Source organism: Leifsonia sp. 115AMFTsu3.1 (genome assembly GCF_004362795.1).
Taxonomy (GTDB): Bacteria; Actinomycetota; Actinomycetes; order Actinomycetales; family Microbacteriaceae; genus Leifsonia.
Genome location: NZ_SNYB01000001.1, coordinates 1,411,704 through 1,467,483 on the forward strand (window position 1 = coordinate 1,411,704; position 55,780 = coordinate 1,467,483).

Annotated in this window: 55 protein-coding genes and 1 tRNA gene (1 of these 56 running past the window's edge); 26 read left to right on the plus strand and 30 right to left on the minus strand. The window is 70.7% G+C overall.

The genetic code is table 11. The features are described 5' to 3' along the window. Positions 1–482, minus strand: the 5' end (the start) of a protein-coding gene (locus tag AXZ95_RS06840; protein WP_026307107.1) for a type I restriction endonuclease. The gene continues 610 nt to the left of window position 1, outside the view; only the first 482 of its 1,092 coding nucleotides appear in the window; its start codon is at positions 480–482; its stop codon lies beyond the left edge, outside the window. Between the two features lie 288 nt (positions 483–770). Between AXZ95_RS06840 and AXZ95_RS06845 the strand changes: the two genes are divergently transcribed. Further along, positions 771–3,248 (plus strand): transglycosylase domain-containing protein, encoded by a 2,478-nt coding sequence (locus tag AXZ95_RS06845; protein ID WP_018190282.1) that lies wholly within the window; start codon positions 771–773, stop codon positions 3,246–3,248. Positions 3,249–3,282: 34 nt separating this feature from the next. On the opposite strand, the gene AXZ95_RS06850 is transcribed toward AXZ95_RS06845, so the two are convergent. Then, a complete protein-coding gene (locus AXZ95_RS06850) occupies positions 3,283–4,212 on the minus strand; it encodes a hypothetical protein (protein ID WP_018190283.1) in 930 nt (309 codons plus the stop codon). Further along, on the minus strand, positions 4,209–4,817 hold the full coding sequence (locus AXZ95_RS06855; protein ID WP_018190284.1) for an HD domain-containing protein: 609 nt from the start codon (positions 4,815–4,817) through the stop codon (positions 4,209–4,211). The genes AXZ95_RS06850 and AXZ95_RS06855 overlap by 4 nt, the downstream gene beginning before the upstream one ends. Positions 4,818–4,975: 158 nt before the next feature. On the opposite strand from AXZ95_RS06855, the gene AXZ95_RS06860 reads away from it, so the two are divergent. Next, positions 4,976–5,767: a hypothetical protein gene (locus tag AXZ95_RS06860; RefSeq protein ID WP_018190286.1), complete on the plus strand. Its 792-nt coding sequence runs from the start codon at positions 4,976–4,978 to the stop codon at positions 5,765–5,767. 274 nt (positions 5,768–6,041) lie between these two features. On the opposite strand, the gene AXZ95_RS06865 is transcribed toward AXZ95_RS06860, so the two are convergent. Then, positions 6,042–7,073, minus strand: a complete 1,032-nt coding sequence (locus tag AXZ95_RS06865) for a zinc-dependent alcohol dehydrogenase family protein (protein ID WP_018190287.1) — start codon at positions 7,071–7,073, stop codon at positions 6,042–6,044. Next, a complete protein-coding gene (locus AXZ95_RS06870) occupies positions 7,070–7,468 on the minus strand; it encodes a (deoxy)nucleoside triphosphate pyrophosphohydrolase (protein WP_231374377.1) in 399 nt (132 codons plus the stop codon). Before AXZ95_RS06870 ends, AXZ95_RS06865 begins: the two co-directional genes overlap by 4 nt. Before the next feature lie 53 nt (positions 7,469–7,521). Between AXZ95_RS06870 and AXZ95_RS06875 the strand changes: the two genes are divergently transcribed. Further along, positions 7,522–8,214 (plus strand): DUF1345 domain-containing protein, encoded by a 693-nt coding sequence (locus tag AXZ95_RS06875; protein WP_018190289.1) that lies wholly within the window; start codon positions 7,522–7,524, stop codon positions 8,212–8,214. 2 nt (positions 8,215–8,216) lie between these two features. On the opposite strand, the gene AXZ95_RS06880 is transcribed toward AXZ95_RS06875, so the two are convergent. After that, the gene (locus AXZ95_RS06880; protein WP_018190290.1) at positions 8,217–8,516 is read right to left on the minus strand and encodes a DUF1905 domain-containing protein; all 300 of its coding nucleotides are present in this window, start codon (positions 8,514–8,516) and stop codon (positions 8,217–8,219) included. 65 nt (positions 8,517–8,581) lie between these two features. Between AXZ95_RS06880 and AXZ95_RS06885 the strand changes: the two genes are divergently transcribed. Together AXZ95_RS06885 and AXZ95_RS06890 are read left to right on the plus strand one after the other, a co-directional pair. After that, positions 8,582–8,968: a hypothetical protein gene (locus AXZ95_RS06885; protein ID WP_018190291.1), complete on the plus strand. Its 387-nt coding sequence runs from the start codon at positions 8,582–8,584 to the stop codon at positions 8,966–8,968. Positions 8,969–9,034: 66 nt separating this feature from the next. Next, complete coding sequence (locus AXZ95_RS06890; protein ID WP_018190292.1) at positions 9,035–9,661, plus strand: hypothetical protein; 627 nt, start codon at positions 9,035–9,037, stop codon at positions 9,659–9,661. On the opposite strand, the gene AXZ95_RS06895 is transcribed toward AXZ95_RS06890, so the two are convergent. The 3 genes from AXZ95_RS06895 to AXZ95_RS06905 all read right to left on the minus strand — a co-directional run bounded on the left by AXZ95_RS06895 (position 9,655) and on the right by AXZ95_RS06905 (position 12,431). Then, positions 9,655–11,112 (minus strand): lipase maturation factor family protein, encoded by a 1,458-nt coding sequence (locus AXZ95_RS06895; RefSeq protein WP_196802420.1) that lies wholly within the window; start codon positions 11,110–11,112, stop codon positions 9,655–9,657. The two genes, AXZ95_RS06890 and AXZ95_RS06895, sit on opposite strands and share 7 nt — an antisense overlap. Before the next feature lie 70 nt (positions 11,113–11,182). After that, positions 11,183–11,725: a cysteine hydrolase family protein gene (locus AXZ95_RS06900; RefSeq protein WP_018190294.1), complete on the minus strand. Its 543-nt coding sequence runs from the start codon at positions 11,723–11,725 to the stop codon at positions 11,183–11,185. 28 nt (positions 11,726–11,753) lie between these two features. Next, positions 11,754–12,431, minus strand: a complete 678-nt coding sequence (locus tag AXZ95_RS06905; RefSeq protein WP_018190295.1) for an endonuclease/exonuclease/phosphatase family protein — start codon at positions 12,429–12,431, stop codon at positions 11,754–11,756. Positions 12,432–12,585: 154 nt separating this feature from the next. Here AXZ95_RS06905 and ligD point away from each other — a divergent pair, with 154 nt between their 5' ends. Next, positions 12,586–13,605 carry a non-homologous end-joining DNA ligase gene (ligD, locus tag AXZ95_RS06910; RefSeq protein ID WP_026307110.1) on the plus strand — a complete coding sequence of 340 codons (1,020 nt, stop codon included), beginning with the start codon at positions 12,586–12,588 and terminating at the stop codon, positions 13,603–13,605. 38 nt (positions 13,606–13,643) lie between these two features. Here ligD and AXZ95_RS06915 read toward each other — a convergent pair whose 3' ends face one another. Continuing rightward, a complete protein-coding gene (locus AXZ95_RS06915) occupies positions 13,644–14,708 on the minus strand; it encodes an ATP-dependent DNA ligase (RefSeq protein WP_026307111.1) in 1,065 nt (354 codons plus the stop codon). Between the two features lie 120 nt (positions 14,709–14,828). On the opposite strand from AXZ95_RS06915, the gene AXZ95_RS06920 reads away from it, so the two are divergent. Continuing rightward, positions 14,829–15,275, plus strand: a complete 447-nt coding sequence (locus AXZ95_RS06920; protein WP_018190298.1) for an SIP domain-containing protein — start codon at positions 14,829–14,831, stop codon at positions 15,273–15,275. Between the two features lie 102 nt (positions 15,276–15,377). Here the strand turns inward: AXZ95_RS06920 and AXZ95_RS06925 are convergent, their stop codons facing one another. From AXZ95_RS06925 to AXZ95_RS19860, 7 genes are all read right to left on the minus strand, one after another. Continuing rightward, positions 15,378–16,223 (minus strand): SDR family NAD(P)-dependent oxidoreductase, encoded by an 846-nt coding sequence (locus AXZ95_RS06925; protein ID WP_018190299.1) that lies wholly within the window; start codon positions 16,221–16,223, stop codon positions 15,378–15,380. Continuing rightward, a complete protein-coding gene (locus tag AXZ95_RS06930) occupies positions 16,220–16,600 on the minus strand; it encodes a hypothetical protein (RefSeq protein ID WP_018190300.1) in 381 nt (126 codons plus the stop codon). The genes AXZ95_RS06925 and AXZ95_RS06930 overlap by 4 nt, the downstream gene beginning before the upstream one ends. Further along, positions 16,597–18,048: an NAD(P)/FAD-dependent oxidoreductase gene (locus AXZ95_RS06935; protein ID WP_018190301.1), complete on the minus strand. Its 1,452-nt coding sequence runs from the start codon at positions 18,046–18,048 to the stop codon at positions 16,597–16,599. Before AXZ95_RS06935 ends, AXZ95_RS06930 begins: the two co-directional genes overlap by 4 nt. 99 nt (positions 18,049–18,147) lie before the next feature. Next, positions 18,148–18,933 (minus strand): crotonase/enoyl-CoA hydratase family protein, encoded by a 786-nt coding sequence (locus AXZ95_RS06940; protein WP_018190302.1) that lies wholly within the window; start codon positions 18,931–18,933, stop codon positions 18,148–18,150. 10 nt (positions 18,934–18,943) lie between these two features. Next, the gene (locus AXZ95_RS06945) at positions 18,944–19,825 is read right to left on the minus strand and encodes an arginase family protein (RefSeq protein ID WP_018190303.1); all 882 of its coding nucleotides are present in this window, start codon (positions 19,823–19,825) and stop codon (positions 18,944–18,946) included. Continuing rightward, positions 19,822–20,571, minus strand: a complete 750-nt coding sequence (locus tag AXZ95_RS06950; RefSeq protein ID WP_018190304.1) for a PspA/IM30 family protein — start codon at positions 20,569–20,571, stop codon at positions 19,822–19,824. Before AXZ95_RS06950 ends, AXZ95_RS06945 begins: the two co-directional genes overlap by 4 nt. A gap of 55 nt (positions 20,572–20,626) precedes the next feature. Continuing rightward, on the minus strand, positions 20,627–22,714 hold the full coding sequence (locus AXZ95_RS19860) for a TPM domain-containing protein (RefSeq protein WP_018190305.1): 2,088 nt from the start codon (positions 22,712–22,714) through the stop codon (positions 20,627–20,629). 124 nt (positions 22,715–22,838) lie between these two features. Between AXZ95_RS19860 and AXZ95_RS06960 the strand changes: the two genes are divergently transcribed. Continuing rightward, a complete protein-coding gene (locus AXZ95_RS06960; RefSeq protein ID WP_018190306.1) occupies positions 22,839–23,585 on the plus strand; it encodes a gamma-glutamyl-gamma-aminobutyrate hydrolase family protein in 747 nt (248 codons plus the stop codon). A gap of 7 nt (positions 23,586–23,592) precedes the next feature. Here the strand turns inward: AXZ95_RS06960 and AXZ95_RS06965 are convergent, their stop codons facing one another. From AXZ95_RS06965 to AXZ95_RS06995, 7 genes are all read right to left on the minus strand, one after another. Further along, complete coding sequence (locus tag AXZ95_RS06965) at positions 23,593–24,225, minus strand: protein-L-isoaspartate(D-aspartate) O-methyltransferase (RefSeq protein WP_018190307.1); 633 nt, start codon at positions 24,223–24,225, stop codon at positions 23,593–23,595. Positions 24,226–24,262: 37 nt separating this feature from the next. After that, entirely contained in the window at positions 24,263–25,267 is a 1,005-nt protein-coding gene (locus AXZ95_RS06970) for a BadF/BadG/BcrA/BcrD ATPase family protein (protein ID WP_018190308.1), read from the minus strand. After that, on the minus strand, positions 25,264–26,535 hold the full coding sequence (locus tag AXZ95_RS06975) for a 6-phospho-beta-glucosidase (protein ID WP_018190309.1): 1,272 nt from the start codon (positions 26,533–26,535) through the stop codon (positions 25,264–25,266). The genes AXZ95_RS06970 and AXZ95_RS06975 overlap by 4 nt, the downstream gene beginning before the upstream one ends. Positions 26,536–26,539: 4 nt before the next feature. After that, entirely contained in the window at positions 26,540–27,451 is a 912-nt protein-coding gene (locus AXZ95_RS06980) for a carbohydrate ABC transporter permease (RefSeq protein WP_018190310.1), read from the minus strand. After that, entirely contained in the window at positions 27,448–28,431 is a 984-nt protein-coding gene (locus AXZ95_RS06985) for a sugar ABC transporter permease (protein ID WP_018190311.1), read from the minus strand. Before AXZ95_RS06985 ends, AXZ95_RS06980 begins: the two co-directional genes overlap by 4 nt. Before the next feature lie 10 nt (positions 28,432–28,441). Continuing rightward, positions 28,442–29,773: an ABC transporter substrate-binding protein gene (locus AXZ95_RS06990; RefSeq protein WP_018190312.1), complete on the minus strand. Its 1,332-nt coding sequence runs from the start codon at positions 29,771–29,773 to the stop codon at positions 28,442–28,444. Positions 29,774–29,870: 97 nt separating this feature from the next. Continuing rightward, positions 29,871–31,022: an ROK family transcriptional regulator gene (locus AXZ95_RS06995; protein WP_018190313.1), complete on the minus strand. Its 1,152-nt coding sequence runs from the start codon at positions 31,020–31,022 to the stop codon at positions 29,871–29,873. A 159-nt stretch (positions 31,023–31,181) separates the two neighbouring features. Between AXZ95_RS06995 and AXZ95_RS07000 the strand changes: the two genes are divergently transcribed. Continuing rightward, positions 31,182–31,739: a hypothetical protein gene (locus tag AXZ95_RS07000; RefSeq protein WP_018190314.1), complete on the plus strand. Its 558-nt coding sequence runs from the start codon at positions 31,182–31,184 to the stop codon at positions 31,737–31,739. Positions 31,740–31,757: 18 nt separating this feature from the next. Here AXZ95_RS07000 and AXZ95_RS07005 read toward each other — a convergent pair whose 3' ends face one another. Next, positions 31,758–32,753 (minus strand): SDR family oxidoreductase, encoded by a 996-nt coding sequence (locus AXZ95_RS07005; RefSeq protein ID WP_018190315.1) that lies wholly within the window; start codon positions 32,751–32,753, stop codon positions 31,758–31,760. A gap of 156 nt (positions 32,754–32,909) precedes the next feature. On the opposite strand from AXZ95_RS07005, the gene AXZ95_RS07010 reads away from it, so the two are divergent. Both AXZ95_RS07010 and AXZ95_RS07015 read left to right on the plus strand, forming a co-directional pair. Then, positions 32,910–34,157, plus strand: a complete 1,248-nt coding sequence (locus AXZ95_RS07010; protein WP_018190316.1) for a mechanosensitive ion channel domain-containing protein — start codon at positions 32,910–32,912, stop codon at positions 34,155–34,157. After that, positions 34,154–34,582, plus strand: coding sequence for a hypothetical protein (locus AXZ95_RS07015; RefSeq protein WP_018190317.1), 429 nt, complete (start codon positions 34,154–34,156; stop codon positions 34,580–34,582). Before AXZ95_RS07010 ends, AXZ95_RS07015 begins: the two co-directional genes overlap by 4 nt. A gap of 1 nt (position 34,583) precedes the next feature. On the opposite strand, the gene AXZ95_RS07020 is transcribed toward AXZ95_RS07015, so the two are convergent. Then, positions 34,584–35,309, minus strand: coding sequence for an alpha/beta hydrolase (locus AXZ95_RS07020; RefSeq protein WP_018190318.1), 726 nt, complete (start codon positions 35,307–35,309; stop codon positions 34,584–34,586). A 208-nt stretch (positions 35,310–35,517) separates the two neighbouring features. Between AXZ95_RS07020 and msrB the strand changes: the two genes are divergently transcribed. The 4 genes from msrB to AXZ95_RS07040 all read left to right on the plus strand — a co-directional run bounded on the left by msrB (position 35,518) and on the right by AXZ95_RS07040 (position 38,246). Next, positions 35,518–35,964: a peptide-methionine (R)-S-oxide reductase MsrB gene (msrB, locus tag AXZ95_RS07025; protein WP_018190319.1), complete on the plus strand. Its 447-nt coding sequence runs from the start codon at positions 35,518–35,520 to the stop codon at positions 35,962–35,964. A gap of 11 nt (positions 35,965–35,975) precedes the next feature. Beyond that, entirely contained in the window at positions 35,976–36,485 is a 510-nt protein-coding gene (msrA, locus tag AXZ95_RS07030) for a peptide-methionine (S)-S-oxide reductase MsrA (RefSeq protein WP_018190320.1), read from the plus strand. 91 nt (positions 36,486–36,576) lie between these two features. Continuing rightward, positions 36,577–37,437, plus strand: a complete 861-nt coding sequence (locus tag AXZ95_RS07035; RefSeq protein ID WP_018190321.1) for an ABC transporter ATP-binding protein — start codon at positions 36,577–36,579, stop codon at positions 37,435–37,437. Beyond that, positions 37,434–38,246, plus strand: a complete 813-nt coding sequence (locus AXZ95_RS07040) for an ABC transporter permease (RefSeq protein WP_018190322.1) — start codon at positions 37,434–37,436, stop codon at positions 38,244–38,246. The genes AXZ95_RS07035 and AXZ95_RS07040 overlap by 4 nt, the downstream gene beginning before the upstream one ends. Positions 38,247–38,291: 45 nt before the next feature. On the opposite strand, the gene rlmC is transcribed toward AXZ95_RS07040, so the two are convergent. After that, entirely contained in the window at positions 38,292–39,416 is a 1,125-nt protein-coding gene (gene rlmC / locus AXZ95_RS07045) for a 23S rRNA (uracil(747)-C(5))-methyltransferase RlmC (protein ID WP_018190323.1), read from the minus strand. A 112-nt stretch (positions 39,417–39,528) separates the two neighbouring features. On the opposite strand from rlmC, the gene AXZ95_RS07050 reads away from it, so the two are divergent. From AXZ95_RS07050 to AXZ95_RS07065, 4 genes are read left to right on the plus strand one after another with little or no spacing between them, the layout of a single operon-like run. Next, positions 39,529–40,314, plus strand: coding sequence for a DeoR/GlpR family DNA-binding transcription regulator (locus tag AXZ95_RS07050; protein ID WP_026307112.1), 786 nt, complete (start codon positions 39,529–39,531; stop codon positions 40,312–40,314). Beyond that, positions 40,311–41,261: a hexose kinase gene (locus AXZ95_RS07055; RefSeq protein ID WP_026307113.1), complete on the plus strand. Its 951-nt coding sequence runs from the start codon at positions 40,311–40,313 to the stop codon at positions 41,259–41,261. Before AXZ95_RS07050 ends, AXZ95_RS07055 begins: the two co-directional genes overlap by 4 nt. Positions 41,262–41,301: 40 nt before the next feature. After that, entirely contained in the window at positions 41,302–43,389 is a 2,088-nt protein-coding gene (locus AXZ95_RS07060; RefSeq protein ID WP_018190326.1) for a fructose-specific PTS transporter subunit EIIC, read from the plus strand. A 31-nt stretch (positions 43,390–43,420) separates the two neighbouring features. Beyond that, positions 43,421–43,690 (plus strand): HPr family phosphocarrier protein, encoded by a 270-nt coding sequence (locus tag AXZ95_RS07065; protein WP_018190327.1) that lies wholly within the window; start codon positions 43,421–43,423, stop codon positions 43,688–43,690. A 124-nt stretch (positions 43,691–43,814) separates the two neighbouring features. Here AXZ95_RS07065 and AXZ95_RS07070 read toward each other — a convergent pair whose 3' ends face one another. The 3 genes from AXZ95_RS07070 to AXZ95_RS07080 form a co-directional block, all read right to left on the minus strand. Next, on the minus strand, positions 43,815–44,534 hold the full coding sequence (locus tag AXZ95_RS07070; protein ID WP_166645315.1) for an Abi family protein: 720 nt from the start codon (positions 44,532–44,534) through the stop codon (positions 43,815–43,817). Between the two features lie 238 nt (positions 44,535–44,772). Next, positions 44,773–44,848: transfer RNA gene (locus tag AXZ95_RS07075), tRNA-Arg, on the minus strand. A gap of 86 nt (positions 44,849–44,934) precedes the next feature. Next, on the minus strand, positions 44,935–45,549 hold the full coding sequence (locus tag AXZ95_RS07080) for a hypothetical protein (RefSeq protein WP_018190328.1): 615 nt from the start codon (positions 45,547–45,549) through the stop codon (positions 44,935–44,937). A gap of 141 nt (positions 45,550–45,690) precedes the next feature. Between AXZ95_RS07080 and argS the strand changes: the two genes are divergently transcribed. From argS to rho, 7 genes are all read left to right on the plus strand, one after another. Next, positions 45,691–47,379 (plus strand): arginine--tRNA ligase, encoded by a 1,689-nt coding sequence (gene argS, locus AXZ95_RS07085; protein ID WP_018190329.1) that lies wholly within the window; start codon positions 45,691–45,693, stop codon positions 47,377–47,379. 18 nt (positions 47,380–47,397) lie between these two features. Further along, positions 47,398–48,195, plus strand: a complete 798-nt coding sequence (locus AXZ95_RS07090) for a DUF2993 domain-containing protein (protein WP_018190330.1) — start codon at positions 47,398–47,400, stop codon at positions 48,193–48,195. A gap of 122 nt (positions 48,196–48,317) precedes the next feature. Beyond that, positions 48,318–49,775 carry a diaminopimelate decarboxylase gene (gene lysA, locus AXZ95_RS07095; protein WP_018190331.1) on the plus strand — a complete coding sequence of 486 codons (1,458 nt, stop codon included), beginning with the start codon at positions 48,318–48,320 and terminating at the stop codon, positions 49,773–49,775. Then, positions 49,772–51,145: a homoserine dehydrogenase gene (locus tag AXZ95_RS07100; protein ID WP_018190332.1), complete on the plus strand. Its 1,374-nt coding sequence runs from the start codon at positions 49,772–49,774 to the stop codon at positions 51,143–51,145. Before lysA ends, AXZ95_RS07100 begins: the two co-directional genes overlap by 4 nt. Continuing rightward, the gene (thrC, locus tag AXZ95_RS07105) at positions 51,145–52,269 is read left to right on the plus strand and encodes a threonine synthase (RefSeq protein WP_018190333.1); all 1,125 of its coding nucleotides are present in this window, start codon (positions 51,145–51,147) and stop codon (positions 52,267–52,269) included. Before AXZ95_RS07100 ends, thrC begins: the two co-directional genes overlap by 1 nt. Next, a complete protein-coding gene (thrB, locus tag AXZ95_RS07110) occupies positions 52,266–53,234 on the plus strand; it encodes a homoserine kinase (RefSeq protein ID WP_018190334.1) in 969 nt (322 codons plus the stop codon). The genes thrC and thrB overlap by 4 nt, the downstream gene beginning before the upstream one ends. Positions 53,235–53,485: 251 nt before the next feature. Then, the gene (gene rho, locus AXZ95_RS07115; protein ID WP_018190335.1) at positions 53,486–55,714 is read left to right on the plus strand and encodes a transcription termination factor Rho; all 2,229 of its coding nucleotides are present in this window, start codon (positions 53,486–53,488) and stop codon (positions 55,712–55,714) included. The last annotated feature ends 66 nt before the right edge of the window (positions 55,715–55,780 follow it).

The window sequence follows — 55,780 nt, forward strand, 5'->3', positions numbered from 1 at the left end:
TCCAGATCGAACGAGTCTTTTGTGAGTTTCCGGAGCTCGGCGATAAGCGTCTCGTCGATATCCAGCAGGTCGAGTACCAGGAACGGCTTGTCGTCCATCCGGTTCGGAGCGTCGAGGTCTGTGTAGAACTGGTAGACCTGGCCGTTCGTCAGCACTGCGACTCGTGCGTTGGTCACCGCGAAGTAGCGGAAGAGCTGTGATGCATTTTCGATCGTCAGCGGCTCTGTCGATTTCTTGGCTTCGATGAGCATCTGCACTTCACCATCTCGAACGATGGCGTAGTCGATCTTTTCGCCCTTCTTGATTCCGACGTCGGCCGTGAACTCCGGGACGACCTCCAGCGGGTCGAAGACGTCGTAGCCCAGCACGTTCGAGATGAACGGCATGACGAACGCGTTCTTCGTCGCTTCCTCTGTGTGAATGGCCTCTCGTTGGTTGGCGACCTTCTGCGCCATCGCAGCCAGGACTTCTGCAAACTCCATGTGGAACTCCCCGATTGAATCTCACAGAGACACTAGCGATGGGCAGCCCGCGGGCGGACTTACGTGGCCCTATTGGCACCCCAACTGGGGGCGACTCGCCCGAAGCACGCGCGATCCCACCCCGCCACGACATCCAGTTGACGCAACACGCCGTCCGCCTCTCTGGCGCTACGGCGTGTTGCGCCAACTAGGGGCGGCGGGGCGGGATGTGCGCATCCTGAACGTCTCCAAAGCGACGCACATCCAAACCCCTGGACTCATCCAGGGTCGGCTGGTTTGTTGGAAGGCGTGCCCGCATCCGATCGACCCCGCAATCCCCGCCTGGCCGCCATCGACGAGCGGCTGGAGCCCGTCAAGCGCTTCGAGTTGAAGCCTGCACGCACCCGCGGCGGGCTCATCGCGCAGTTCCTCGGCCTCGCGCTCGTCGCAGCCGTGCTCAGCTCCCTGTTCGTGCTGCCCGGTTTCCTGGGAATCGGCGTGACGGCGGCGGCCGGCGCCAGCGACTTCAACGCGCTCCCGGCGGACCTGCACATCCAGCAGTTCGCGCAGAACTCGACGGTGTACGCGAAGCAGGGCGGTCAGGATGTGCCGATCGCCACGTTCTACGCCCAGAACAGGCAGGACGTCACCTGGGACCAGATCGCCCAGACCGTGAAGGATGCGACCGTCTCCGCCGAGGACCCTCGTTTCTACACCGAGGGGGCCGTCGACATCTGGGGCACCCTGCGCGGCGCCGTCTCCACGGTCGCGGGCGGTGACGTGCAGGGCGGGTCGTCGATCACGCAGCAGTACGTGAAGAACGTCGAAGTGGAGAAGTGCGAGGCGCTCACCAGCCAGAAGAAGGTGCAGGCCTGCTACGCCGACGCCGCCGGAGTGACCCTCCAGCGCAAGGTGCAGGAGATGCGCTACGCGGTCGAGGTGGAGAAGACCTACAGCAAGAAGGACATCCTCACCGGCTACCTCAACGTCGTCGGCTTCGGCGGCCAGGTGTACGGCGTCCAGGCCGCTGCCCAGTACTACTTCAACACCACCGCCGCCAAGCTGGATCTGGCCCAGGCGGCCACGCTCGCCGCCATCCTGAACAACCCGGCCAACCTGCGCATCGACCAGCCGGACAGCAAGGACAACGGCGCCGCCAACGGCTACAAGCTCACCAAGGAGCGGCGCGACTACGTGCTCGACCGCATGTACATCACGCACACGATCACGAAACAGCAGCGCGACGCGGCGAAGGCCACGCCCATCCAGCCGGCGATCACGCCGACGACCCAGGGATGCGCGGCGGCGCAGCAGTACAACGCCGCGTTCTTCTGCGACTACGTGCGCGACGTGATCCTCACCGACCCCGCGTACGGCGCGACGGCGGACGACCGCTGGCAGACCCTCAACCGCGGTGGCCTGAAGATCTACACCACCCTCAACCTCGACCTGCAGCAGGTGGCACAGGCCTCCCTCAGCAAGTACATCCCCGGCTCCCGTCCGGGCATCGACCTGGGCGCGAGCAACGTGGCGCTGGAGCTGGGCACCGGCCGCATCGTGACCATGGTGCAGAACCGCAGCTTCAACAACACGGACACACCCATCGACGGCACGACGGCCGTGAACTACAACACGGACGAGGACTACGGCGGATCGCAGGGCTTCCAGACCGGGTCGACGTTCAAGGCCTTCGACCTCGCGGCGTGGCTGGAGGCCGGGCACAGCCTCTACGAGACGGTGAACGCCTCGCAGCACGTCTTCCCGACCTCCGACTTCACCAACACCTGCGCGAACATCGACGGCCCCGACTGGCCGGTGACCAACGACGAGGGATCGGCCAGCCGGCTCTCGGTGATGGCCGCGACCGCCGAATCGGTCAACACCGCCTTCGCCGAGATGGGCACGAAGGTCGACCTGTGCTCGATCGTGAACGCGGCGAAGGGGCTCGGCGTGCATCCCGCCTCGAAGAGCAACCCGTGGGTACAGACGCCGTCGATGATCCTCGGGACCAACTACATCTCGCCGCTGACGATGGCCACCGCGTACGCGGGCATCGCCAACAACGGCGTGGTCTGCACGCCTGTTGCGATCGACCGGGTGGTGAACGCCGACGGCAGCGACCACAAGGTCAGCAAGACCACCTGCACGCAGGGCCTCAAGCCGGAGATCGCAGCGGGCGTGACCTACGCGCTGGAGGGCGTCATCAAGGGCGGGGGGACGGCGGCGAGCGCCAACCCGTACGACGACATCCCGATCATGGCCAAGACCGGCACCACCGACGACTCGCTGGAGAACTGGCTCATCACATCCACCACCAAGGTCGCGACGGCCACGTGGGTCGGGAACGTCTCGGGCTCGACGCCCCTCCGCTCGCTGTACTTCAAGGGCATCGGGGGCGGCAACGTGAAGTTCTCGATCGCCAAGCCGATCCTGAAGGCCCTGAACGCGGCGTACGGCGGCGGCGACTTCACCGAGCCGACGGACGCCGTGCTCTACGGCGAGCAGATCACGATGCCGGATGTGACGGGCAAGGCCCCGGACGTCGCGCAGAAGCTGCTCGAGGGCCTCGGTCTCGACGTGACCGTCGACTCCGCGCCCGTGCCCAGCGACCAGCCGGCCGGGACGGTCGCCTCGAGCGACCCCGCCGCCGGTGCATCGCTCGAGGACGGGGACTCGGTGACGCTTACGATCAGCAACGGGCAGGGCGGTGCCGCGACGGGCAACCCGACGCCGGGTGGCGGCAGCACGCCGACGCCCACGTCGCCGGGGAAGAAGAAGGGCGGCTGAGCCGAGACCTGAGAGGCGGCCGGGGTGGATGCGTTCAGCCGGCCGGGCGTGCGGGGTCGGGCGCGGCCTCGGCCTCGTCGCCGCGCCACGCGGTGAGGATGCGGCCTCGCAGCGCATTCGAGCGCTCGGCGAATGCGCGCTGCCGACGCACGTATTCGGCCTTCCCCTCGGGCGTCTCGATGGCGACCGGCTCGGCGCCCCACGGCCGCATGTCGTAGGGCGAGGCCTGCATGTCGAGAAGCCGGATGTCGCGGGCCAGCTCGAACGCATCGAGCAGCAGCTCACCGGGCACCAGCGGGCCGAGCTTCATCGCCCACTTGTAGACATCCATCCCGGCATGCAGGCATCCCGGCTGTTCCAGCTCCGGCTGCGTCTCGCGCGTTGGCGCGAACCGGTTGAGCGGCACCGCGTCCGGGGTGAAGAAGCGGAACGCGTCGATGTGGGTGCAGCGCAGCTCGTGCGAGTCGACCACGGCATCCGTCGCATCCTGGCCGAGACGCAACGGCACGGGATGCCGGTGCTCGTCCTGCCGGTAGACCATCGCCCACTCGTGCAGACCGAAGCAGCCGAACCGTCCCGGCCGCGCGGCCGTCGAGCGGAGGATGCGCTCGACGCCGCGCAGCAGTGTCGCCTTCTCGTGCTCCAGGCCGACGCGGTCGACGACGAGTGAGCCGGGCACCGACCCGGCTGTGTACCAGCGCCAGGCGGCACGCGGATCCTGGTCCGCTCCCTCCAGCTCGACACCCGGGCCCGGATGCCAGCGGCGCAGCTGCGCAGGCGCGTACGAGTAGTAGGTGAACAGGAAGTCCCACACCGGGTGCTTCTCGCCGCGTGCCGCCCGTTCGCGGTGCGCGGCGGTCAGCGCGTCGGCGCGCTCGATGTGCGCCTTCTCGCGCGACCGCCACTCCGACTCCGCCAGCCGGGTGGGCGGCAGCGTCGGGCGCTCGGCGAGGGAGAGGGTCACCCTTCGAGAATACGTTCCAGCGGGTTGTCGCGGAGCTTCCGCTGCACCCCGCCGTCGACGAGCCGGCGGGCCGACGTGTCCGGCTTGCGCTCGGCCTGGTCGGCGACGCACGAGCCGAACTCGGCGGCCAGCTCCAGCCGCGGGTACGCGGTCACCACCTCGCGCAGGAACTCCGCCGGAAGCTCACCGTCGCGCGCCCCGGAGATGTCGAGGGCGGTCGCGATCTCGAGCAGGTGCCCTTCGACATCCATCGCCGGGTCGACCTCCGGCCAGTTGTGCCGCACGATGACCTCGTGGGCGCGCACGCGGCGGTCGGCCGGCCATCCCGCGCCCGCGGTGAGGGCGATGGCGACGTGACCGGCGGCATCCTCGTAGGCGAGCGTGTTGTTGTCGAACTCGGGCGCGATGCCGAGGTCGTGGAGCAGTGCCGACACGTAGAGCAGCTCGTGATCGGGCTCGAACCCGCGCACGGCCGCGAACGCCTCCGCCCAGAGCCACGAGCGCTGCACGTGGTTCAGCAGCGAGGGCGTGTGGTACTCGGTCGCGATCTCGAGGGCCGCGCGGGAGGCGTTGGTGTCGGGGCGGGGGAAGTCGGCGATGCGCATGTGTTCATCCTGCCGGATGGCAAGCGGATGCGGGCCACCGGCGTCACGATCGCCCACTTTCACCGTCGGTACGTGTGTACAGAACTTTTCATGTATGCAGACGAGTAACGGAGAGCGGTAGAGCCATGGAACACGAAATCACGACACGGGGACCGCGCATGCGAACGTTGTCCCTCTGGTTGGCGATCGGAGTTCTCGTCGCCGCCGCCCTGCTCGGGTCGATCTTCATCATCCTCGGCGATCAGGCCGAGATCGCGGGGCGTGCCTGGCTGACGCTGCTGCTCGCCGCTGCGTTCGCCGGTGCCGTCGTGCTCGACGCAGGGATGGCCCACGGCCCCAACCGCTGGTATCTCCCCGTTTCGACCGGCGTCAACGCCCTCCTCGTGCTCGTCGGGCTCTTGAAGACGTGGGGTGGATTCTTCCAGCCGGAGGACACCGGGAGCGGCGTCGTGTGGTCCGCGCAGCTCTTCCTCTTCGTCTGGATCGTGATCCTGCTGCGCGCAGCTCTCATCGTCACGCAGACGTATGGCCGGCGGTTCGTCGCCCACGCCACCTCGCAGGCCACGAAGGTCTTCGCCGCGATGGCGCTCGTCTTCATCTGGGTCATCGCGGTGCTCTTGGCGTTGCCGCCCGCGCTTCCCGAGGTGCAGTGGCCCGATGTGTGGTGGCGAATCGCGGGTGCGGCGACACTGGTCACGGCCGTGCTGTTCCTGATCCCCATCATCGTCTTCGCGTTCGAGCCGAAGAAGCCGACGTCGCCGTCGCCGGGGGTGTTCGTGCGCGGGCAGGACATCGGAGCGGCGAGCGCGCATCTGGCGCCCGTCGCGGCGGCTCAGGGTGGGGCCGCCCGCGGCCAGGAGTGGGCGCCGCCTGTCGGGGACGACCCGTTCGCTGGCGCCGTGGACGCCGACGGGTCGGAGGTTGAAGGTGCCACCGCGCCGTCAGCGTGACCGCGAAACGGAGGCGATTCCTGTCCCGCGGCGTTCCAGCGCCTCCGTTTCCCGCCTGAACGGGCGGGGTGAAGCCGGATCGCCTCCATTTCCGTCCTCGCCGGACCGGTTCCTGAGGCGGGGACGGCCGCGAGGACGGCGCCCGCGGGTGGTGGGAAACGGAGGGGATCCCGCGGGACACGCCGGGCCGGCGCGGGAAAGGGAGGACGCGGGCGGCTGCGGGCCGCTCGGCTCCTCCCTTCGTGCGGGCAGGTCGTGCGGAGCCGCCGCCGGCTCAGCCCGCGGGGTGCAGCACCGCGATGCCGATCGGCGGCGCGGTGTCCGCCGTTTCGAGCAGGTGCGCGGCCTCGGCGAAACCGACGGCGCCGCCGACGAGCTGCTGCGGGGTCAGACGACCCGCGGCCACCAGGTCGAGCATCTCGGGGTAGGCGGCTGCGGCCATGCCGTGGCTGCCGAGGATCTCGAGCTCCCATCCGATGACCCGATCCAGCGGGAGCTCGGGCACGGCGGCGGCCAGCAGCCCGACCTGCACATGACGGCCGAGGCGGCGCAGCGAACGGACGGCGGTCGTCGCGGTGTCGGGGGAGCCGACCGCGTCGATCGTGGCGTGCGCACCTCCGCCGGTGAGGTCGCGCACGGTCTCGGCGGTGTCCGCTGCGGCGACGACCGTGTGCTCCGCTCCGAGACGCGCGGCCAGGTCCAGGGCGGCGGGGGAGCGGTCCACGGCCACCACCCGCGCGCCGAGCGCCGAGGCGACCATCACCGCGCTCAGGCCGACGCCGCCCGCGCCGTAGACCGTGAGCCACTCCCCAGGCTGGATGCGCGCCCGAGCCGTCACCGCCCGGTACGCCGTGGCGAACCGGCAGCCCAGGCTCGCGGCGGCGTCGGCGGAGAGGCCGTCCGGCACGCGCACCAGGTTGGTGTCGGCGGCGCGCACGGCGACGAGCTCGGCGTGCGATCCCCAGTGGGTGAAGCCGGGCTGCGTCTGCTGCGGGCACACCTGCGCCTGCCCGGCGCGACACCATTCGCACTCGCCGCATCCGTTGACGAAGGGAGCGGTGACGCGGTCGCCCGGCCGCCAGCGCGAGACACCGCTGCCGACCGCCTCGACGACGCCCGCGAACTCGTGACCGGGGACGTGGGGGAGGGCGACCGAGTCGTCGTGGCCCGCCCACGCGTGCCAGTCGCTGCGGCAGAGACCGGACGCTTCGACCCGGATGACGGCACCGCCGTCGGGGACGGCCGGGTCGGCAAGCTCCGCGACCTCCACCGGCCCGCCGAAGCGTTCGTAGTACAGGGCTCTCACGTGACCTCCCGGGTCAGTACGGCGACGGCGGCGAGGTCCGCCTCCGCCCAGTCGAGCTCGCCGAGACGCTCGACGGGCATCCAGCGCAGTTCGTCGTGATCGGTGCTCGCGACCGGTGCGTCCCCGTCGAGCCGGCAGTCGAAGCAGGCGAGGTCGATCGCGCGGCCGCCTGCGCGCGCGGTCACCGTGCGGTCGAGCAGCGCACCGACGTGGATGCGCACCCCGAGTTCCTCCGCGATCTCCCGCGCGAGCGCGGCCTCCGGCGACTCTCCGCTCTCGACCTTGCCGCCCGGGAACTCCCAGCGTCCGGCGGCATCCTTCCCGGGCGCCCGACGGCAGGCCAGAACGCGGTCACCGTCGCGGACGACGGCCGCGACGACGACGAGGGGCTGCACCACTCCATCCTGCCCTGCGCAGCGATGGAGGATGGCACCGCTAGCATCCAGGTATGTCGCAGAGCGCGCCCGTGCGGCGGCCGTGGGTCGTCCTCGGCCTGGCCGCGAGCCTCCTGGCCCAGCTGGCGATGATCGTGGTGGGCGTCTGGCTCTATGTCGAAGAGGGTGACGACGGCACCACGCTCGAGCTCCTCGCCATCTGGTGCGGCATCGGTACGGTGTACCTCATCGTCGTGCTCATCGTGCTGGGTCGCGTCGCCCGGCGCCCTGCCCGTCCCGGCGGTCGCCCGGCTCGCTGGGAGACCGGACGACTCGCCCGCATCGTCTCGATGTCAGCGACTATCTTCTCCAGCCTCATCGGTCTGGCCGCCGCGATCCAAGTGCTCGGATTACACAACGACCCCGAAGTCGGCACCGCAACCGACTTCGTCGGCGTCTGGTCGATGCTGCTCGCCTGGGGGTTCCTGCACTGGGGCTTCTCGCAGATCTACTACCAGCGCTACTTCGCCGCCGCGGAGCCGATGCTGCGGTTCCCGCATCCGGACGGCGCCCCGGCGCCGGTGCCGCGGTTCGTCGACTTCGTGTATTTCGCCTTCACCATCGGCACGACGTTCGCGGCATCCGACGTGGAGGTGCTCAGCACCCGGATGCGCTGGACCATCGTCTGGCACTCGGTGCTGAGCTACTTCTTCAACGGGCTGATCATCGTGCTCGCGCTGAACACGATCATGTCCGGCGCGCGGTAGCGCTAGAGCAGCGTCTCGACGCCGATCCGCACCCGGTCGCCGAGCTCCACGCCCTCCGCCCGCCGCACGGCGCTCTTGATCGGCACGACGTACGTGCCGTCCGCCTGCGGGAAGATCGACGTCGACCAGCGCGAGCCGCCCAGGGTCACCGACACCTTGACGGAATCGAAACCGGCGGGCGGATGCGGCTGCAGCCGGATCTCCTCCGACACCTCCTCGGGGAGCTGCGCGAAGACCCACAGCTCCCGGCGGGAGGCCCAGCGGAACAGCTCCGCCTCGAACTCATAGCGATAACCGGCCATATCCGCCAAGCTACCGGTGAAGCGCCCGGGCGAGAAGTGCACCGCGGCGGAGTGGAGGGGTCGGCATGGCGGTACGTCCCGGATCGGTCACGTTCGTGGCCGTCCTCACCTACATCAACGGCATCCTGAACGTCATCGGCGGGGTGATCCTGCTGATCACGCGCGATCAGGTGGCCGGCTCGGCGGGCGGAGGTGTCGCAGGCATCACGACGGCGGCCATCATCTCGATCCTGCTCGGCATCATCGTGATCATCGTGGCGCGCGGACTGCTGCGGGGCAGCCCCGGCGCGCGCGTGGTGGTCACGGTGGTGATGATCGTCGACATCGTGAACGGCGTCATCCTGCTCTTCTCCGGCCAGCTCGCGAGCGGGATCGTCCAGATCCTGTGGTCGCTGCTGATCATCGTGCTGCTGTTCACGCGCCGTGCGAACGGGTTCTTCACAGGCCGCTGAATCCCGGGAGCCGATCGGCCAGAATGGGAGGACGGCGTCGTACGGGCGCCGGGTTCGAGGAGTCCCATGCGCTGGCCGAAGTGGTTCCGCAGGCGTGTCGAGAAGACGACACGCACGCGTCCGTTCGACGAGCACGCCCTGCCCGAGCCGCCCGCGCCGAGCCTCGAGCAGTCCGTCGAGGAAGGCATGCTGCTCGCGGAATACGCCACGCGTATGGCGGTCAAGAACCACATCGTCGTCGACACGATCCAGTACGGCAACTCGTACGACCCGGCGATGCATGCCATGGAGGCGGCAGCGATGCTGCGCGAGCTGGCCTCCGAGCAGGGCGTCGCGGCCGGGCGGATCGAGGAGGAGCTGGAGGCGGCCGAGAAGCTGAGCGGCGACGCCGAGCACCCGCACGACTACCGCCGGGTCGATGCCGACAACCTGCGGCTGCGACGGGATGCGGCCATCCAGCTGGCGGCGGCGCTGCGGGCGAAGGCCGACTCGGAGGAGGAGCTGCTCGCCCTCGTCGAGCGCGGCCGGCAGGATGCGTGGGACGAGGTCGGGCGCGCCATCGAGGCGGGGCTGGACGCGTTCTCGGGCGCCGAGGCGCTGAAGGCGGACTACGAGCGCGAGAGGCCGGCGCGGCTCAAGCTGCTCATCTGGCGGGATCTCGCCAAACTGGAAGAGGAGCGCACCGGCTACTGACCGCTGCGCAGGCTCACCGGCGGCACCAGGTCGCCGACCTCTGACCGCACCCACACGTCGCCCGTCTCCCGCTTCTCGGCGTGCGTGCTGAAGCGGTACAGGAACATCCGGGCGCGGATCGCCCGCGGCGGCTCCCCTCCGAAAGGATCCTGCCGGAGCAGCTTCAGGGTCGGCCGGTCCGCCTCGAGCAGACGCAGCAGGAGCACCTCGAACCAGGGCGAGTCGCGCGAGCCGAGCGCCAGGAACCACATCAGCCAGTCGAGCCGCAGGTGGTACGGCGCGAACTGGCGGGGGATACGGTGCACGTCGCCGGGCTTGCCCTTGAAGGCGTACTCCAGCCAGCGCGCATCCGGGTCGCTCGGGTCGTCCGTCGTTCCCTCGACGACGACCTCGTAGCGTTCCTTGGTGACACTGCCGAACGCGCCGTAGGCGTTCACCAGGTGCCAGCGGTTGAAGCTCGCGTTCATCAGCTGGCGGCGTGAGAACAGGTTCTTCAGCGGCGGCCAGCTCAGGACCACCAGGAACACGGTCGCCGCCACGGCCACCACGGCGTACCAGAGCGGGACGTCGGCGGCGCCGATCCCCCCGACATCCGCTCCACCGAACAGCCACGAGAACACCGGGTCGCTGATCCCGGCGAACGCGAGCACGATCGTGATCCAGTTCAGCCACGCGAAGTTGCCGGTGAGCACCAGCCACAGCTGCGTGAGGATCATGACGGCCGCGGCGACGCTCGCGACCGGCTGCGGGAAGAACAGGAACCACGGGACGATCAGCTGCGCGAAGTGGTTGCCCAGCACCTCCACCCGGTGGAACCACTTCGGCAGCAGATGCGCCGAGCGGCTGAGCGGGTTCGGCATGGGCTGCGTCTCGTGGTGGTAGTACAGCGCGGTGAGGTCGCGCCACGATCGGTCGCCGCGCATCTTGATCATGCCGGCGCCGAACTCCAGTCGGAACACCAGCCAGCGGACGAAGAAGACGATCGTGATCGGGGGAGCGGTGTCCCACGCGCCGAGGAAGGCGACGATGAACCCCGCCTCGCAGAGCAGGCTCTCCCAGCCGAAGCCGTAGAAGGTCTGCCCGATGTTCACGATCGAGAGGTACAGGAACCACACGATCAGGAAGACGGGGACGAAGACGTAGGTGGGCGCGAGCTGCACCACCCCCGCGACGATCAGCGCCGAGAGCGCCGCGCCCGTCCAGGCGACCGTGCGCAGCAGCCGGTCCGAGTACCGCCAGCGGAACAGCGTCGGCTGCTTGCGGGCGTAGGGATGCCGCAGAAAACGCCGGGCGGGCAGCAGCCCGTTGTCGCCGAGCAGGGCGGGGAACTGGTTCACCGCCGACACGAACGCCACCAGGTACAGCGCGGCGACGCCGCGCTGCAGGATCTCGCGCGCGATCGTGTAGTCGTCGCCGGCCAGCCAGGCGGTCAGCCACGCGGGGAACTCCATCGACACCACCCCAGTCGTCGAACGCCCTCACCGTACGCCCGGGGCGGCGGGACGACGAGTCCCCGCCGGGTCAGAGGGGAACGGATGCCGCCTCGGCCACCCCGAACAGCTGGCCCGGGTAGCGGAGGCCGTCGAAGTACCGGTTCGTGTGCGCCACGATCTGCTCACCGGTGAGCTCCACGCCGTCCCACTCGCTGTCGGTGGTCGTGTGGGCGTCGGAGACGAGCACCACGTCGTAGCCCCGCACGGCCGCGCTCTGCGCCGTGGTCCGCACGCAGTAGTCGCTCTGCGCTCCCGTCACGACGAGGCGGCCGACGTCGAGACGCTCCAGCACCTCGTCGAGGTCGGTGTCGGCGAAGGAGTCGCGATAGTGCTTCAGGATGCGGGGCTCGCCGTCGACAGGGACGAGCCCGTCGGCGAGCTGCCAGGGCTCGCTGCCCTCCTCCATCCCGTCCTCCTCATGCTTCACCCAGACCACCGGCGTGCCGGCGGCACGGGCGCGGTCGACGAGCTGCCGGACGCGGGAGAGCACGCCGTCGGCGTCGAAGCAGCCGGGGAGGACGCCCTTCTGGAGGTCGATGACGAGCAGGGCGGAGGGCACGGTGTCGGTCACGTCACCATCCTGCCAGCGGTCGGCGCCGTCAGGCCGCGAGCTCGGCGTCCAGCCGGATGGGCCGGTGGTCCGAGGCGCCGGCGGGCAGCACATCCACCCGCTCGATCTCGAAGCCGGTCGACGTGACGAAGTCGAAGTAGCCGGAGAAGAACTTGTAGCGCAGGTAGGTCGGCTGTGTCGTGCGCTTCAGCGTGTAGCCGGAGGTCGTGAGGTGCCGCTCCAGGCCCCGGATGAACCAGGGGTAGTTGAAGTCGCCGACCATGACCGCGGGGGTGTCGGGGGCGAGCGAGCGCATCCCGTCGTGGGCGGCGGCGATCTGCTTGCGCCGCAGCGAGTTCAGCGCGGTGAGGGGCGCGGCGTGGAACGACCCCACCAGGATCTCCTCACCGTTGTCGCGGTCGCGGAGGTGCACGGCCAGCAGACGCTCGTTGGCCGGCGCCAGCACGCGGTCGTGCAGCGACTTCTGCACGGCGAACACCTGGCTGTGGAGGATCTCGTAGCGGTCGTCGCGCACGTAGACCGCGAGGCCCAGCCGGTTGGCCCGGGTGGTGTCGGCGAGCACCAGGTGGTGCAGGCGTTCGGGAAGGGCGTCGCTGTCGCATTCCTGCAGGCACAGGACGTCGACGTCGTACGCCTCCGCGATGCCCGTCAGCTCCCCGCTCGCGGCGTGCTTGCGGAGGTTGTAGCTCACGATCCTCAGGGTCATGCACCTCTTCTCGAAGGACCTCGTACGCGGGCGGCACGGATGCGCGCCCGCTCTGCCATTCTGTCCCACTTGTGAGACCGCTCAAGCGACCACGTGTGATCCCACAAGGAATTCACATCACGGACACCGGCGGTTCGGGCGGTACGGTGGTCGCATGGCAGGCGGCGCTGTAGTCCTCACGGTCCCGGGTCCCGATGGCGACAGGGAGGTGCGGATCTCGAGCCCCGAGCGGGTGATCTTCCCCGAGGCCGGCATCACCAAGCTCGATCTCGCGAACTATCTCGTGGAGGTCGGCGACGCGTTCGTCCGCGCGAACGGCGACCGGCCGGTGTCGCTGCAGCGGTTCCCGGAGGGGATCGACGGGGAGCAGTTCTTCTCGAAGAACCCGCCGCGCGGGGTGCCGGACTACGTGCGCTCCGTCACGGTGACGTACCCGAGCGCCCGCTCGCATCCACAGCTCGTGATCGACGAACCGGCCGCCGCCGTCTGGGCCGCGCAGATGAACACGGTGGTGTTCCACCCGTGGCCGTCGCGCGCCGAGGACTCGGACAACCCCGACCAGCTGCGCATCGACCTCGACCCGCAGCCGGGCACCGGCTTCGCCGACGCCGTGCCCGCCGCCATCGAGCTGCGGAAGGTGCTGCAGGAGGCCGGGCTCACGGCGTTCATCAAGACCTCCGGCAACCGCGGGCTGCACGTGTTCGCGCCGATCGTGGCGCAGCGCGAGTTCCTCGACGTCCGGCACGCCGTGATCGCCGCCGCGCGCGAACTCGAACGACGGATGCCGGACCGGGTGACCACGGCGTGGTGGAAGGAGGAGCGCGGGGAGCGCATCTTCGTCGACTTCAACCAGGCCAACCGCGACCGCACGATGGCCGGCGCCTACAGCCCGCGGGCGCTCCCGCACGCCTCCGTTTCGGCCCCGATCACGTGGGAGGAGCTGGAGCACGTCGACCCGCGCGACTTCACAGTGCTCACCATGCCCGAGCGACTGCGCACGGTCGGCGACCCGTGGGAGCACTTCGGTGCGGAACCCGGCACGATCGACGTGCTGCTCGGCTGGTGGGAGCGCGACCTGTCGAACGGCCTCGGCGAGCTGCCGTTCCCTCCGGACTACCCCAAGATGCCGGGGGAGCCGCCGCGCGTGCAGCCGAGCCGCGCGAAGAAGGCGTAGCGGGTCAGTCCGCGCTTCGCCGCCATGTCGCCGAGGAACTAGGTCAACACGTCGCCCAGGTCGTACGCGATCGGCCGGTCCAGCTGCTCGAAGGTGCACGACCGCGCCTCGCGGTCCGGCCGCCAGCGCTCGAACTGCGCCGTGTGACGGAAGCGCATCCCCTCCATCTGGTCGTACCGCACCTCGAGTACGCGCTCCGGCCGCAGCCGCACGAAGGACACGTCCTTGCTGCCCGAGAAGCGGCTCCGGTCGGTCTCGCCGGTGACGGCCGCTCCGCTCTCGTCGCGCTCCACCAGCGGCTCCAGCTCGTCGATCAGGGACAGCCGCTTCGCGTCGGTGAACGCCGAGACGCCGCCGACGTTGCGCAGCTGGCCGTCGTCGTCGAACAGCCCGACGAGCAGGGAGCCGACACCGCGGCCGCTGGTGTGGATGCGGTACCCGAGCGCCACGACATCGGCTGTCCGGTGGTGCTTGATCTTGAGCATCGTGCGCTTGTTCGGCGCGTACGGCCCGGCCAGCGGCTTGGCGACGACGCCATCCAGCCCGGCGCCCTCGAACTCGACGAGCCAGCGGCGAGCGAGGTCGACATCCGTCGTGGTGCGGGTCAGCTGGATCGGAGCGGGCAGGTCGCCGGCGAACTCCTCCAGAGCCGCCCGCCGATCGGCGAACGGCCGGTCGACGTACGAGTCGTCGCCGATGGCGAGCAGGTCGAAAGCGACGAAGGTGGCCGGCGTCTGCTCCGCCAGCAGGTTGACGCGACTGGCGGCCGGATGGATGCGTTGCGACAGCGCCTCCCAGTCGAGCCGCTGCTTCCCGGGCTCGCCGGTCGGCACCACGATCTCGCCATCGAGCACGCACGGGCCGGGCAGGATGCTGCGGAACGCCTCCACGAGCTCGGGGAAGTACCGCGTGAGCATCTTCGAGCCGCGGCTGCCGATCTCGACCGACTCCACCGCGCCGTCGCCCTCGGCGTAGACGATGGCCCGGAAGCCGTCCCACTTCGGCTCGTAGCTGAGGCCGCCCGTCACGCTGTCGGGCTCCGGGACGGCGGGGACCGCCTTCGCGAGCATCGGGGCGATGGGGGAGGAGGCGGAGGGTCGCATGCTCCGATCATGCCGCGAACGACCGACCTCGGGAAGGGATGCGGTCCCGCGCGTCGCACGCTGAGGATGCGCTCACAGCCGTTGGTGCTTAGGTAAGGCTCGCCTATACTCGATCGCGAGATGTACCGTCCCGATCACGCCACCCACACCGCCTCGACCGCGCACCACGACGACCGCGTGCAGTTCCTGGTCGTCGGGGATGAGACCTCGCTCACTGAGCTGGAGGCCGAACTCGCGCTCCTCCCGCTGTGCGCGCGCGGCCGCGTGTTCGTCGAGGTCGGGGAGCCCTCGGAGGTCGTGCCGCTGGCGACGCCGATGCGCATGACGGTCACCTGGCTGATCCGCTCGCACCGCAGCGGTCGGCCCGGCACCGGCGAGCTGTGCGCCCGCGGCGAGGCCGGCGCCCGCGCCGTGCGCGCCTGGTGCGACGAGATGCTGTGCGACGGGCCGGGCGAAACGCGTGCGATCGTCACCGGCGGCTTCGCGCTCGCGACTGAGGTGCGCGACCACCTCATCCACACGGTCGGCATGCACGCCGAGGCCGTGGCGGCGCCGTCCTTCCGCTGACGCCGGGCGTCCGCCGTGTCGCCCACCCCAGGTCGGTGAGCTGGTTGACGCGACACGCCGCGACGCGTCCGTATTGCGCGGCGTGTTGCGTCAACTCGTCGATCAGGCGGGGACGTCCAGCCCCACCAGCGCCTCGCTCGCGGCCCAGAGGTCGCGCCCGAGCTGCGCGTTGCGCGCCTGCGGGTTGACGCGGCCGTTCACCGACAGGCGGTCGAAGTACGTGCCGCTCGGCGCACCGACCCGCGCCGGCCCGGCGAGGAACAGCAGAGGAGCGGCACCCGCCGCGACCGAGATGCCGAAGCTGCTCCGCGTCACCAGGTGGCCGAAGCGGATCAGCGGCGACGAGTTGCCGAAATTGGTGGCGATGGTTCCGGGATGGAACGAGTAGGCGCTCACGCCGGTCCCGGTCAGGCGCTCGGCCAGCTCGGCGGCGAACAGGATGGTCGCCAGCTTCGCCGTGCCGTACGCGCGCCAGCCGCCCTGCCAGGGGCGCCGCTCCCAGTCCAGGTCGTCGATGCGCAGGTTGCCGAACCGGTTGGCGAGGCTGGCGGTGGAGACCACCCGCACATCCCGTCCGGACGCCGCGGTCTCGACGAGTCGCGGCCGCAGCAGTGCGGTGAGCAGGAAGGGCGCGAGGTGGTTCGCCTGGATGGTCCGCTCGTGCCCATCCACCGTCAGCTCGCGGTCGTGGTAGAGCCCGCCGGCGTTGTTGGCGAGCACGTCGATCGTGTCGTACCGATCGAGCAGGGCCGCCGCAAGGGCGCGCACGTCGTCGAGGCGCTCGAAGTCGGCGAGGAACGGCGTCGCTCCGATGCGTTCCGCGACTGCGCGGGTGCGCTCCGGGTTGCGGCCGACGACCGCGACCTCGTCGCCGCCCGCCTTCAGCTGCTCGGCAGCCACTGCTCCGATGCCGGAGCTCGCGCCCGTGATCACGATGGTGCGCGTCATCGGTACCCGCCTTTCTCGAGGCCCGCCTCGATCTCGAATCGGTTGCGGAGGGGGTCGCGGCCGGCGACGAAGTAGAGCAGCGGGAACAGCATCCCGTAGCGCTGCCACTGCCGCTTGTGGATCGCCTCGTGCTCGAGCACGTCATCGCTCACGTTGTGGTCGGTGAGGTAGACGCCGCCCACGCACGACCCGCCGCGGCCGAAGGTCGCCTTCGGCATGCCGCGGAACACCGTGAGCCCGGCGCGACGCTCGATGCGCCCGGTGCTCCAGAGGAATCCCCAGGTGAGGCCGACCGCGGTCGCATAGAGGTATCCGGCGCGGCTCACCGGCGAATCGAGCAGGATGCGGCCGAGCGGCGTGCGGTCGAAACCGCTCACTTCTCGGGTCTTCCGTAGGTCTCGAGCAGCCGCAGCCACACCTCGCTAACCGTCGGGTACGACGGCACGGCGTGCCACAGGCGGTCCAGCGGCACCTCGCCGACGACGGCGACGGTGGCCGAGTGGAGGAGCTCGCCGACGTCCTGACCGACGAAGGTCACCCCGAGCACGACCTTGCGGTCCTCGTCGACGACCATGCGGGCCTTGCCCTCGTACCCGTCGGCGACGACGTGCGCACCGGAAACGCTCCCGATGTCGTAGTCGACGACCCGGATGCGGTAGCCCGCCTTCTCGGCGCGCGCGGCGGTCAGCCCGACGGATGCGACCTCCGGGTCGGTGAAGGTGACCTGGGGGACCGCCTCGTGGTCGGCCGTCGCGACGAAGGCGCCCCACGGCTCCAGCGAGACGTCGCGTCCCGTGGCGCGAGCGGCGATGGCGTCGCCGGCGGCGCGGGCCTGGTACTTGCCCTGGTGGGTGAGCAGCGCGCGATGGTTGACGTCGCCGACGCCGTACAGCCAGCCGCCGTCGACGGGCCGGCCGTCGGCTCCGAGCACGCGCATGCTGTCGTCGACGTCGAGCCAGGCGCCGTCCTCCAGACCGAACGCGTCGAGTCCGATGCCGAACGTGCGGGGGAGGCGCCCGGTGGCCACGAGGAACTCGTCGGTCTCGAGCACCGCGCCGTCGTCGAGGCGGATGCGGAAGCCCTCGTCGTCCGTGCGCTCCACCTGCTCGACGCCGGAATCGAGGTGCAGGGTGGCTCCGAGCTTCGTGAGTGACTCGGCGACCATCTCGCCGGCGAACGGCTCGTCGCCGCCCAGCAGGCCGCTGCGTGCGATCAGGTGCACCTCGGTGCCGAAGCCGGCGTAGGCCGTGGCCATCTCGGTGGCGACGACACCGCCGCCCAAGATCGCAAGGGAGACCGGCACGCGCTGGGCGCTCGTCGCCTCACGGCTCGACCACGGCTCGCTCTCGCGGAGCCCGGGGATGTCGGGCATGAGCGCCGCGGATCCGGTGGAGACCGCGACCGCGTGCTTCGCGCGCAGCACCGTGACCGTGCCGTCCTCCGCCGTCACGGTGACCTCGCGCGGCGCGGTGATGACGCCCCACCCGCGCACCAGGTCGATCCCGGCGCCGTTCAGCCACTCGACCTGGCCGTCGTCGTTCCAGTTGCTCGTCATGTCGTCGCGGCGCTTCAGCACAGCGGCCACGTCGAGCGGACCGGTGACCGCTTCGCGCGTCCCCCCGACCTTCTGGGCTGCGCGCAGCAGCGCCCCGCTCCGCAGCAGCGTCTTGGAGGGCATGCACGCCCAGTAGGAGCATTCGCCTCCGACGAGCTCGGACTCCACGATCACCGTCCGCATGCCGCCCTGAGCGGCCCGGTCGGCGACGTTCTCGCCCACGGCTCCCGCACCCATCACGATGACGTCGTAGTCCTTGATCTCGCTCATGTCTTCTCCCTGCCGCCGTTCCGGCCGCTGTCGATGGTGTGTCGGATGTGGTGCGTCGTGTCGTCCGTGGGGTTCGTCGCGCGCCCGCGGATCGGATGGCTAGCGTCCGACGAAGCGCGCCTCCGTGCGGGTCAGGAACGCCTCCATGCCGATCCGGGCGTCCTCGCTGCCGACGAGCCGGACGAGGGTGGGCTGCAGCTCGGCCTCCGCCGCGGCATCCCCGTCGCGCACGGCTCGCTTCGCGTTGGCCAGCGCGGCCTGCACCGCCAGGGGCGCCTGTGCGGCGATCCGCTCGGCCAGCTCCAGAGCGCGGTCGAACTGCTCGCCGTCCTCGACGACCTCCTGCACGAGGCCGATGCGGTGCGCCTCGGCGGCGTCGAAGAGGTCGCCGGTGAGGATGTAGCGCATCGCGTTGCCCCATCCCACCGCCCGGGGGAAGCGGAGGGTGGCGCCGCCGAACGGCAGGATGCCGCGGGTGACCTCGATCTGACCGAACCGCGTCCCGCGTGCCGCCACCGCGATGTCGGAGGCGAGGATGAGTTCGATCCCGAGGGTGAGGCAGGTGCCTTGCACGGCGATGACGACCGGCTTGGTCAGCTGCTGCCCCGAGACCTGCCACGGGTCGATGCCGTCCTCGCCGACGAAGGAGAGCCCGTCCTTCCCGATGCGCGGCCCGAGGTCGGCCAGGTCCAGCCCGGCCGTGAAGTGCTCGCCCACGGCGTGCACGAGACCGACCCGCAGCTCGGGATCGCGCTCCAGCTCTCCGTAGGCCAGTGCCAGCTGGTTCAGCAGCTCGAAGTCGGCCGCGTTCCGCTTCTCCGGCCGGTTCAGGCCGATCAGCAGCACGTGCCCGCGCCGCTCGGTCAGGATCTTGGGCTCGCTCATGGCTCCCAAGCTACCGCGCTCCGTCAGAGCCGGCCGCGGCCTGCGACGCGGTCGGGCCGGTCAGCGCACCGAGGATGCGGAGGATGACCGGGAGGTCGTGAGCTGCGGCGTCCGGGTTCTCCGGCGCGAACTCCATGAGGCCCGCTCCCGCGAGCTCGAACCGCCGGCGGAGTGCGCGGATCGCCTCGGTGAGCCGCTCCGGGAGCACGCCGAACGGCTCCGGGTAGCCGATCCCGTCGATGGTGGACGGGTCGAGCACGTCGAGGTCGATGTGGAGGTACACCGACGTCGCGCCGGTGGCCGCCACCGCGTTCACGATCGCCTCCGGGTCATCCAGCTCGCCGGGTGCGACGACGCGGATGCCGGCCTGGTCCACGAAGGCCGACTCGCCGTCGTCAAGCGCCCGGACTCCCGCGAGGGTCAGCTGACCGGGAGCGAGGACCTCCGGTCCAGTCGAGGCGAGCCCGTCCGGTCCGTCCCCGAGGAGCGCGCGCAGCACCATCCCGTGGAAGGCGCCGGACGGCGAGGAGTCGACGTCGTTGAGGTCGCCGTGGGCGTCGAACCACACGACCGCCACAGACCCGGCGGGATGCGCGGCGAGCGCGTGCTGGATGGGCGCGAGCTCCGCACCGCAGTCGCCGCCGACCGTGACGACCGGCGCCTCGAGCAGCGCGAGCTCGGCCAGCGTCGCCTCGCGGACGGCCGCGAGGGATGAGAACCGGTTGACACCGCTGCCGAGCGACTCGCCCGCGGCGGCGGGCACCGGCACCTGGTGGGTGCGGGTGCCCGGCAGGTCGCCGCGAATGGCGTCGGCGCCGTCGATCAGGCGCATGGCCCGCGACGAGCCCGACCCCTGCCACTGCGGGACGACGAGGAAGGACGCGCCGCTCACCCCTGGGCGCCCGAGGTCACGGCCCCCTGCGACCCTCCGCCGGACTTGAGCGCGGCGAGCCGTGCCTCGACCTCGGTCATCTCGCCGAGGTCGTCGAGCTGCTCGAACTGCGAGTCGAGGCTGGATGCGGCGAGCTCCTGCGCGCCCCGCACCTTGGCCTCCTCCCGGCGGATCTTCTCTTCGAAGCGGGAGACCTCGCTGGTCGGGTCCATGATGTCGACGCTCTTCACGGCATCCATCACCTGCGCCTGCGCCTGCGCGCTCTTGGCGCGGGCGATCAGCTCGGAGCGCTTGCTCTTCAGCTGCTCCAGCTTCTCCTTCATGGCGTTGAGCCCGGTCTTGAGCTTCTCGACCACCTCGGTCTGCGCGGCGATCTGCGGCTCGGCGGCCTTCGCCTCGTTCTCCGACGAGATCTGCCGCTGCAGCGCGACCTTGGCGAGGTTGTCGAACTTGTCGGCGTTCGCGGTGTCGCCCGAGGAGCGGTACTGGTCGGCCTGACGGCTGGCGGCGAGCGCCTTGTCGCCCCACTCGGCCGCGGCCTCCACGTCTTCGCGGTGGTCGTCTTCGAGCAGCCGCAGGTTGCCGATCGTCTCGGCGATGGCGCTCTCGGCGTCGGCGATGCTGTTGGTGAAGTCGCGGACCATCTGGTCCAGCATCTTCTCCGGGTCCTCCGCCTGATCGAGGAGGGCGTTGATGTTCGCTCGCAACAGTTGCGAGATCCGTCCGAAGATGGATTGCTTCGCCATGTGCTCTTCCTTTCGCTCCCGCCCCCGTTGGGCGCTTGTGAGATGTGTGCGGCGGTCAGAACCGTCCGCCGCCACGCCGGCTGCGGGTGCCCCCGCCGCCGAAGCTTCCTGCGCTGAAGCCGCCGCCGCCGCTCCGGGTGCGGCTGCCGCCTCCGCCGAAACCGCCGCCGCCGAAACCGCCGCCGCCCCAGTTCCCTCCGCCGCCGCCCATCCCGCCGCGCAGGACCGAGTCGATGAGGATGCCGCCGAGGATGGCGCCCATCGTGCCGCTTCCGCCGCCGCGCCCGGAGGTGCCGCCGCCGAAGATGTCGCCGAGGCCGCCGCCTGCTCCGCCCATCCCGCCGAGGTCCGGCTGGAATCCGCCCACGTCCTGCTGGGCGAGCTGTGTCGCCTGGTCGGCGAGCTCCGCCGCGCGCTGGGCCTGGGCCAGGGCCGACACGGCGTCGGTCGCCGCGGTCTGCTCGGCCTGGACCACGAGCCGGGCAGCCTCCGCCAGCCGGGTGCGCGCCTCGGCGCCGACGGCTCCGCGCCGGGCGGTGATGAAGTCCTCGCACGCCGACACGCGCGCTTTCGCGGTCATCAGGGTCTGCTGGAGTGCCGACTGGGCGCGCTGCGCCTGGGCGCGGGCATCGCGGACGCCCTGTAGCACCCCGTCGATGGATCGGTTGGCGGCGTCGAGCCGCTGGGCCAGTTCGAGAGGGTTGACGCGTCCGGCGGAGAGGGCCGCCTGCACGTCGGTCACGGTCTGCTCCGTGCCGGCGACCGCCGCGGCGACGGAGCCGCCGGGGTCGCTGGAGGCGGCGAGCGCGCGCGCCTCCGCCAGGTCGCTCCGCAGCTCGGCGAGGGTGCCGTCGAGCGACTGCTGCGCGGCGGCCAGGTCGGAGCCGAGCCGGTCGACCGCGTCGAGCAGCAGGCCCGCCTGGTCCGCCGACTCCTCGGCGGCGCGAACGCCCACGGCCGCGGCGCCTGCATCGCCGGCCGCCGCCTTCTGCGCGGCGCCCGCCAGCGCGGTGTCGGTGAAGTCGAGGCGCTGCGTCGCCTGGTCGATGTTGTCGTGAACAGTCCCGAGGGAGGCGTCGGTGTACCGCTGCGCCAGTCCGTCGAGCGTGCCGCGCGTCGCGGCGAGACGCTGCCGGAGGGCCGCGGCCTGGGTGGCGATCTCGGCACTCGCCTCGGGGATGCGCTTCTCGATCGCCCGCAGTTCGTCGAAGGCGTCGGCCTGCGCATCCAGTGCCTGATTGGCGGTGGCGCAGAGCTGGACGATCCGGATGTTCCACTCGCGGCGCTGCTCGTCGGTGTCGGGCTCCGCGTCGTCGAGCCGCTGCTTGAGCGTGAACGCCTCGCGCAGCTGCCCCTTCGCCGTGTCGAGGGCGGACTGGAACGGCACCACCGCATCCGCCCCGTACTGTGCGGTGGCGAAGCCGAGCTCCTCCTCGCTCGTACGGATGGCGTCGTCGGTCTGCACCAGCGCGGACCCGGCTCGCCGTTCGAGGTCGGGGAGGGAGATGGTCTGCAACTCGCTCTGCGGTGTCGTCGGCCCCGCGGCTGCCTTCTTCTTGCGGGAACCGCGTGAGCGGACCAGCAGGAACACGACGAGGCCGACGATCAGCACGCCGATGAGGAACACCCAGAAGAACACGGCGCCGCCACCGCCTCCGCCGACGGCGTCGCCGAGCCCGTTCGCCGCGGCGACGGCCGCCCCGGCCCAGTCGCCGTCGTGCAGCTTCGGTTCGATGTCGTTGCGCTCGATGGAGTCGAGCTGGTCGGCGCTCACCGGGCCGTTGTCGTCGCCCGACAGGTAGTAGGTGCGGCCCTCGGTGGAGACCGCGAGCAGGTAGTCGCGCTGCCCGAGTCCGTTGCGCGCGGCCGTCTCGTTGGCCCAGTCGGCGGCCTCGGTCGGATCGGTGAACCGGTCGACGTAGACGACGTAGAGGTCGATGCGGTGATCGTCGTAGAGCTTCTTCGCGGCCGCCGTGATCGTCGACTCGTCCGATCCGCTGAGCACCTGCGCCTGATCGACGACGTGGCTGGGACCGAGATCGACCGGGTCCTGTGCGGAGGCCGGCGGGGCCGTGAGCAGCGTCGGCCCCGCTACGAGTCCGAGCGCCAGCAGGGCTCCGGTCAGCAGACGTCGCAAGCGCATCCACCCACTCTCTCGGGTCCGGCTGATACGCAGCCGAGTCTATTGGTGCTCTCCGACAGTGTCACTGTTTCGGCCTGTTACGGCCACCCGTGCGCTCGACGGACCCTGCTGGTGGGATGGGATCATGTCCGAGCAGCCGACCCTCGCCGTCGTCGAGGCCACGCGCTTCCGCGGCCATGATCCGGCCTATCACGACTACGTCCAGCTGCTCGTCGGCAACGTCATCGCCGAGGCCGAGGCGCAGGGCTGGAGGGTCGACCGGCTCGCGGCGGACCGCGGCGCCGACGCGCTGCTCGCCGAGACCGAGCCGGCCGACGCCGTCGTCATCGTCGGCGGCGAGGACATCCATCCCGACTTCTACGGCGGCCGGACGGGCTACCCCAACGAGTCACGGCACCTGCCGGCGGCGGACGCCGCGCAGATCGCGCTGGTGCACGCCGCCCTGGTGCGCGGCACTCCGCTCCTCGGCATCTGCCGCGGGCTCCAGATCGTGAACGTCGCGCTGGGCGGCACGCTCGTCCAGGATCTCGGCGAGGAGTGCGCGCACGTGAACCGCGGCGTCCCCATCCCGCAGGTGCTCACCACGCACACCGTGCAGGTCGAGGCGGGCAGCCGCGCGTCCGATCTCCTCGGAGCGGGGTCGCTCGAGGTGCGCAGCGCCCACCATCAGGCGGTGGATGCGCTCGGCGCCGACCTCGTCGTCACCGCCCGGTCGCACGACGGCCACGTCGAGGCCATCGAGCACGCCGACGCCCCGCTCCTCGCGGTGCAGTGGCACCCCGAGGACATCGCCGCCCCGGCCGGGCAGCTGGCCGCGCTGCTCCGAGCGCTGAGGGTCGCCGTCCCGGCCCGCGAGGTCGTCGCGGCCTGAGCGGTGCTCAGTCCCGGGACGGCCGCACCGGCCAGCCCTGCTCACCCAGCAGGGGCACGAACGCCACACCACCGAGATTCGTCTCGTGCAGCGACCCGTCGTCGCCGCGCGTGAACGCGGCCAGGTGCTGCGCGCCTCCGGGACGACCGACCGGCATGACCACGCGTCCGCCCAGCGCGAGCTGCGCCCGCCAGGCGCCGGGCACGGCTGGACCTGTCGCGGCCGCCAGGATCACGTCGTACGGAGCGCCGGACGGCCAGCCCAGCGTGCCGTCGCCGGTCACCACCTCCACCCGGTAGCCGAGTGCGTCCAGCGTCGCCGCAGCCCCCACCGCCAGCCCAGGATGCCGCTCGATGCTGACCACGCGATGCGCGAGCAGAGAGGCGACGGCTGCCGCGTATCCCGAGCCGGTTCCGACATCGAGCACGACGTCCTCCGGGCCGATCCGCGCCGCCTGCAGCATCAGCGCGACGATGTACGGCTGCGAGATGGTCTGGCCGTCGCCGATGGGCATCGGATGGTCCTCGTACGCGTACGGCTCGGCCGACGGCTCCACGAACAGGTGCCGGGGCACACGTCGCATCGCATCGAGGACGCGCTGGTCCTCGATCCCGCGCGGGACGAGCTGCTGCTCGACCATCCGCGCCCGCTCCAAGTCGTGATCGTGGTCCGTGCGGCTATTGAACCACCGCGGCGGGTCGCTCCTCCAGAGTGCGTCGGGCAGCGTCCAGCGCGGCCGGGTCTGCTCCGGCCGACTCCAGTGCCAGGAGGGCGGCGCCGAGGATGGGCGCGGCGGTGACGAGCTCCATCCGCGCTGCCGGCGCCCGCTCGGCGAGCAGCCGTTCGATGGTGCCGAGCAGCCGCTCGTCGCGCCCGCCGATCACGCCGCCGCCGAGGACGACGGGGACCGGCCGGTCGAGCAGGTCGAGTCGGCGCAGCGTCGTCACCGCGAAGGTGGCGATCTCCTCCGCCTGCTCGTCGATCAGTGCCGCCGCTATGGCGTCCCCGGCGCGCGCGCTCGCGAACACGGTCGGTGCGAGCAGCGCGAGGTCGCGGTTCGGGAGGCGGCCGAAGTGCAGCGCTTCGATGACCGCCTGGACGCTGTCCAGGCCGAACGCCGCGGGGACCGCCCGCGCGAGCTCCGTCGCCGGACCGCGGCCGTCGACGGCGCGTGCCGCATGCCAGAGCGCCCGCTCGCCGAGGTGCCAGCCGCCGCCCCAGTCGCCCGAGATGGTCCCGAGCGACGGGTAGCGGACGACGGCGCCGTCGGCGCGGACGCCGACGCAGTTGATGCCCGTGCCGCAGACCACGGCGACCGCGTCCGGCTCGTCGGTTCCCGCCCGGAGCAGGGCGAACAGGTCGTTGTCGACCGCCGCCGCCGCCCACGGCGTCCCCGCGATGCTCGCCCGGAAGTCGTCGATCTCGGTGGGCAGGTCGAGGCCCGAGAGGTACAGGTTGGCGGCGGCGATCGGACGCGGACCGGTCTGCTCCAGCAGGCGGCCGATCAGTGCCGAGACGAGGTCGGCCGAGCCGCGCATCCCGATCAGGTGCGGGCTGGAGGTGGTGCCCCTGGCCTCGGCGACGACCGTGCCGTCGAGCTCCAGTGCCACCGCGTCCGTCTTCGATCCGCCGCCGTCGACGGCGATCACAAGCGGCGCGATGGGCGCGTTGTCGTCGGTCACTTGGCCCACTCCAGGTGGTCGCGGTTGTGAGCGATCAGCAGGTCGGTCAGTCGCTCGGCCCGATCGTACTGACCGACGAGGGGATGCGCGAGCATGGCCCGCAGCACGCGGTCGCGTCCGCCGTGCACCGCGGCGTCGAGCGCGAGCCGCTCGTAGCCTGCGACGTGGGAGATCAGCCCGGCGTGGTCGGCGGGCAGCGGGTCGATCGGGAGGGCGGTGACGCCCCGCGCATCCACCGTCGCGGACACTTCGATCACATGGTCGTCGGGGAGGAACGGCAGCGCTCCGTCGTTGCGCAGGTTCACGACCTGCACGTCGCCTCGGTCGCCGGTGAGCGAGGCGATCAGGTCGACCGCCGCCTCGGAGTAGAACGCGCCGCCGCGCTGCGAGAGCTGCTCGGGCTTGGTGTCGACCGCCGGGTCGCCGTACAGCTCCAGCAGCTCGCGCTCGACGCGCTGCACCGCCTCGGCGCGGGTGGGGGAGTCGAGCTGCTCGCGGAGGACCTCGTCGTGGGCGTAGTAGTAGCGCAGGTAGTAGCTGGGCACGTCGCCGAGCAGCCGGATCAGGGACGCGGGGAGCTCGACCTCCTCCGCGAGCTGCTCCAGCCGGGTGCCGAGCAGCTCGGGGAGGGCGTCGCGGGTTCCGGAGTCGTCGGTGACGAGGGCGGAGCGCTCCCACGTCAGGTGGTTCAGCCCGACGTGGCCGAGCTGCACCTGTGCCGGGGAGATGCCGAGCATCCCGGCGAACCGCCGCTGGAAGCCGATGGCGACGTTGCAGAGCCCGACCGCGCGGTGGCCCTCCTGCAGCAGCGCGCGCGTCACGATGCCGACGGGGTTGGTGAAGTCGACGATCCAGGCGCCCGGCTTTGCGTGCGTGCGGACCGCGTCGGCCACGCGCAGCACGACCGGCACCGTCCGCAGCGCCTTGGCGAAGCCGCCGGGGCCGGTCGTCTCCTGACCGATGCAGCCGCACTCGTGCGGCCAGGTCTCGTCGCCGTGGCGCGCCGCCTGACCGCCGACCCGCAGCTGGATGAGGACGACGTCCGCGTCCGAGACGCCCGCGACCAGGTCCGAGGTCGGCACGACGCGCCCCGGGTGGCCGGCCGCGCGGAACATCCGCTGGCTCATCCCGCCGACCAGGCGCAGTCGCTCCGGATCGGGGTCGACCAGCCAGAGCTCCTCGATCGGGAGCAGGTCGCGCAGCCGCGCGAACCCGTCGATGAGCTCGGGGGTGTAGGTGGAGCCGCCTCCGACGACCGTCAGTTTCACGTGTTTATCCCTTCACGCCGGTGAGTGTGATGCCCTCCACGAAGACGCGTTGGGCGAAGAAGAAGATGAGGACGACCGGGACGGTGACGAGCATCGTCATGGCCATGGTGAGCCCCCAGTCGGTGCCGTGGACGCCGCGGAACGACGCCAGGCCGTAGGCGACGGGCCACGCGGCCGGGTTCTCGGAGGTGTACAGGAGCGGCCCGTAGTAGTCGTTCCAGGAGGCGAAGAACAGGAAGATCGCGGTGGCCGCGATTCCCGGCTTCGCCATCGGGAGCACCACCCGCCAGAGCACCCCGAACTCGCCGTTGCCGTCGATCCGTGCCGCGTCGGCGTACTCGCTCGGGATGGTGAGAAAGAACTGCCGGAGCAGGAAGATCGAGAACGCATCGCCGAGCAGGTTCGGCAGGATGAGCGGCCACAGCGTCCCGGTGAGGCCCAGTTGCGACCACATCACGTAGATCGGGATGGCGGTCACCTGGGGCGGCAGCAGCATGGCGATGATGATCACGGTGAACAGGACGCCGGAGCCGCGGAACCGGATCTTGGCGAGCGCGTACGCGGCCGGAACGCTCGAGAGCAGCATGAAGGCCGTCGCGAGCACCGCGTACATCGCGGAGTTGGCGAACCACTGCGCGAGCGGCACCGTCGTGAACACCTTGACGTAGTTGTCCCAGTGGAACGGCTGCGGCCAGAGCGATGCGGTCAGTGTCTGCTCGCTCGACATCAGCGAGGTGAGGAACACGAAGATCACCGGCGCGATGAACAGCACCGCGAGCACGACGAGCACCGCGTGCTCGGCGATCCAGGAGAGGATGCGCCGGGCGCGGGCGGACCGCGGGGTCGGGATGCGGCGGGGCGGCAGGGCGGGACGGTCCGTCGTCGCCGTGCCGGGGGTGAGGGTTGCCGAGGTCATTGCGCGCCTTCCGGGGTGAACGCCTTGAAGCGGCGGAGCAGCAGGACGAGGATGACCGCGGCCACCACGAACAGCAGCACCGCGAGGGCGGAGGCGTAGCCGAGCTGGTAGGTGCCGAAGCCGCGTACGTACAGCCACTGCGTGTACGTGAGGAGCGAGCCGTCCGGGTAGCCCAGGTTGGAGCTGATGCCCTGCCCGACCACGGCCTTGCCCGACGCCACCGAGGAGGCCACGGCCGCCTCGGTGAAGTACTGGATGGCCGCGATGACGCCGGTCACGACGGCGAAGAGCAGCACGGGGGCGATCGACGGCATGGTCACGTAGCGCACCTTCTGGACGCCGTTGGCGCCGTCGAGCGACGCCGCCTCGTACTGCTCGCGGGGCACATCCAGCAGGGCGGCGAGGAAGATGATCATCACGTCGCCCATGACCCAGATGCCGAGCAGCACGAGGGAGGGCTTCGACCAGGCCGGGTCGTTGAACCACAGCGGTCCCTGGATGCCGAAGAAGCCGAGGATGTGGTTCACCGGTCCGGTGCCCGGGTTGAACAGGAAGACGAACGCGACGACGCTCGCGACCGGCGGCACCAGGGCGGGCAGGTAGAACACGGTTCGCCAGAAGCCGGATGCGCGGCGCGCCCGGGCGAGGAGCCCGGCGACGATGAGCGCGAACGCCGTCTTCACCGGCACCCAGATCACGACGAACCACAGCGTGTTGAGCGTCGCCAGCCAGACGTTCGGGTCCTGCGTGAACAGGTACTGGTAGTTGCGCAGGCCGATCCACTGCGGCGGCGACACGAGGTCGAACCGGGTGAACGAGTAGTAGACGGAGGCGATCAGCGGGTAGACGAAGAAGATCAGCAGCCCGAGGAGGGCCGGCGCCAGCAGCGCCAGCGTCACCAGGGAGCGCTTGCGGCGGGCCGGGGAGCGGCGCGTGGGGCGGGCGGTGGCCCGCCCCACGCGTTCTGCGGTCGCGGTCATGGCGTCCGGCTCACGGTCCGGTGCTCAGCGCGAGCGCGTCGTTGATCTGCTTGTCGACCGACTTCAATCCGGCATCGAGGTCGCCGCCCTGGCTCTGGTACTTGTTCCACCAGTCCTGGAGCGACTGCTGGTAGCCGGGGCCGAGGGGGCTCGGCGGCGTGGTCTGGACGTTCTTGTTCGACGCGATGTCGAGGAACGTCTTGAACTGTTCCGAGACCTCCAGCTTCGGCGAGGCGAGCGCATCCTTCGTCGTCGGCACGTTCTTGAGGCCGTTGGCGAGCTTCACGACGGCGTCCGTGTCGGTGGTCAGGTAGCGCAGCAGCGCCCAGGCGAGCTCGGGCTGCTTCGACCCCTTGGAGATGCCGATGATGTTGCCGGTGATGTAGCCGCCGCCGTACAGCTGCGTCTGGTCATCGGCGGTCGGGAAGGGCGCGGTGCCGTAGTGGAGGTCCTTCGCCTGGTCGTCGATGAACGCCGTGCGGTACTCACCGTCGAGGTTCATCGCGACCTGCCCGGTCTGGAACGCGTTGTCGGCCGAGAACTCCTGACCGAGCCCGGAGGTGAAGGCGTTGAGCTTGTCCCAGCCGATGGTGTCGACGAACTTCTTCTGCCAGGTCATCAGCTCCTTCCAGCCCTCGCTTGAGCCGACCGCACTGGTGCCGTCGGACTTCAGCCACTTCGCGTCGGCGGCGGGACCGACGTGGGCGGCCGAATTCTCGTACCAGCCCATGGTCGGGTTGAAGCCGAGGGTCTTGATGGAGCCGTCCGGGTTGAAGGTCGTCAGCTTCTCGGCCATCGACTCCAGCTCGCTGAGCGTCTTCGGCGGCGCGGTGTAGCCGGCCGCCTTCAGCAGGTCGGTGTTGTAGTAGAGGCCGTAGACGTCGGCGAGCATCGGCATCGCGCAGCGGGTGCCCTTGAACTCGGTGTACGACTTCACGGTGTCGGAGAACTGGCTCATGTCGACGCCGTCGCGCTCGATCACCTTGTTGAGGCTGCGGAAGGCGCCGTTCGAGCAGAAGTTCCCGACGATGTCGGTGGAGTACGAGAGGCCGACGTCGACCTTGCTGCCGGTGGCGATGGCCTTCTGGAGCTTCTCGTCGTCCTGGCCGGAGTGGACGTCGACCTTGATCTTCGGGTACTTCTTCTCGAAGTCGTCGACGACGGACTGGATGACCTTCGCCTCGCGATCGGAGAAGAAGTGCCAGAACGACACGGTGCCGCTGAGGTCCTTCGGGGTGCTGGCGGCGAAGTCGGTGCCGCCTCCGCCGCCGGAGCAGCCGGAGAGGGCGAGCGCGGCGGCGGCGGTGACCGCTGCCGCGGCGATGAGATGGCGGTGTTTCACGGGTGGCTCCCTCACTGTCGGTGGGTGCAGGTGTGGTGGTGCGGGATGTGGGTGGATGGGGTGGTGCGGGTGGATGCGGTGGTGCGGTCGCGGGTCGCTACGGTGCGATCCGCGACACTTCGGCGAAGAGCGCGTCGCGCACCTCGCCGATGAGGTGCTCCCTGGCTCCGCGGAGCACCGGGTGGGCGTCGACGCCGGTCGCGACGACGCTGCGTTCGCCCCAGGCGGGGCGGAGTTCGGAGGTGACGAGTTCGGCGAGCCGGTCGCCGCCCGCCGAGCCGGTGGGGCCGCCCAGCACGACCAGCTCCGGGTCGAGGAGGGCGAGGACGGGGACGACGCCGACGGCGACCCGGCTGGCCAGCTCGCCGAGGAACGCTTCGCGTGCGTCCGGGTCGCCGGCGAAGGCGCCGTCGCTGGAGACCCCGTGGCGGGCCGCAAGCCGGGCGACCGCCGGGCCTCCGATGAGGTCCTGCAGGTCGCCTGCCTCGGGGTCGAGCTCGGCGGCGGAGCGGGGGATGGGCAGGTAGCCGATCTCGCCGGCGCCCCCGGACGCTCCGCGGTGGACGCTGCCGCCCTGGTCGACCGACAGGCCGAGGCCGTCGCCCATCCAGAGCAGCGCGAAGCCGCCCGTGTCGCGCCCGGCGCCGTCGGTGCGCTCGGCGAGCGCGGCCAGGTTCACGTCGTTGTCGATGCGCACCTCGATGCCGAGGGCGTCGCGCAGCCGCCGGCCGATGCCCTGCTTGGGCCAGCCGGGGAGCGTCTCGATGTAGGTCAGTTCGTCGGTGCGCGGGTCGAGCGCGCCCTGCACGCCGATACAGACGGAGCGCACCTGCTGCGGGTCGGCGCCTGCCACCGCGCAGGCCGCCTCGATGGCCGCGCGCACATCCTCTTCGGGGGAACGCCCGGCGAGGGGCGTGACGGCGATGGGCTGCTCGGCGCCGGAGGCGTCGACGACGGTCGAGTGCAGGGCCTCGGCGTCGATGTCGATGGCCACGGCGAGCATCCGGTCGGTCCGCACCGCGTAGCTGGCGGCGTTCGGTCCGCGGCCGCCGGAGACCTCCCCGACGACGTGGATGAGGCCCGCCGTCTCGAGCCGCGCGACCATCTGCGCGGCGGTCGGCTTGGAGAGCCCGGAGAGCTCGCCGATGCGGTTGCGGGTGAGGACGCCGTGCTGCAGCAGCAACGACAAGGCGGTGCGATCGTTGGTCTCGCGCAGCCACCCGGGGGTGCCCCGTACCGGTCCGGTCATCCTCATCCCTTCGTTGGAACGATGCTCTCGCGGAAATGTATCAGGAAAGTTTCTTTATAGTAAAGCTCCTGTTTCCAGATGAGCGCCTGATGGTCCTCTCAGGAAGTGAACCATCCGCCCTTCGGGCAGCGTGCCATGGGTGGAAGGGAGCATCCGCTCATGAGAAACATCACCTCACCCACGCGCTTCGCGGCACTGGCGGCCGGAGCCGCCGCCGTCCTCCTGGCGCTCGCCGCCTGCTCGACCACGGGAGGCGGGGGATACTCGGCGCCCGCCTCGTCCAGTCCGTCGACGTCCACGTCGTCCGGAGCCTCTGCTGCCGGGGCGACCGCCCTGAAGACCGGCTCGACCACGCTCGGCACCGTGGTCGTCGACGGGAAGGGCCTCACCGCCTACGTCTTCGACAAGGACACCGCCGGTTCCGGGATGAGCGTCTGCTCCGGGCAGTGCGCCACCCAGTGGCCGGCCATCGAGGCCGGGAGCGACCACCCGACCGTGCAGGGCGTCACCGGCACCGTCGGAACGATCACCGGCGTCAACGGCAAGAAGCAGGTCACCCTCGATGGGCACCCGCTGTACACCTACGCCGGCGACTCCTCGGCCGGCGACGTCACCGGCCAGGGCTTCGGCGGCATCTGGTGGGTCGTCGCACCGGACGGCACGAAGATCACCTCCTCGTCGTCCACGCCGACCTCCGGCAGCGGCTACACCAAGTGACGCAGCGCGCCCGCGTGCTCAGCCGAGCGCGCGGGCGTGCTCCACGAGGCGGTCGAACGCCGCGTCCAGGTCGGGATCGACACGCTGCCGCTCCTGGTCGGCGAGGTACCACTCCACGATCTCCCCGGCGCCGCGGGCGAACGGCACCCGCGCACGGAACCCGGGAACCATCGCCTTGATCTTGCTGTTGTCGAAGTGCATCGAGTGCGCCTTGTCGCCGAGGAGGCCGGGGCCGACCTCGGGGATGACGGCGGCGATCGACTCGCTCGACACGTGCACGAGTTCGGCCTCGACGCCGAGCGCCTCCGCCAGGTAGCAGTAGATCTGATCCCACGTCGGGGCCTCGTCGCCGGTGATGTGGAAGGCGTCTCCGACGGCCTCCGGACGGCCGAGCAGTCCGACGAACCCCACCGCGAAGTCGGTGTTGTGCGTGATCGTCCACCGGCTCGTCCCGTCGCCGTGCACGACGACGGGGGCGCCTCGGCGCATCCGCTCGAGGTCGGTCCAGTGACCGGACGTCGGGATCATCGTGCGGTCGTAGGTGTGCGACGGCCGCACGATCGTGACGGGGAAGCCGCGGTCGCGGTACGCCTCCATCAGCGCATCCTCACAGGCGATCTTGTCGCGCGAATACTGCCAGAACGGGTTGCGCAGCGCGGTGGACTCGGTCACCGGCACGCGCGACGGCGGCTTCTGGTAGGCGGAGGCGGAACTGATGAAGACGTACTGCCCGACCCGGCCCTCGAACAGGTCGAAGTCGGTCGTGATGTGCTCAGGCGTGAAGGCGAGGAACTCGGCGGCGACATCGAAGCTCCGCTCGCCCAGCGCGCGGTGCACGCTCTCCGGGTCGCGGATGTCGGCGTGCAGCACCTCGACGCCATCGGGGAGGGGACGGGTCGAGCTGTTCCCGCGGTTCACCACCGTGACCTCGTGGCCCTGCTCGAGGGCCTCCGCCACGCACGCCGAACTGATGACGCCCGTCCCGCCGATGAAGAGTGTCCGTGTCGCTGCCATTCCCGCTCCTTTACGCGTCCTGCGTCGCCGATCGGCGGACGTCGCCCGAATGGCCAGGCTAGTCCGCTGGCCCCGCGCTTGCGAGGGCGGGTCGACCCTCCGGCGGTGCGCGCGTACACTCCTTCGCGAATTCGACCCCGAGGAGTCCTCCCACCCGTGTTCCCCCTCCACAGCTGGCCCGGCCTCGCCGTCGCCTGCCTCCTGGCCGTCGTCGTCGCGGTCGCCGTCACGGCCATCCTGGCGGTGGCGCTGCGTCTGATCGGCCGGAGGAGGCAGTGGCCCGAGCTGCTGATCCGCCACGTCCGCGTGCCGTTCCGGCTGTTCCTCGTCGTGATCGTGCTGTGGATCGCGGTGGCCGTCAGCATGCCGCCGGAGGTCACGGCGGCCTGGCGGAGCGGCATCAATCACACGTTCCTCATCCTGAGCATCGCCACCGGCGTCTGGTTCGTCGCCGCCTTCGTCGTCTTCGTGGAGGACCTCGGGCTCGCGCGCTACCGGCTCGACGTGCCGGACAACCGCTACGCGCGGCGCGTGCGCACCCAGGTGCTCATCCTGCGGCGGCTCACCATCGTGGCGGCGGTCGTCATCGGCCTGGGAGCCGTGCTGCTGACGTTCCCTGCGCTGCAGGCCGCGGGCGCGAGCCTGCTGGCCTCCGCCGGCGTCATCGGGATCATCGCCGGTGTGGCCGCCCAGTCGAGTCTCGCGAACCTGTTCGCCGGCATCCAGCTCGCATTCTCCGACGCCATCCGCATCGACGACGTCGTCGTGGTGGAGCAGCAGTGGGGCACCATCGAGGAGATCACGCTCACCTACGTCGTCGTGCATGTCTGGGACGACCGCCGACTCGTGCTCCCGTCCACCTACTTCACGACGAAGCCGTTCGAGAACTGGACGCGGCAGCACAGCGAGCTGCTCGGCTCGATCGAGTTCGACCTCGACTGGCGGGTGTCGACCGGTGGGATGCGCGCGGAGCTCAACCGCATCCTCGCCACCACGGATCTGTGGGACCACCGCACCGGCATCCTCCAGGTCACCGACGCCATCGGAGGGTGGGTGCGCGTTCGGGTGCTCGTCACCGCGAAGGACGCGCCGACGCTGTTCGACTTGCGCTGCCTGGTCCGCGAGCGCCTGATCGACTGGATGCAGCGGTACTCGCCCGCGTCGCTCCCGCGACAGCGGGTGGAGCTCGTCGAGCCGCCGGAACCGCGCGACCGGCCGGCGCGCGCCCGCAGCGAGGAGGAGGGCCGTCTGTTCAGCGGCAGCCCCGAGAACGAGCAGCGCGCGCAGCAGTTCACCGACGCCATCCCGATCATCCGTGACAGCGACGGCGACCTCGACGCCGACGCCGACGCCACCGCCGCGGCCGCCGAGGCGACGAGCGCGAGAGACGAGGAGAACCGATGACCGACGGACCCGACGAACAGCACACACGACCCGACGGCCTGGACGACGCCACGGTGGATGCGCTCGGCAGCCTCAGCGAGGCGCTCGAGGTGGTCGAGCATGCGCGCGGACTCCTTTACGGTTTCCACCGTCTGACCGGGAAGGCCGACTTCACGCTCGGCGAGGCCGTGGAGAAGCTGCGCGACGCCGGTCACGCCGACCTCGCCGACCGCATCGAGCGCGAGCTGGTCGGCCGGAACGTCATCGAGGGACGGTGGACGTTCCAGATCGTCGAGGACTACGACGACGGCTACTACGCCCTCTTCCGCGACCTCGAGCGCGAGGCGCGGGACCGGCTCGCCGGGGGCCGCCGCCACCTCTACGAGGCGGAGCTCAAAGAGCAGCGGCGCACCCACGGCGAACCGGGCCACGAGGCCCGCCCGTGACTCAGGAGAGGGATTCGGCCGCCGCGACGATCGTGCCGGTCACGACGTCCGGGGCGGCCAGCATCGACACGTGCCCGGCGGCCGTCTCGACTATCGTCGCCTGCGCGCGCTCGGACATCCGCCGCTGGAGCGCCGGAGGGATGATGCGGTCCTCGGTGCCGACGACGGACCAGACGGGGAGGCTCTGCCACGCGGGAGGGCCGGCCGCGATGACGTTGGCGGCGAGCGCGATCGGCCGCTGACCGGCGGCGATCAGGTCCTGGTCGGTCTCGGAGAGGTCCTGGGCGAAGAAATCGCGGACCGTCGATGCCTTCAGGTAGGCGTCCGCGTCGCCTTCCGGCGCCCCGGGGTAGCCGACGATGTCGAGCACCGTCGTCGGGTCGGGGACCTCGAGGGCGGACCCGGAGCCGGCGAGCAGACCGACGACGTTCTCGCCCTCGTCGGGGATGAACGCGTCCACGTAGACGAGGGCCCGCACATCGCCGCCGCCCAGCCCGGCGCCGCTGACGACGGCGCCGCCGTACGAGTGCCCGGCGAGAACGACCGGCCCCTCGGTGTGCTGCGCGAGGAAGGCGGCGACGTAGGCGGCATCCCCTGTCACCCCGCGGAGCAGGTTCGGCGGGGCGTAGACGGTGAATCCCCGCGCGCGGAGATCCGAGATGACGGGGTTCCAGCTGGAGGCGTCCGCCCAGGCGCCGTGGACGAGGACGATGGTGGGATTCGGCATGGATGTTCCTTCGCTCTGTGCTGTGAACGGGTGGGTGACGCTCTCGGAACGCCGCCAGGCTAGGGGGCGGCTTCGGCGCGCGTCTACCCCTTTCCGTTCGGCCTTCGCGCACTCGGCGAACTCACAGGATCAGCGGGACCATCCCGGAGTGCTCGGGTGTTCCATCTACTGACGGCGCCGCAGCCAGCGCGCCGCACGAGGAGGAAACGTGACACAGGACTACCGCAAGGACCCGGAGGCCCTCGCCCAGCTGACGCCGCGCCAGTACGCGGTCACGCAGGAAGCCGCCACCGAGCCCGCCTTCCGCAACGAGTTCTGGAACAACCACGAGGAGGGGCTGTACGTCGACATCGTGTCGGGGGAGCCGCTGTTCGCGTCCGTGAACAAGTACGACAGCCGCTCGGGATGGCCGAGCTTCACCGTTCCGGTGGAGCCCGCGAACATCGTCGAGAAGGTGGACCGCACCTACGGGATGGTGCGAACCGAGGTCCGCTCGGCCCACGGCGACAGCCACCTGGGTCACCTGTTCGACGACGGGCCCGCCGAGGCAGGCGGCCTGCGCTACTGCATCAACTCCGCCGCCCTCCGCTTCGTCCCGCTCTCCGAGCTCGACGCGGCCGGCTACGGCGACTACACGAAGCTCTTCGAGAAGTAAGGACACAGAAAATGACTGAGAAGGCCATCCTCGCCGGCGGATGTTTCTGGGGCATGCAGGACCTCATCCGCAAGCTCCCCGGAGTGACCAGCACCCGCGTCGGCTACACCGGGGGCGACGTCCCCAACGCCACCTACCGCAACCACGGATCCCACGCCGAGGCGATCGAGATCGAGTACGACCCCGAGCGGACCAGCTACCGCGACCTGCTCGAGTTCTTCTTCCAGATCCACGACCCGTCGACGAAGAACCGCCAGGGCAACGACGTCGGCACCAGCTACCGTTCCGCGATCTTCTACGAGAACGACGAGCAGCGCCGCGTCGCCGAGGACACCATCGCCGACGTGGACGCGTCGGGGCTGTGGCCCGGAAAGGTCGTCACCGAGGTGACCGCCGCCGGTCCCTTCTGGGAGGCCGAGCCGGAGCACCAGGACTACCTGGAGCGCATCCCGTGGGGCTACACCTGCCACTTCGTGCGCCCGGGCTGGAAGCTGCCGAAGCGCGAGACCGCGGCGAGCTGAGCGATCCGAGCGATCTGAGCGATCCGAGCGATCTGAGCGACATCACCGGCCGGTGGACACACGTCCACCGGCCGGTTGCCATACTGAGGCCGTGAGCAGCGACAGCGCGGTGACGGTCCGGGGGCTTCGGAAGTCCTACGGATCGTTCGACGCTGTGCGGGGGATCGACTTCGACATCCACGCGGGGGAGACGTTCGCCCTGCTCGGCCCGAACGGCGCCGGTAAGAGCACGACCATCGAGATCCTCGAGGGATACCGCGACCGGTCGTCGGGCGACGTGTCCGTCCTCGGCGTCGATCCGGCCAGAGGCGGGACGAAGTGGAAAGCACGACTCGGAATCGTCCTCCAGACCGGGGCGGAGGCGACGAACGTCACCGTCCGCGAACAGCTCACCCACTTCGCACGGTTCTACCCGACGCCGCGCGACGTCGACGAGGTGATGGCGGCGGTCGGGCTCTCCAACAAGGCCAAGGCGCGCGTCCGCAGTCTGTCCGGCGGCCAGCGCAGGCGGCTCGACGTGGCGCTCGGCGTCATCGGCCGGCCCGAGCTGCTGTTCCTCGACGAGCCCACCACGGGGTTCGACCCGGAGGCGCGGCACCAGTTCTGGGAGCTGATCCGTTCGCTGAAACGCGAGGGGACGACCATCCTGCTCACCACGCACTACCTCGACGAGGCCGCCCAGCTGAGCGACCGCGCGGCCGTGATCGCCGAGGGACGGCTCGTCGACATGGGCGCCATCCACCAGCTCGGGGGAGCGGCGGCGCGCGTCCCGATCGTGCGCTGGCGTGACGCGGACGGCATCCCGCGCTCCGAACGCACCGACACGCCAGCGGCCGTCGTCGCACGGCTGACCGCGGAGACCGGCGGCGAGCCCTCCGACCTCGAGGTCATCCGGCCGAGCCTGGAAGACGTGTACCTCGACCTCGTCCAGCGGGCGGGAGCGGAGTCGTGACCGCCCTCGGCCTGGGGATCGAGCGGGCCAGGTACGAGACGATCACCTACTTCCGCCAGCCGGACACGATCTTCTTCACCTTCCTGTTCCCGGTCGTGATGCTCGGCATCTTCTCCGTGGCGTTCCAGGGGATGGGGGACGTCGGAGCGGCGCCGGACGGCACGGGAGGGATCAGCCAGGCCGCCTACTACCTGCCCGCCATGATCGCGGCGGGCATCCTACTCTCCGGCGTCCAGAACCTGGCCGTCGACATCGCAGGGGAGAAGAGCGACGGCACCCTGAAGCGCCTCGGCGGCACCCCGCTGCCGGTGATCTCGTATTTCATCGGGAAGATGGGCCAGGTGCTCGCGACGAGCGTGCTGCAGATCGGCCTGCTGCTCGTGGTCGCCCGGTTCGCGTTCGACGTCGCACTCCCGACCGAAGCCGAGCTCTGGGTGCGGTTCGCATGGATCTACCTGCTCGGCATCGTGACGTCCGCCGTGCTCGGGATCGCGCTGTCCTCCATTCCGCGCACCGGTCGGAGTGCAACGGCCGTCATCATCCCGATCGTCCTGATCCTGCAGTTCATCTCCGGTGTCTACATCCCCTTCAACGTGCTGCCGACGTGGCTGCAGAACGTTGCCAGCGTGTTCCCGCTGAAGTGGATCGCCGAGGGGATGCGCAGCGTCTTCCTGCCGCCGGGCTTCGAGGCGCGGGAGCCGGGAGGCAGCTGGCAGCTCGCCGGGATCGCGATCGTGCTCTCGGTGTGGCTGGTCGTCGGTCTGCTGGCGAGCCGGATCACGTTCCGCTGGATCCGCAAGGACACCTGAGCGGAAGGACACCTGAGCGCACGGACGCCTGAGCGGACGCGTCGCTCAGCGGCGCTCGAGCAGCACGGCCACCTCCATGTGCCCGGTCTGCGGGAACATGTCGAGCACCCGGCCGGCCCGGACCCGGTACGACGGCATCCGTGCGAGGTCGTGTGCGAGGCTCTTCGGGTTGCAGCTGGAGTACACGACGCTGCCGACTCCGGATCCCTCGAGCCACCCGGCGAGCTCTGCTCCGATGCCACGGCGCGGCGGATTCACGATCACGAGCTCCGGCGCCGCCGCTGCGGACACGGCGAACGCCGTCGCGTCACCGGCACGGAACGCCACCTGCGGCAGTCCGGCGGCGGCCGCCGTCGCCCGCGCACTGCGCACGGCCTCCCGGCTGGTCTCGACGCCGACCACCCGGCGTCCGGGAGCGGCGACATGCAGGGCGAACCCGCCCACGCCGCAGTACAGGTCCCACACCGAGGCCGGGCCGATCTCGTCGACCCAGGCGGCGACCTGCCCGTAGAGGGCGGTGGCCACGTCGGTGTTGGTCTGGAAGAAGCTCTGCGGCCGGAGGCGCAGCGACACGGGTCCGAGACGCATCGTGAGGGTGGACTCCCGGGTGAGCACGACCTCCGTGTCGCCCTCCACGACCGCCTTGTGCTCGGGCTGCACGTTCACCGTGACGACGCGGGCGTTCGGCAGGTCGCCCAGCAGTCGGCCGAGACCGGCGCGGACGCGCGCGACCGTCTGCTCCGAGCGGGCGACGAAGCGCACCATGAGCTCGTGGTCCGGCGACTCGGTGACGAGCACGTACTTCAGCTCGCCCTGGCGCTCGGGGACGCGGTACGGCTCCAGCCGCTGCCGCGTGATGAACCGCGCGAGCACGGGCAGCGCAGCGCGGATGCCGGGGGAGCAGATGCCGCATTCGCGCAGGTCGACGCCGCGGCCGGCTTCGTCGAGGATGCCGATGGTCGGCTGCTCCACGGTGCCGCCGATCACCATCTTGGCCTTGTTGCGGTATCCCGCTTCGGCGCTCGCGACCGGCGCGAGCCAGGGGGCGTCGCCGTAGGGGGCGAGCAGGTCGCGGGCCAGGCGGTCCTTGCCGTCGAGCTGCTCCGCGTACGGGACGCCCATCAGCGTGCACGAGCGGCATACGCCGGCGTCGAAGTAGGAGCAGTCCATCGGAGTGTCGATTCTACGGGCCGCCCGCCGACGGCAACAGAAAACCACATCTGCATGTTGTTTTCTCTGTGAACGTGTTGTAACGTGTGGGAAACCAACGGAGGGACACCGCGTGTACGCAATGGAGCGCCAGGGGCTGATCGAGCGGATGCTGCTCGACGACGGCCGCGTCGCCGTCGTCGACCTCGCCCAGCGATTCGGGGTCACGACCGAGACCGTGCGCCGCGACCTGGACGCGCTCGAGCAGTCCGGTGCGCTCCGGCGGGTGCACGGCGGAGCCGTCGCGATCGACCGCGTCAGCACCTCCGAAGTGTCCGTCTCCGAGCGCACAGCGCTGCGGGCGGACACCAAGCAGCGCATCGCCGCGCGGGCGCTGGACATCCTCGGAGACGGCTTCCGCGGCTCCCTCTACCTCGACGCGGGTACGACCACCGCCGCCGTCGCCGAACTCCTGCCCGACCGGCTGTCCGGCACACGCGGCGAGGCCGAGGTCGTGACCCACTCGCTGGCCGTCGCGCCGGCGCTGGCCGGAACCGAGCGCGTGTCGCTGACCGTGATCGGCGGGCGCATCCGCGGGGTCACCGCCGCCGCGGTCGGCGCCGGGACCGTTCGGTCCATCCACTCGCTGCGCCCAGACATCGTGTTCGTCGGCGCCAACGGCGTCTCGGCCGGCTTCGGCCTGAGCACGCCGGACCCGGAGGAGGCCGCCGTGAAGGAGGCCATCGTCCGCGCTGCGCGCCGTGTCGTCGTCGTCGCCGACTCCAGCAAGTTCCAGCAGGAGTCGCTCGTCGCCTTCGCGCCGCTCGACGCCATCGACCTGCTCGTGACGGATGCGGCGCCGGAGGGCGCCCTGGCCGAGGCGCTGGCCGCGGCGGATGTCGAGGTGTGGTCCGCATGATCGTCACGCTCACCGCCAACCCGTCGCTCGACCGCTCCGTCACGCTCGGCGCCCCGCTGCTGCCCGGCGAGGTCCAGAGCGCGGTCGGGGCGCGGGAGGATGCGGGCGGCAAGGGCATCAATGTCGCCCGGGTGGTCGCCGCCGCCGCCGTCCCGGCTCTCGCCGTCCTGCCGCTCGCCGCGGACGACCCGTTCGGGGTCGCGCTGCAGTCGGCCGGTGTGCGCACGCGTCCCGTCCCCATCCACGGCCACGCCCGCGCGAATCTCACCATCACCGACCCGGCCGGCATCACGACCAAGCTCAACCTGCCGGGCACGATCCTCGAGCCCGCGGAGAGCGCGGCACTCGTGGCGGCCGTCGTCGACGCGTGCGCGGGCGCACGCTGGCTCGTCCTGGCCGGATCGCTCCCGCCCGGTGCGGGGGACGACTTCTACGTGACCGTGATCCGGGCGGTCCGTGATCGCTGGCGGGACGACGCACCGAAGATCGCGGTCGACACGTCGGGCGAAGCCCTGCGTGCCGCCGTCTTCGACGGGCAACCGGACCTGATCAAGCCGAACGAGCAGGAGCTCGCCGAGCTGACGGGCACGGGACGGCCGGATTCGGACGGGCTGGTCGACGCGGTCCTCACCGCAGCCGCCCCCCTCGTCCCGGAGACGGTCGGCGCGGCGCTGATCACGCTCGGCGCACAGGGATCCGTCCTCGTCACCGCCGACGGCGCGTTCGTCGCGGAGGCGCCGCGCATCCGGGTGCGGAGCACGGTCGGAGCGGGCGACAGCGCCCTTGCGGGATACCTGCTGGCCGACCTCGCCGACGCCGCCCCCGCGGATCGGCTCGTCAACGCGGTCCGCTACGGATCGGCCGCCGCATCCCTGCCGGGCACCCAGGCCCCGCGCCCCCTCGACCTGCCGCCGGGCGACATCCGCGTCGCCGCGCTGCATCCCTGAACCCATCCACCTGTCACCCCGAACCACCCTGGAGGACACCGTGTCATCGAAGACCATCATCCCCGAACTCGTCGAGCTCGACGTCGGCCATGCGGACAAGAGCGAGGTGATCCGCGAGCTCGCCGCGCACGTCGTCGCACAGGGGAGGGCGACGGACGCCGACGCCCTCTACGAGGACGCCTGGGCGCGCGAGCAGAAGGACGAGACCGGGCTGCCGGGCGGCATCGCGATCCCGCACGCGAAGAGCGCGGCCGTGACCGTGCCGTCCCTGGCGTTCGCCCGGCTGAAGCCCGGCGTCGACTTCGGCGCCTCCGACGGCCCGGCCGACCTCGTCTTCCTCATCGCCGCCCCCGCCGACGCGGCGGAGACGCACCTCGCGGTGCTCTCGAAGCTCGCCCGCAGCCTGATGCTGGAGGAGTTCACCGCCGGCCTCCGTGCCGCGAAGACGCCGCAGGATGTCGTCGCGCTCGTCGACGAGGCGATCGGCGAGGGGGAGGCCACTGTTGCGGCGCCCGCCGCCGCACCGCAGGCGGCCCGCCCGGATGCCGCCGTCGCCGACGGCCTCCTCATCGACGGCCGCCCGGCCCGGATCGTCGCCGTCACCTGCTGCGCGACCGGCATCGCCCACACGTTCATGGCCGCCGACGCGCTCACCGCGGCCGGCACGAAGTCCGGTGTCGACCTGGTCGTCGAGCCGCAGGGTTCGAGCGGCTACCAGGCGCTCCCGCAGAGTGTGATCGATGCCGCCGACGCGGTCATCTTCGCCAACGATGTGGATGTGCGCGAAGAGGCGCGCTTCGCCGGCAAGCCGGTCGTCCGCTCGGGGGTCAAGCGCGGCATCGAGCAGCCCGCGGCCCTCGTCGCGGAGGCGGTCGCCGTCGCGAAGGACCCGAACGGCGCCCGCGTCCAGGCCGGCGCCAACACGACGTCCGGGGCATCGTCCGCGCCGTCCCAGAACGTGTCGTGGGGCCGCAACCTCCAGCGCATCCTGCTCACGGGCGTCAGCTACATGATCCCGTTCGTCGCGGGCGGCGGGCTGCTCGTCGCGATCAGCTTCCTGCCCTTCCTCGGCGGGTACGGCATCGCGCTGGCGCACGGCGACTCCGGCGTGAACAACGCCGTGTACACGCTGCAGCACTTCGCGATCTGGAACCTCCCGCCGGAGGGGCTCGGCTACTACCTCGGCGCGATCGCGTTCGAGATCGGCAGCGTGAGCCTGGGCTTCCTGGTGCCCGCGCTGGCGGGATACATCGCCTTCGCCATCGCCGACCGGCCGGGTATCGCTCCCGGTTTCGTCGCCGGCGCCATCGCGGTCTTCATGAACGCCGGATTCCTCGGCGGCCTGGTCGGCGGTCTGCTCGCCGGATTCGCGGCGTGGCTGATCGGGCGTCCCACCGTCCCGCGGTGGCTGCGCGGCCTGATGCCGGTGGTGATCATCCCGCTCGGGGCGTCCATCATCGCGTCCGGGTTGATGCTGCTCATCCTCGGTGCCCCGATCGCCTGGCTGATGACCCAGCTGAACGGCTTCCTCAACGGTCTGAGCGGCGGCGGGGCGATCGTGCTGGGCATCATCCTCGGACTGATGATGTGCTTCGACCTCGGCGGCCCGGTCAACAAGGTCGCCTACGCGTTCGCCGTCGCAGGCCTGGCGCAGCAGACGGACGCCAGCTTCCAGGTCATGGCCGCCGTCATGATCGCCGGAATGGTGCCGCCGCTGGGCATGGCCCTCGCCTCCACCGTTCTGTACCGGCGCGGCTTCACCGAGGTGGAGCGCGAGAACGGCGCGGCCGCCTGGCTGCTGGGCGCCTCGTTCATCTCCGAGGGCGCCATCCCGTTCGCCGCGGCGGACCCGCTCCGCGTCATCCCCGCGAACCTCGTCGGGGGAGCCGTCGCCGGCGGCCTCGCGATGGCGTTCGCCGTCGAATCGCGCGCCCCGCACGGCGGCGTTTTCGTCTTTTTCGCGATCGACCCGCTGTGGGGCTTCCTGCTGGCTCTCGTCGCAGGAACGGTCACCACCGCCCTGATCGTGACGGCCCTGAAGCGGTTCACCGCTCCCGGCCGCCGGGTCGAGTCGGCGCCGGCCGACACCACCGCCGAGCAGCCGGTCCGCGAGACCGTGGCCGCGTAACCATCCGACACTCAGAACGAGGACACATCCCATGACCGAACGTCACGCCACCATCGCCAGCTCCTCAGGACTCCATGCCCGACCCGCCAAACTGTTCGTCCAGTCGGTGCAGGAGAAGGCCATCCCGGTCACGATCGCCGTCGGCGACGGACCCGAGCTGGATGCGCGCAGCATCCTCTCGCTCATGGGCCTCGCCGCAAGCAAGGGGACGGTCGTCACCCTGCGCTCGGACGCACCGGGCGCGGAGGGAGCCCTCGACGAGCTCGTGGAGCTGCTCGAGACGGACTTGGACGCCGTCTAGGAGAAACGCGAGGGGCCCGCGCCACGAAAGCGCGGGCCCCCTGACGTTAAGGGGCGCGTGCACACCCGTGTGGCGGGTCTTCATCATGTGTCCCGGCGCTCAGCGCACTTGGCGACGGCTCTCATCACCAGGCGCGGCGCGGGTCATCCTTGATCAACTGTCGCAGGGTGGAGCGCGCTGCGGCTAGCTGAGGGTACGCAGGGTCGAGCTTGGCGAGCAATGAAAGCATGCCGTTGAGTCTGTGCTTCAGCGCCACTTCCAGCAGGTTGTCGTGGTGCGCAACTCGATTTCGGAGCCGACGGAGCGTGTCGAGTTGGTCTCCAATCGCGATTCGACTCATGTCATCGCTGGATGCGTGGGGGAACGCAAGAGACACTCCCGCGGCCCAGAGCCTCTGCTGTCGTGCCGGTGATTCTGTACGTGATACGGGCCGGATGACTTTCACCCACGAACCGAACATGAGTTGGGCGACGACGTCATCGTGGGTCGCGGCGACGCCATGGCGGCGATGGTTCGAGCCTCGTTCTCGGGCTTCGACATCGGCACGCCCGCGGGCGTCCTCAAGCTGCTTTCGCAGCAACGTGTACAGGGGGTCAGCCGTCCCTTGAGCCGCCGTCCAGTCCGCGCCGAATCCCCTCGCGGTGTTCCAGATCGCGAGTTGGGCGTCTATCGCATTTCGGACTGCAATCTCCACGAAGGAGATTTGTCCGTGCAATGCGCCTGATACCTGGGTGACCCATAGATACAGGTCTGCGGCCCGGTTCAGGTCGCCCTTGGCTGCCGTGAGGTAGGTCGCCAATCGCGCAGTACCCAGGAGGCGCTGCAACGCTGGTTGACTCGTCACATCAGAAGACCGTATCGTAGTTCTTACGAGCGCCGGGCTTGGACTGGCGTGCATACCTCGGAAGCCCCCCGCTGAGCGGGGGGCTTCCTGTTTGCGTCCGTGCCTCATCGCCCTTAGCGCGACTTCCAGGGAACGTCGGCTGGTGTCGCGTACTCATCAGGGCAGGGCGCGAGAGTGCGGCTGGTCCGCGGGGACGGCGCGGCTTGTGGATACATCCAACATGCGCCGCGAGGAAAGATGGTGCCCCCAGTAGGATTTGAACCTACGGCCTTCTGCTCCGGAGGCAGACGCTCTATCCCCTGAGCTATGGGGGCCAGGGTGTTCTCCAGGCTAGCATCCCGTCGGCCGCCGCCGCGAAATCGGCGGGGCCGGCGGGTGTTCGCTGAGAACGGGTGCCCGGTCAGGACGCGGGGATGTTCGCCAGCACGTTCTGCATCAGCGGTGCCGCGTCGCCCGGCTCGAAGAACGCGCCCGACTCGGACACGATCCAGTACGGGCCGCGGAAGATCTGCACCTGGCCGCTGCTGCCGGCCTTGAAGTAGCCCTCGATTTCCGGCGGGACGCCGTAGGTCGGCACCGGCTTCGCGTCGGTGATCGCCACGTTCTTCAGGTTCTCCATGGCGTCCGACGGCGGCTTCGCGACCGCGATCTGCACGACGTCGCCGCTGGTCTGGTTCTTCCAGGCGCACGAGACGCCTTGCCAGTCGACGATCTTCTTCTCGAGCGTGCCGTCCTTGGGCGCATAGTCCGGATCCGGGCCGTAATTCGGGTTGAACGCGTAGAGCTGGTCCGCGGTGAGCACCTGGTCGCAGGTGATACCGACGGGCGTCGGGGGAGCGGTCGGCGTCACCACCGGCACGGGCGTCGCCGTCGGCGTCTTGGTGGCCGACGCGGACGCGGTCGGCGTCTTCGACGGCGTGGGCGTCGGCGTGCAGCCGGCGAGCGCCGCGGATGCGAGGAGGCCTGCCGCGACGGTCGCGGTCAGAAGGGCGAAACGGCGGGTGGATGAAGGCATTCGGCTTTTCGTCTCTCTGTTCGGCACGCCGTGCGGGAGCGCGCGTCGCGATGACCCTATCAATTCGCGCGCCGCGAACCCGACGGCCCGCCGTGCCCCGCCGACGCCGTGCCCTGCGGCCGCCCGGTAGAATCGATCCTCATGACTCCCGCTGACCTCTCCGCCGCCCTCCTCGACATCGTGACGACGGTGGTCGAGCAGCGACGAGCGGCCGGCGCGGACATCCCCGAGTTCGCTCTCACGGTCGACGACGTGCCGCTGGAGCGCCCGAAGAACCGCGACCACGGCGACTGGGCGTCGAACGTGGCGATGCGCCTCGCGAAGAAGGTCGGGGCGAACCCGCGCGAGCTCGCCGAGCAGATCGCCGCGGCCGCCGCCGGCATCGACGGTGTGGCGTCCGCCGAGGTCGCCGGTCCCGGTTTCATCAACTTCCGCCTGGAGGCCGCGGCCGCCGGGCAGCTGGCCAAGACCATCGTCGAGTCCGGCGACGCGTACGGTCGCGGCGACGTCTACGACGGCCTGACCGTGAACCTGGAGTTCGTCTCGGCCAACCCGACCGGCCCCGTCCACATGGGCGGCGCGCGCTGGGCGGCCGTCGGCGACAGCCTGGCCCGCATCCTGCAGGCCGAGGGCGCCGACGTAACCCGCGAGTACTACTTCAACGACCACGGTTCGCAGATCGACCGGTTCGCGCGCAGCCTGCTCGCCGCCTACCTGGGCGAGCCGACGCCGGAGGACGGCTACGGCGGCGGCTACATCGGCGAGATCGCCGAGCGTGTGGTGCAGGGATTCGACGGCGACCTCGCCGCCCTTCCGCGCGAGCAGCAGCAGGAGGTGTTCCGCTCGGCGGGCACCCAGTTGATGTTCCAGGAGATCAAGGACCGCCTGCACTCGTTCGGCGTGGACTTCGACGTCTACTTCCACGAAGACTCCCTGCACGAGTCCGGCGCGGTCGACCGTGCCATCGCCCGACTCCGCGAGCAGGGCCACATCTTCGAGGCCGACGGCGCCATCTGGCTGCGCACGACGACGTTCGGCGACGACCGCGACCGCGTCATCATCCGCTCCAACGGCGAGCCCGCCTACATCTCCGGCGACCTCGGCTACTACCTCGACAAGCGCGAGCGCGGCTTCGAGCAGAACATCATCATGCTGGGCGCCGACCACCACGGCTACATCGGCCGGATGATGGCGATGGTCGAGGCGTTCGGGGACAAGCCGAACGAGAACCTGCAGATCCTCATCGGCCAGATGGTCAACCTGGTGAAGGACGGCGAGCCCGTCCGCATGTCCAAGCGCGCGGGCACCATCGTGACGCTCGACGACCTGGTGGATGCGGTGGGCGTCGACGCCGCGCGCTACGCCCTGGTGCGCTCCTCGACCGACTCGCAGCTCGACATCGACCTCGACCTGCTGACCAAGCGCAGCAACGAGAACCCCGTCTACTACGTGCAGTACGCCCACGCGCGAACCCGCTCGGTGGCGGCGAACGCCGAGAAGGCAGGAGTCGACCACAGCGCCTTCGCGCCGGAGCTGCTCACGCACGAGACCGAGTCGGCGCTGCTGGGCGGTCTGCAGGAGTTCCCGCGCGTGGTCGCCCAGGCGGCCGAGCTGCGCGAGCCGCACCGCGTCGCCCGCTACATCGAGGAGCTCGCCGGCCTCTACCACGCCTGGTACGCGGTCCGCGACGGCTCGACGCGCGTGCTGCCGCACGGCGAGGAGCCGGTGACCGACCTGCACCGCACCCGCCTCTGGCTGAACGACGCGACCGGCCAGGTGATCCGCAACGGCCTCGGCCTGCTCGGGGTCTCCGCGCCGGACCGCATGTAGCGAACGGATGACGACCGGATGAGCGACAACACCACCCAGGTGATCCCCGAGCCGCAGGCCCCGGCGCCCCGTCGCCGGCGTCCGCGGTGGCTGCGCCTCCTGCTCGCCATCGGCATCCCGGTCGTCGTGATCGTGGTGCTGCTCGTCGTGGTCGACACGGCCGCACGTGCCTACGCCGAGCAGCGGGTGTCCGACGAGATCGAGAAGAACCTGCCGGCCGACATCCGCGGCGAGGTGAGGACGCACATCGGCGGCTTCTCCGTGCTGCAGCAGTACCTGTCCGGCTCCTTCCAGAGGGTCGAGCTGGATGCGCCGAAGCTCGTCGTGCAGGGAGCCCCGCTGAGCGCGACCGTCGTCGCCACCGGCGTCCCGGCCGACTTCTCGAAGCCGATCGCCGACGCGACCGGTACCCTGCGCATCAGCCAGGAGTCGCTCAACACGCTCGTCAAGATCCCCGGCGCCACCGGCGACATCACCCTCGGCGACGGCACGATCGGCTACGACGGGAAGATCGACCTGCTCGGCCTCCCCGTCGGCTACACCGTGACAGCGACGCCCGAGGCGGCCGGCAAGCAGGTGCTGCTGAAGCCGGACAAGGCCAACCTGACGACCGGAGCCGGCGACGTCAACCTCAGCCGTCTGCTGCAGGCGCTGACCTCGCAGGGCCCGTTCCCGGTGTGCGCGGCGCAGTACCTCCCCGACGGCGTCGAGGTGTCCGACATCCAGGTGACCCCTGGCCACGCCACCGTCGAGCTGACCGCGAGCGACTTCGTCCTCGACCAGAAGTTCATGGCCAGCAAGGGGAGCTGTTCGTAACACGCACCGAGCGTGTCGTGCGGCCTGGATAGACTTCTGCTGTCATCTCCACCGGCTTCAGGGGCCAATCCGGGTCCGCTCGCCTAGGAGACCCCCACTCGTCGCCACCCGTGAGGTTCCCTATGGCTGATCCTGTCGCTGCGTCCAACCCGCTCGCCCCGCCGTGGCTGCACGTGCCCGCGGATGCGAACGCGCTCGCCCCGGGCCTCTGGTCCCGGACGGTCGATCGCGACGCGGGAGAGCTGGTCGTCGGCGGTCTCGCGGCGAGCGAGCTCGCCGCCCGCTTCGGCACGCCGCTGTACGTGATCGACGAGGAGGACGCCAGGGCGCGCGCCGTCGAGGTGCGGGAGGCGTTCGACCGCGCGTTCGCCGAGATCGGCACCGCCGCGAAGGTCTACTACGCAGGCAAGGCGTTCCTCAGCATCGAGGTGGCGCGGTGGATGTCGGAGGCCGGCCTCAACATCGACGTCTGCAGCGGGGGCGAGCTGGCCGTCGCGCTGGCCGCCGGCGTCGACCCGGAGCGGATCGGCTTCCACGGCAACAACAAGTCGCTCGCCGAGATCGACCAGGCGGTCGAGGCCGGCATCGGCGCCATCATCATCGACAGCGTGCAGGAGATCGGCCGCGTCGCTGCCGCAGCCGAGCGCCACGGCGTGGTCCAGAGCGTCCGCCTGCGGGTGAACAGCGGCGTGCACGCGCACACCCACGCGTTCCTCGCGACCGCCCACGAGGACCAGAAGTTCGGCATCGCGTTGGAGCAGGCGGCAGAGGCCGTGGCACTGATCCGCTCGCACGGCTCCCTCGCGTTCCGCGGTCTGCACTGCCACATCGGCTCGCAGATCTTCGGTGCCGACGGGTTCGCCGAGTCGGCCGCGCGGCTGCTCACGCTCCACAAGGAGCTCCTCGCGGGCGGCGACGTGCCCGAGCTGAACCTCGGCGGCGGCTTCGGCATCGCCTACACGTCCGCCGACGACCCCGCGCCGATCGGCGAGCTCGCCCGGCGCATCGCGGAGACGGTGGCGGCGGGATGCGAGGAGCTCGACATCCCGACGCCGGTCGTCGCGTTCGAGCCCGGCCGGTCGATCATCGGCACCGCCGGTCTGACGCTGTACACCGTCGGCACCACGAAGGACGTTCCGGTCGCGTTCCAGGACGACGGCGAGACCGCGGTCCGCCGATACGTGAGCGTCGACGGCGGGATGAGCGACAACGCCCGCCCCGCGCTCTACGGCGCCGACTACTCGGCCAGGATCGCGAACCGCGTCTCGCCGGCCGCTCCGGCCCTCGTGCGCGTCGCCGGCAAGCACTGCGAGAGCGGCGACATCGTCGTCGACGCAGAGTACCTGCCAGGCGACATCCAGCCCGGCGACCTGCTCGCCGTGCCGGTAACGGGCGCCTACTGCTGGCCGCTGTCCAGCAACTACAACCACATCGGGCGGCCTCCGGTCGTCGCGGTGCGCGACGGAGAGGCGCGGCTGATCGTCCGCGGCGAGACCATCGAGGACCTCCTCGCGCGCGACGCCGACTACACGGCGCCCGCATCCACCGTTTCCGCGTCGAAGGAGCGCAGCCAGGCATGATCGAGTACCGCAACCTCCGTGTCGCCCTGCTCGGGGCCGGCTCCGTCGGATCGCAGGTGGCGCGCCTCCTGCTCTCGCAGGGCGACGAGTTCGCCTCCCGCATCGGCGCACGCCTCGAGCTGGTGGGCATCGCCGTCCGCGACGTGGATGCGCCGCGCGACACCGACCTGCCGCGCGAGCTGTTCACCACCGACGCCTCCTCGCTGATCCTCGGCGCCGACATCGTCGTGGAGCTGATGGGCGGCATCGAGCCGGCCCGCGGCTACGTGCTGGAGGCGCTGAACTCCGGCGCCGACGTCATCACCGCCAACAAGGCGCTGCTGGCGACGCACGGCCCCGAGCTGTTCGACGCCGCCGAGCAGGTCGGCGCGCAGCTCTACTACGAGGCTGCCGTCGCCGGCGCCATCCCGATCATCCGGCCGCTGCGCGACAGCCTCGCGGGCGACCGCATCAACCGCATCCTCGGCATCGTCAACGGCACCACGAACTTCGTGCTCGACCGGATGGACGTGAACGGCGAGACGCTGCAGGACGCGCTGGCGACGGCCACAGACCGCGGATACGCCGAGGCCGACCCGACCGCCGACATCGGCGGGTACGACGCGGCGCAGAAGGCGGCCATCCTGGCCAGCCTGGCCTTCCACACCGTCGTGCCGCTGGAGCGCGTCTACCGCGAGGGCATCACGAGCGTCACCAAGGCGCAGGTGGATGCGGCCCGCGAGGCCGGCGCGGTCATCAAGCTCCTGGCGATCTGCGAGCGTCTGACCGACCCGGAGACGGGGGAGGAGGGCGTCTCGGCCCGCGTCTACCCGGCGCTGATCAGCCGCGACCACCCGCTCGCCGCCGTGCACGGCGCCCACAACGCGGTGTTCGTCCAGGCGGCCGCCGCTGGCGACCTCATGTTCTACGGCGCGGGTGCCGGCGGCGTCGAGACCGCGTCGGCCGTGCTCGGCGACGTCGTCTCCGCCGCACGGCGGCACGTGGTGGGCGGCCCTGGCGTCGCCGAGTCCACGCATGCCGACCTGCCGGTGCTCGACATCGGCCGCGTCGTCACCCGCTACCAGATCACCCTCGACGTCGAGGACCAGCCGGGCGTCCTCGCCGCGGTCGCGCGCATCCTGAGCGACGGCGACGTCAGCGTCGAGACCGTGCAGCAGTCCGTGCCGAACACCGCAACAGGACCCGTCGCGATCGCCGGAGCGGCATCCGCCGCGACCGGGCCGATTCACGGCGGCGGGACGGCCACCGCTACCCTGGTGATCGGCACCCACGAAGCCGAGGAGGCCGCACTCGCGGCCACCGTCGAGGCTCTCGCGGCGAGCGACGTCGTGACCGCCATCTCTTCCGTTCTCCGAGTCGAAGGATCGTAATGCCCCAGCCGAAGGCCTACAGTCGTCAGTGGCGCGGCGTCCTCCGCGAGTACGCGGACCGCCTGAACATCTCCGATGCCACTCCGATCGTCACGCTGGGCGAGGGCGGCACGCCGCTCATCCCGGCCCCCGCGCTGTCCGCGCGGACGGGCGCCGACGTGTACGTGAAGTTCGAGGGCATGAACCCGACCGGATCCTTCAAGGACCGCGGCATGACCATGGCGATCTCCAAGGCCGTCGAGCACGGTGCGAAGGCGGTCATCTGCGCCTCCACCGGAAACACCTCGGCGTCGGCCGCCGCCTACGCGACGCACGCGGGCATCCAGTCGGTCGTGCTCGTGCCAGAGGGCAAGATCGCGATGGGCAAGCTCAGCCAGGCCATCGCGCACAACGCCCAGCTGCTGCAGGTGCAGGGCAACTTCGACGACTGCCTCGACATCGCGCGCGAGCTGGCCACCAACTACCCGGTGCACCTGGTGAACTCCGTGAACCCCGACCGCATCGAGGGGCAGAAGACCGCCGCCTTCGAGGTCGTCGAGGCCCTGGGCGACGCCCCGGACTTCCACCTGGTCCCGGTCGGCAACGCCGGCAACTACACGGCCTACCACCGCGGCTACACCGAGGAGCTGCAGCGTGGCGAGTCCACCAAGCTGCCCCGGATGTTCGGCTTCCAGGCCGCGGGGAGCGCCCCCATCGTCCTCGGCCACGCCGTGAAGGACCCCGACACGATCGCCACCGCGATCCGCATCGGCAACCCGGCGTCGTGGGAGCTCGCACTGAACGCCCGCGACGACAGCGACGGCTGGTTCGGAGCGATCAGCGACGCCAAGATCCTCGAGGCGCACCGCATCCTCTCCGCCGAGGTCGGCATCTTCGTCGAGCCGGCGTCCGCGATCAGCGTCGCCGGGCTCCTGGAGCGCTCGGAGGCCGGAGTGATCCCCGCCGGCGCGACCGTCGTCCTCACCGTCACCGGCCACGGCCTGAAGGACCCGCAGTGGGCCCTCCGCACGGCCGACGGCTCGGACGTCCAGCCCACCGTCGTCCCGGTCGATACGACCGCCATCGCCGACGTGCTCGGCCTGGCGCCCGCCGGGCAGACCTCCGCCGCAGAGGCGACCGCGTGACCACGCCCGACCTCCGCGGCCGGACCGTCGCGGTCAAGGTCCCGGCGACGAGCGCCAACCTCGGACCGGGATTCGACACGCTCGGCCTCGCCCTCGCGCTGTACGACGAGCTCGAGGTCTCCGTCCGCGACGAGCCCGGTGCGACCGTCGAGGTCACCGGCGTCGGCGAAGGAGAGGTGGCGACCGACGAGAGCAACCTCGTCGTCCGCGCGATCGCGCACACCTTCGAGGCCGTCGGCATCCCGCTTCCCGGCCTGAACCTGCGGGCGCGCAACAGCATCCCGCACGGGCGGGGGATGGGCTCCTCCGGCGCCGCCATCGTCTCCGGCATCATGGCCGCGAAGGGGCTGCTGGAGGGCGTCGTCGACCTGGATGCGCAGACGCTGCTGGCGCTCGCGAACGACATGGAGGGACACCCCGACAATGTGGCGCCCGCCCTGTTCGGCGGCCTCACGATCGCATGGGTGACCCCGGAGGGCCCGCGGTTCAAGAAGCTCATCGTGCACCGCGGCGTCTCGCCGCTCGTGCTCGTGCCCGAGACGGTCATGTCCACCGCGCTCGCCCGAAGCCTCCAGCCGCAGTCGGTGCCCCACGAGGACGCCGTCTTCAATGTCTCCCGCTCCGCCCTGCTGGTCGCGGCTCTCATCCAGAGCCCCGAACTGCTTCACGCGGCGACCGAGGACAAGCTCCACCAGAGCTACCGCGCCTCCGCGATGCCCGAGACCGACCGGCTGATCACGCTGCTGCGCGAGAACGGCTTCGCCGCCGTCGTGTCGGGCGCGGGCCCGTCCATCCTCGTGCTCGGGAGCGACCCGAGCCAGCGTCTGGCCGCCGCGCGCCTCGTCGAGGAGTCGGCCGAGACCCGCTGGCAGCCGCTCATGCTCGCCGTCGACTTCAAGGGCGCGACGGTCAGCCGTGTCGCCGCCGAGGCCGCGACGACACGGACGGACACGCCAGCGGCCTAGCGTCGGACGGCCCCGCCGCAAGGTGGTAAACTGCAGTCGCACCCGTGAAGAACCCGCGTCACGAGCGAATTCCGCTTCCGGGTGATCTCCTAGCAATCATGCCGTCACTCCTGCCTGCCTTCCCGGCTCTCCCTTTCCGGAGAACCCGGGCGGCGACGTAGCGCGGATCCGAACGCAGCACGTTCCCGGCAGTTCATGTGACGAAGCTTCAGACGGCGCGTAAGGCGCGCCGGGGGAAAGGATCCTCTTCCGTGACTGATGTCGAACTCCACGCCGGGGGCGTGGACACCAGCGACCTGACCGGCCTCAAGGTGGCAGAGCTGCAAGCTCTCGCCGCCGGGCTCGGGCTCCAGGGCGCAACCCGGCTCCGCAAGGGCGAGCTGGTCGAGGCGATCGCCGCAGCGCGCGCCGCCTCCGCACCGGCTGACACCCTCGAGCTTCCCGAGACCGAGGAGCCGGCCGCCGAGCCGGCCGCCGCCTCCCAGGTGCTCACCGAGCCGCTCATCGCTGAGCCGCTCATCGCCGAGCCCGCAGGGGCCGAGCGCGTCGAGCCCACCGTCGGCGACCCCGTGCTCCCGCAGGCAGACGCCTCCGCCGAGCAGACCGGCGGACGTCGCCGCGGCTCGCGCCGCGTGTCGAGCCCCGACGGCACGGGCATCGCCGGTGCCACCGCCGGATCCGGCGTCGCCGCCGGATCGCACGTCAACTCCGGTGCCACGGGCGTCGAGTCGCTCATCCCCGATGTGGATGCGCTCCTCGACTCCGCACTCGCCTCCCGCGAGCAGGCGCGCGGCCAGAACGGCCAGGGCGCGCAGGACGAGCAGGGCAACGGCCAGAACCAGGGCGGCGGACGCCGTCGCCGCGGTCGCGGCCAGGGCGGTCAGAACGGCGACCAGGGCGCCGACCAGAACCGCGACGGCCAGCAGCGCGACGCGCAGCAGCGCGACGGCCAGCAGCCGCAGGCGGAGCAGGGCCAGCAGGCCGACGCGTCGCAGGGCGACGTCCAGCAGGGCGAGCAGGGCGACAACGCCGGCGAGCAGCAGGGCCAGGGCCGCAACCGCCGCAACCGCAACCGCAACAAGAACAACGGGCAGCAGAACGAGCAGGGCCAGGCGCAGGGCCAGAACCAGCCGAAGGACCTGCAGCAGGGCGGCCAGCAGGGCGACGGCCAGCAGAACCGCGGCCAGAACGCCCAGCAGCAGCTCGAGGGCGACCGCGGCCGCTACCGCGACCGCAACCGCAAGCGCCGCGGCGGCGCCCCGGGTGACGAGTTCGAGCCGGAGCTGTCCGACGACGACGTGCTCATCCCCGTCGCCGGCATCCTCGACGTGCTCGACAACTACGCGTTCGTGCGGACGACCGGGTACCTCCCGGGCGCCAGCGACGTGTACGTCTCGCTCGGCCAGGTCAAGAAGTACAACCTCCGCAAGGGCGACGCCGTCGTCGGCGCCATCCGCCAGCCGCGCGAGGGCGAGAACAACAGCCGCCAGAAGTACAACGCGCTGGTGAAGGTCGACTCGATCAACGGGCAGACCCCGGACGAGGCGGCCACCCGAGTGGAGTTCGGCAAGCTGACCCCGCTGTACCCGCAGGAGCGCCTGCGCTTGGAGACCGAGCCCAGCAAGGTCACCCAGCGGATCATCGACCTGGTCGCCCCGATCGGAAAGGGCCAGCGCGGTCTCATCGTCGCACCGCCCAAGGCCGGCAAGACCATCGTGATGCAGCAGATCGCCAACGCGATCACCGCCAACAACCCTGAGGTCCACCTCATGGTCGTGCTGGTGGACGAGCGTCCCGAAGAGGTCACCGACATGCAGCGCACGGTGAAGGGCGAGGTCATCGCCTCCACCTTCGACCGCCCGGCGGAGGACCACACCACGGTCGCCGAGCTCGCCATCGAGCGTGCGAAGCGCCTCGTCGAGCTGGGCCACGACGTCGTCGTGCTGCTCGACTCGATCACCCGCCTCGGCCGCGCGTACAACCTGACCGCGCCGGCCTCCGGCCGCATCCTCTCCGGTGGTGTCGACGCCTCGGCGCTGTACCCGCCGAAGCGGTTCTTCGGCGCCGCGCGCAACATCGAGCACGGCGGCTCGCTCACCATCCTCGCCTCGGCGCTGGTGGAGACGGGCTCCAAGATGGACGAGGTCATCTTCGAGGAGTTCAAGGGCACCGGGAACATGGAGCTCCGCCTGTCGCGCCAGCTGGCCGACAAGCGCATCTTCCCGGCCGTCGACGTGAACGCCTCCGGCACCCGCCGCGAGGAGATGCTCATGGGCCAGGACGAGGTCAAGATCACGTGGAAGCTGCGCCGCGCCCTCGCCGGGCTCGACCAGCAGCAGGCCCTCGAGATCGTCCTCGGCCGCCTGAAGGAGACCTCGAGCAACGTCGAGTTCCTGATGCAGGTGCAGAAGTCGATGCCGGCGCCGACCAACGGCCACGGCAACGCGCACTCGCACGGCCACGAGAACGACCACCGCTAGCTGCGATCAGCGCCCGCCCGCCGTGCCACCGTGCACGGCGGGCGGGCGCTTCGTCGTTCCCCGGCA

Bases quoted from the DNA above. Each gene is read 5' to 3' on its own strand.
- AXZ95_RS06855 (WP_018190284.1), bottom strand. From the start codon at position 4,817: ATGCGCATCGCCGACTTCCCCCGCCCCGACACCAACGCCTCCCGCGCG.
- AXZ95_RS06860 (WP_018190286.1), top strand. From the start codon at position 4,976: ATGCGAACGTTGTCCCTCTGGTTGGCGATCGGAGTTCTCGTCGCCGCC.
- AXZ95_RS06875 (WP_018190289.1), top strand. From the start codon at position 7,522: ATGTCGCAGAGCGCGCCCGTGCGGCGGCCGTGGGTCGTCCTCGGCCTG.
- AXZ95_RS06880 (WP_018190290.1), bottom strand. From the start codon at position 8,516: ATGGCCGGTTATCGCTATGAGTTCGAGGCGGAGCTGTTCCGCTGGGCC.
- AXZ95_RS06885 (WP_018190291.1), top strand. From the start codon at position 8,582: ATGGCGGTACGTCCCGGATCGGTCACGTTCGTGGCCGTCCTCACCTAC.
- AXZ95_RS06890 (WP_018190292.1), top strand. From the start codon at position 9,035: ATGCGCTGGCCGAAGTGGTTCCGCAGGCGTGTCGAGAAGACGACACGC.
- AXZ95_RS06895 (WP_196802420.1), bottom strand. From the start codon at position 11,112: ATGGAGTTCCCCGCGTGGCTGACCGCCTGGCTGGCCGGCGACGACTAC.
- AXZ95_RS06905 (WP_018190295.1), bottom strand. From the start codon at position 12,431: ATGACCCTGAGGATCGTGAGCTACAACCTCCGCAAGCACGCCGCGAGC.
- ligD (WP_026307110.1), top strand. From the start codon at position 12,586: ATGGCAGGCGGCGCTGTAGTCCTCACGGTCCCGGGTCCCGATGGCGAC.
- AXZ95_RS06915 (WP_026307111.1), bottom strand. From the start codon at position 14,708: ATGCGACCCTCCGCCTCCTCCCCCATCGCCCCGATGCTCGCGAAGGCG.
- AXZ95_RS06920 (WP_018190298.1), top strand. From the start codon at position 14,829: ATGTACCGTCCCGATCACGCCACCCACACCGCCTCGACCGCGCACCAC.
- AXZ95_RS06925 (WP_018190299.1), bottom strand. From the start codon at position 16,223: ATGACGCGCACCATCGTGATCACGGGCGCGAGCTCCGGCATCGGAGCA.
- AXZ95_RS06935 (WP_018190301.1), bottom strand. From the start codon at position 18,048: ATGAGCGAGATCAAGGACTACGACGTCATCGTGATGGGTGCGGGAGCC.
- AXZ95_RS06940 (WP_018190302.1), bottom strand. From the start codon at position 18,933: ATGAGCGAGCCCAAGATCCTGACCGAGCGGCGCGGGCACGTGCTGCTG.
- AXZ95_RS06950 (WP_018190304.1), bottom strand. From the start codon at position 20,571: ATGGCGAAGCAATCCATCTTCGGACGGATCTCGCAACTGTTGCGAGCG.
- AXZ95_RS19860 (WP_018190305.1), bottom strand. From the start codon at position 22,714: ATGCGCTTGCGACGTCTGCTGACCGGAGCCCTGCTGGCGCTCGGACTC.
- AXZ95_RS06960 (WP_018190306.1), top strand. From the start codon at position 22,839: ATGTCCGAGCAGCCGACCCTCGCCGTCGTCGAGGCCACGCGCTTCCGC.
- AXZ95_RS06965 (WP_018190307.1), bottom strand. From the start codon at position 24,225: ATGGTCGAGCAGCAGCTCGTCCCGCGCGGGATCGAGGACCAGCGCGTC.
- AXZ95_RS06980 (WP_018190310.1), bottom strand. From the start codon at position 27,451: ATGACCTCGGCAACCCTCACCCCCGGCACGGCGACGACGGACCGTCCC.
- AXZ95_RS06985 (WP_018190311.1), bottom strand. From the start codon at position 28,431: ATGACCGCGACCGCAGAACGCGTGGGGCGGGCCACCGCCCGCCCCACG.
- AXZ95_RS06995 (WP_018190313.1), bottom strand. From the start codon at position 31,022: ATGACCGGACCGGTACGGGGCACCCCCGGGTGGCTGCGCGAGACCAAC.
- AXZ95_RS07000 (WP_018190314.1), top strand. From the start codon at position 31,182: ATGAGAAACATCACCTCACCCACGCGCTTCGCGGCACTGGCGGCCGGA.
- AXZ95_RS07005 (WP_018190315.1), bottom strand. From the start codon at position 32,753: ATGGCAGCGACACGGACACTCTTCATCGGCGGGACGGGCGTCATCAGT.
- AXZ95_RS07015 (WP_018190317.1), top strand. From the start codon at position 34,154: ATGACCGACGGACCCGACGAACAGCACACACGACCCGACGGCCTGGAC.
- AXZ95_RS07020 (WP_018190318.1), bottom strand. From the start codon at position 35,309: ATGCCGAATCCCACCATCGTCCTCGTCCACGGCGCCTGGGCGGACGCC.
- msrA (WP_018190320.1), top strand. From the start codon at position 35,976: ATGACTGAGAAGGCCATCCTCGCCGGCGGATGTTTCTGGGGCATGCAG.
- rlmC (WP_018190323.1), bottom strand. From the start codon at position 39,416: ATGGACTGCTCCTACTTCGACGCCGGCGTATGCCGCTCGTGCACGCTG.
- AXZ95_RS07055 (WP_026307113.1), top strand. From the start codon at position 40,311: ATGATCGTCACGCTCACCGCCAACCCGTCGCTCGACCGCTCCGTCACG.
- AXZ95_RS07065 (WP_018190327.1), top strand. From the start codon at position 43,421: ATGACCGAACGTCACGCCACCATCGCCAGCTCCTCAGGACTCCATGCC.
- AXZ95_RS07080 (WP_018190328.1), bottom strand. From the start codon at position 45,549: ATGCCTTCATCCACCCGCCGTTTCGCCCTTCTGACCGCGACCGTCGCG.
- argS (WP_018190329.1), top strand. From the start codon at position 45,691: ATGACTCCCGCTGACCTCTCCGCCGCCCTCCTCGACATCGTGACGACG.
- AXZ95_RS07090 (WP_018190330.1), top strand. From the start codon at position 47,398: ATGAGCGACAACACCACCCAGGTGATCCCCGAGCCGCAGGCCCCGGCG.
- lysA (WP_018190331.1), top strand. From the start codon at position 48,318: ATGGCTGATCCTGTCGCTGCGTCCAACCCGCTCGCCCCGCCGTGGCTG.
- AXZ95_RS07100 (WP_018190332.1), top strand. From the start codon at position 49,772: ATGATCGAGTACCGCAACCTCCGTGTCGCCCTGCTCGGGGCCGGCTCC.
- thrC (WP_018190333.1), top strand. From the start codon at position 51,145: ATGCCCCAGCCGAAGGCCTACAGTCGTCAGTGGCGCGGCGTCCTCCGC.